57 protein-coding genes and 1 tRNA gene (1 of these 58 running past the window's edge) are annotated in these 57,671 nt (G+C 49.4%); 23 read left to right on the forward strand and 35 right to left on the reverse strand.

The features are described from left to right. From Q4A84_RS06935 to Q4A84_RS06955, 5 genes are all read right to left on the reverse strand, one after another. Window positions 1-205 (reverse strand): helix-turn-helix domain-containing protein (locus Q4A84_RS06935; protein ID WP_303088277.1); only part of this gene is annotated, 205 nt, incomplete at its 3' end. An 81-nt stretch (window positions 206-286) separates the two neighbouring features. Further along, window positions 287-724, reverse strand: a complete 438-nt coding sequence (locus tag Q4A84_RS06940) for an EVE domain-containing protein (protein ID WP_303088203.1) — start codon at window positions 722-724, stop codon at window positions 287-289. Further along, window positions 721-1,338 carry a glutathione S-transferase family protein gene (locus tag Q4A84_RS06945; RefSeq protein ID WP_303088204.1) on the reverse strand — a complete coding sequence of 206 codons (618 nt, stop codon included), beginning with the start codon at window positions 1,336-1,338 and terminating at the stop codon, window positions 721-723. Before Q4A84_RS06945 ends, Q4A84_RS06940 begins: the two co-directional genes overlap by 4 nt. 3 nt (window positions 1,339-1,341) lie before the next feature. Further along, entirely contained in the window at window positions 1,342-1,764 is a 423-nt protein-coding gene (locus tag Q4A84_RS06950) for a nuclear transport factor 2 family protein (protein ID WP_303088205.1), read from the reverse strand. 213 nt (window positions 1,765-1,977) lie between these two features. Continuing rightward, complete coding sequence (locus Q4A84_RS06955; RefSeq protein WP_303088206.1) at window positions 1,978-2,217, reverse strand: hypothetical protein; 240 nt, start codon at window positions 2,215-2,217, stop codon at window positions 1,978-1,980. Between the two features lie 339 nt (window positions 2,218-2,556). Between Q4A84_RS06955 and Q4A84_RS06960 the strand changes: the two genes are divergently transcribed. Beyond that, window positions 2,557-3,927 (forward strand): DEAD/DEAH box helicase, encoded by a 1,371-nt coding sequence (locus Q4A84_RS06960; protein ID WP_303088207.1) that lies wholly within the window; start codon window positions 2,557-2,559, stop codon window positions 3,925-3,927. A gap of 301 nt (window positions 3,928-4,228) precedes the next feature. Next, the gene (locus Q4A84_RS06965; RefSeq protein WP_303088208.1) at window positions 4,229-5,518 is read left to right on the forward strand and encodes a surface lipoprotein assembly modifier; all 1,290 of its coding nucleotides are present in this window, start codon (window positions 4,229-4,231) and stop codon (window positions 5,516-5,518) included. A 202-nt stretch (window positions 5,519-5,720) separates the two neighbouring features. On the opposite strand, the gene Q4A84_RS06970 is transcribed toward Q4A84_RS06965, so the two are convergent. The 9 genes from Q4A84_RS06970 to Q4A84_RS07010 all read right to left on the reverse strand — a co-directional run bounded on the left by Q4A84_RS06970 (window position 5,721) and on the right by Q4A84_RS07010 (window position 14,402). Continuing rightward, window positions 5,721-7,319: an isocitrate lyase gene (locus Q4A84_RS06970; protein WP_303088209.1), complete on the reverse strand. Its 1,599-nt coding sequence runs from the start codon at window positions 7,317-7,319 to the stop codon at window positions 5,721-5,723. Window positions 7,320-7,875: 556 nt separating this feature from the next. Then, window positions 7,876-8,745, reverse strand: a complete 870-nt coding sequence (locus Q4A84_RS06975) for a lipid A biosynthesis lauroyl acyltransferase (RefSeq protein ID WP_303088210.1) — start codon at window positions 8,743-8,745, stop codon at window positions 7,876-7,878. 185 nt (window positions 8,746-8,930) lie between these two features. After that, on the reverse strand, window positions 8,931-9,254 hold the full coding sequence (gene raiA / locus Q4A84_RS06980; protein ID WP_303088211.1) for a ribosome-associated translation inhibitor RaiA: 324 nt from the start codon (window positions 9,252-9,254) through the stop codon (window positions 8,931-8,933). A gap of 76 nt (window positions 9,255-9,330) precedes the next feature. Further along, the gene (gene rpoN / locus Q4A84_RS06985) at window positions 9,331-10,686 is read right to left on the reverse strand and encodes an RNA polymerase factor sigma-54 (protein WP_303088212.1); all 1,356 of its coding nucleotides are present in this window, start codon (window positions 10,684-10,686) and stop codon (window positions 9,331-9,333) included. A gap of 105 nt (window positions 10,687-10,791) precedes the next feature. Further along, a complete protein-coding gene (gene lptB / locus Q4A84_RS06990; RefSeq protein ID WP_303088213.1) occupies window positions 10,792-11,526 on the reverse strand; it encodes an LPS export ABC transporter ATP-binding protein in 735 nt (244 codons plus the stop codon). A gap of 242 nt (window positions 11,527-11,768) precedes the next feature. After that, complete coding sequence (gene lptA, locus Q4A84_RS06995) at window positions 11,769-12,284, reverse strand: lipopolysaccharide transport periplasmic protein LptA (RefSeq protein ID WP_303088214.1); 516 nt, start codon at window positions 12,282-12,284, stop codon at window positions 11,769-11,771. Continuing rightward, entirely contained in the window at window positions 12,265-12,846 is a 582-nt protein-coding gene (gene lptC / locus Q4A84_RS07000; RefSeq protein WP_303088215.1) for an LPS export ABC transporter periplasmic protein LptC, read from the reverse strand. Before lptC ends, lptA begins: the two co-directional genes overlap by 20 nt. Beyond that, on the reverse strand, window positions 12,843-13,379 hold the full coding sequence (locus Q4A84_RS07005; protein WP_303088216.1) for an HAD family hydrolase: 537 nt from the start codon (window positions 13,377-13,379) through the stop codon (window positions 12,843-12,845). Before Q4A84_RS07005 ends, lptC begins: the two co-directional genes overlap by 4 nt. Before the next feature lie 45 nt (window positions 13,380-13,424). Next, on the reverse strand, window positions 13,425-14,402 hold the full coding sequence (locus tag Q4A84_RS07010; protein WP_303088217.1) for an SIS domain-containing protein: 978 nt from the start codon (window positions 14,400-14,402) through the stop codon (window positions 13,425-13,427). Between the two features lie 98 nt (window positions 14,403-14,500). On the opposite strand from Q4A84_RS07010, the gene tal reads away from it, so the two are divergent. Continuing rightward, window positions 14,501-15,556: a transaldolase gene (gene tal / locus Q4A84_RS07015; RefSeq protein WP_303088218.1), complete on the forward strand. Its 1,056-nt coding sequence runs from the start codon at window positions 14,501-14,503 to the stop codon at window positions 15,554-15,556. Window positions 15,557-15,790: 234 nt separating this feature from the next. On the opposite strand, the gene Q4A84_RS07020 is transcribed toward tal, so the two are convergent. From Q4A84_RS07020 to Q4A84_RS07075, 12 genes are all read right to left on the reverse strand, one after another. After that, complete coding sequence (locus tag Q4A84_RS07020) at window positions 15,791-17,179, reverse strand: cell wall metabolism sensor histidine kinase WalK (protein ID WP_303088219.1); 1,389 nt, start codon at window positions 17,177-17,179, stop codon at window positions 15,791-15,793. Between the two features lie 18 nt (window positions 17,180-17,197). Beyond that, window positions 17,198-17,875, reverse strand: a complete 678-nt coding sequence (locus Q4A84_RS07025) for a response regulator transcription factor (protein ID WP_303088220.1) — start codon at window positions 17,873-17,875, stop codon at window positions 17,198-17,200. 190 nt (window positions 17,876-18,065) lie between these two features. After that, on the reverse strand, window positions 18,066-19,874 hold the full coding sequence (locus tag Q4A84_RS07030; RefSeq protein ID WP_303088221.1) for a PglL family O-oligosaccharyltransferase: 1,809 nt from the start codon (window positions 19,872-19,874) through the stop codon (window positions 18,066-18,068). Further along, the gene (locus Q4A84_RS07035; protein ID WP_303088222.1) at window positions 19,871-20,227 is read right to left on the reverse strand and encodes a DUF2069 domain-containing protein; all 357 of its coding nucleotides are present in this window, start codon (window positions 20,225-20,227) and stop codon (window positions 19,871-19,873) included. The genes Q4A84_RS07030 and Q4A84_RS07035 overlap by 4 nt, the downstream gene beginning before the upstream one ends. Window positions 20,228-20,354: 127 nt before the next feature. Next, complete coding sequence (tatC, locus tag Q4A84_RS07040) at window positions 20,355-21,089, reverse strand: twin-arginine translocase subunit TatC (RefSeq protein WP_303088223.1); 735 nt, start codon at window positions 21,087-21,089, stop codon at window positions 20,355-20,357. 119 nt (window positions 21,090-21,208) lie between these two features. Next, window positions 21,209-21,730: a Sec-independent protein translocase protein TatB gene (gene tatB, locus Q4A84_RS07045; protein WP_303088224.1), complete on the reverse strand. Its 522-nt coding sequence runs from the start codon at window positions 21,728-21,730 to the stop codon at window positions 21,209-21,211. 6 nt (window positions 21,731-21,736) lie between these two features. Then, on the reverse strand, window positions 21,737-21,952 hold the full coding sequence (tatA, locus tag Q4A84_RS07050) for a Sec-independent protein translocase subunit TatA (protein WP_303088225.1): 216 nt from the start codon (window positions 21,950-21,952) through the stop codon (window positions 21,737-21,739). 68 nt (window positions 21,953-22,020) lie between these two features. Next, window positions 22,021-22,344 carry a histidine triad nucleotide-binding protein gene (locus Q4A84_RS07055; RefSeq protein WP_303088226.1) on the reverse strand — a complete coding sequence of 108 codons (324 nt, stop codon included), beginning with the start codon at window positions 22,342-22,344 and terminating at the stop codon, window positions 22,021-22,023. A gap of 101 nt (window positions 22,345-22,445) precedes the next feature. After that, window positions 22,446-22,769 (reverse strand): phosphoribosyl-ATP diphosphatase, encoded by a 324-nt coding sequence (locus Q4A84_RS07060; RefSeq protein ID WP_303088227.1) that lies wholly within the window; start codon window positions 22,767-22,769, stop codon window positions 22,446-22,448. A gap of 59 nt (window positions 22,770-22,828) precedes the next feature. Next, window positions 22,829-23,227: a phosphoribosyl-AMP cyclohydrolase gene (gene hisI, locus Q4A84_RS07065; RefSeq protein ID WP_303088228.1), complete on the reverse strand. Its 399-nt coding sequence runs from the start codon at window positions 23,225-23,227 to the stop codon at window positions 22,829-22,831. 54 nt (window positions 23,228-23,281) lie between these two features. Next, the gene (locus Q4A84_RS07070) at window positions 23,282-23,839 is read right to left on the reverse strand and encodes a CreA family protein (RefSeq protein WP_303088229.1); all 558 of its coding nucleotides are present in this window, start codon (window positions 23,837-23,839) and stop codon (window positions 23,282-23,284) included. Between the two features lie 280 nt (window positions 23,840-24,119). Next, window positions 24,120-24,590 (reverse strand): LysR substrate-binding domain-containing protein, encoded by a 471-nt coding sequence (locus Q4A84_RS07075; protein WP_303088230.1) that lies wholly within the window; start codon window positions 24,588-24,590, stop codon window positions 24,120-24,122. Between the two features lie 375 nt (window positions 24,591-24,965). Here Q4A84_RS07075 and Q4A84_RS07080 point away from each other — a divergent pair, with 375 nt between their 5' ends. Beyond that, window positions 24,966-25,802, forward strand: coding sequence for a DUF4198 domain-containing protein (locus Q4A84_RS07080; protein ID WP_303088231.1), 837 nt, complete (start codon window positions 24,966-24,968; stop codon window positions 25,800-25,802). A gap of 184 nt (window positions 25,803-25,986) precedes the next feature. Here the strand turns inward: Q4A84_RS07080 and Q4A84_RS07085 are convergent, their stop codons facing one another. The 4 genes from Q4A84_RS07085 to hrpA form a co-directional block, all read right to left on the reverse strand. Next, entirely contained in the window at window positions 25,987-26,334 is a 348-nt protein-coding gene (locus Q4A84_RS07085) for a DUF4298 domain-containing protein (RefSeq protein WP_303088232.1), read from the reverse strand. A gap of 143 nt (window positions 26,335-26,477) precedes the next feature. Next, a complete protein-coding gene (locus tag Q4A84_RS07090; protein WP_303088233.1) occupies window positions 26,478-26,960 on the reverse strand; it encodes a hypothetical protein in 483 nt (160 codons plus the stop codon). Beyond that, complete coding sequence (locus Q4A84_RS07095) at window positions 26,957-27,973, reverse strand: hypothetical protein (protein ID WP_303088234.1); 1,017 nt, start codon at window positions 27,971-27,973, stop codon at window positions 26,957-26,959. Before Q4A84_RS07095 ends, Q4A84_RS07090 begins: the two co-directional genes overlap by 4 nt. Window positions 27,974-28,041: 68 nt before the next feature. Further along, window positions 28,042-32,208 carry an ATP-dependent RNA helicase HrpA gene (hrpA, locus tag Q4A84_RS07100; RefSeq protein WP_303088235.1) on the reverse strand — a complete coding sequence of 1,389 codons (4,167 nt, stop codon included), beginning with the start codon at window positions 32,206-32,208 and terminating at the stop codon, window positions 28,042-28,044. 192 nt (window positions 32,209-32,400) lie between these two features. Here hrpA and Q4A84_RS07105 point away from each other — a divergent pair. From Q4A84_RS07105 to Q4A84_RS07160, 12 genes are all read left to right on the forward strand, one after another. Continuing rightward, window positions 32,401-32,477: transfer RNA gene (locus Q4A84_RS07105), tRNA-Met, on the forward strand. Between the two features lie 243 nt (window positions 32,478-32,720). After that, on the forward strand, window positions 32,721-33,452 hold the full coding sequence (locus tag Q4A84_RS07110) for a LytTR family DNA-binding domain-containing protein (RefSeq protein WP_303088236.1): 732 nt from the start codon (window positions 32,721-32,723) through the stop codon (window positions 33,450-33,452). Window positions 33,453-33,588: 136 nt separating this feature from the next. Beyond that, on the forward strand, window positions 33,589-34,857 hold the full coding sequence (gene waaA / locus Q4A84_RS07115; protein ID WP_303088237.1) for a lipid IV(A) 3-deoxy-D-manno-octulosonic acid transferase: 1,269 nt from the start codon (window positions 33,589-33,591) through the stop codon (window positions 34,855-34,857). Window positions 34,858-34,923: 66 nt separating this feature from the next. Then, a complete protein-coding gene (gene yccS / locus Q4A84_RS07120; protein WP_303088238.1) occupies window positions 34,924-37,092 on the forward strand; it encodes a YccS family putative transporter in 2,169 nt (722 codons plus the stop codon). Window positions 37,093-37,301: 209 nt separating this feature from the next. Beyond that, window positions 37,302-38,276 carry a GTP 3',8-cyclase MoaA gene (moaA, locus tag Q4A84_RS07125; protein WP_303088239.1) on the forward strand — a complete coding sequence of 325 codons (975 nt, stop codon included), beginning with the start codon at window positions 37,302-37,304 and terminating at the stop codon, window positions 38,274-38,276. Window positions 38,277-38,494: 218 nt separating this feature from the next. Beyond that, window positions 38,495-39,613 carry an S-(hydroxymethyl)glutathione dehydrogenase/class III alcohol dehydrogenase gene (locus Q4A84_RS07130; RefSeq protein WP_303088240.1) on the forward strand — a complete coding sequence of 373 codons (1,119 nt, stop codon included), beginning with the start codon at window positions 38,495-38,497 and terminating at the stop codon, window positions 39,611-39,613. Window positions 39,614-39,627: 14 nt separating this feature from the next. Further along, window positions 39,628-40,482 carry an S-formylglutathione hydrolase gene (gene fghA, locus Q4A84_RS07135; RefSeq protein WP_303088241.1) on the forward strand — a complete coding sequence of 285 codons (855 nt, stop codon included), beginning with the start codon at window positions 39,628-39,630 and terminating at the stop codon, window positions 40,480-40,482. 39 nt (window positions 40,483-40,521) lie between these two features. Continuing rightward, complete coding sequence (locus Q4A84_RS07140; RefSeq protein WP_303088242.1) at window positions 40,522-42,798, forward strand: Tex family protein; 2,277 nt, start codon at window positions 40,522-40,524, stop codon at window positions 42,796-42,798. Window positions 42,799-42,881: 83 nt separating this feature from the next. Continuing rightward, the gene (locus tag Q4A84_RS07145) at window positions 42,882-44,435 is read left to right on the forward strand and encodes a type I restriction-modification system subunit M (protein WP_303088243.1); all 1,554 of its coding nucleotides are present in this window, start codon (window positions 42,882-42,884) and stop codon (window positions 44,433-44,435) included. A 76-nt stretch (window positions 44,436-44,511) separates the two neighbouring features. After that, window positions 44,512-45,663: a restriction endonuclease subunit S gene (locus Q4A84_RS07150; RefSeq protein WP_303088244.1), complete on the forward strand. Its 1,152-nt coding sequence runs from the start codon at window positions 44,512-44,514 to the stop codon at window positions 45,661-45,663. Between the two features lie 14 nt (window positions 45,664-45,677). Further along, on the forward strand, window positions 45,678-46,685 hold the full coding sequence (locus Q4A84_RS07155; protein ID WP_303088245.1) for a virulence RhuM family protein: 1,008 nt from the start codon (window positions 45,678-45,680) through the stop codon (window positions 46,683-46,685). A gap of 1 nt (window position 46,686) precedes the next feature. Next, on the forward strand, window positions 46,687-49,770 hold the full coding sequence (locus tag Q4A84_RS07160; RefSeq protein WP_303088246.1) for a type I restriction endonuclease subunit R: 3,084 nt from the start codon (window positions 46,687-46,689) through the stop codon (window positions 49,768-49,770). 113 nt (window positions 49,771-49,883) lie between these two features. Here the strand turns inward: Q4A84_RS07160 and nirK are convergent, their stop codons facing one another. Then, window positions 49,884-51,095, reverse strand: a complete 1,212-nt coding sequence (gene nirK / locus Q4A84_RS07165; protein ID WP_303088247.1) for a copper-containing nitrite reductase — start codon at window positions 51,093-51,095, stop codon at window positions 49,884-49,886. 387 nt (window positions 51,096-51,482) lie between these two features. Next, window positions 51,483-51,959, reverse strand: coding sequence for a TlpA disulfide reductase family protein (locus Q4A84_RS07170; RefSeq protein WP_303088248.1), 477 nt, complete (start codon window positions 51,957-51,959; stop codon window positions 51,483-51,485). Between the two features lie 137 nt (window positions 51,960-52,096). On the opposite strand from Q4A84_RS07170, the gene arsC reads away from it, so the two are divergent. Continuing rightward, window positions 52,097-52,453, forward strand: a complete 357-nt coding sequence (gene arsC / locus Q4A84_RS07175) for an arsenate reductase (glutaredoxin) (protein ID WP_303088249.1) — start codon at window positions 52,097-52,099, stop codon at window positions 52,451-52,453. Between the two features lie 4 nt (window positions 52,454-52,457). Next, on the forward strand, window positions 52,458-53,108 hold the full coding sequence (locus Q4A84_RS07180) for a YdcF family protein (RefSeq protein WP_303088250.1): 651 nt from the start codon (window positions 52,458-52,460) through the stop codon (window positions 53,106-53,108). A 138-nt stretch (window positions 53,109-53,246) separates the two neighbouring features. Here the strand turns inward: Q4A84_RS07180 and Q4A84_RS07185 are convergent, their stop codons facing one another. After that, window positions 53,247-53,540, reverse strand: a complete 294-nt coding sequence (locus Q4A84_RS07185) for a hypothetical protein (protein WP_303088278.1) — start codon at window positions 53,538-53,540, stop codon at window positions 53,247-53,249. A gap of 154 nt (window positions 53,541-53,694) precedes the next feature. Here Q4A84_RS07185 and Q4A84_RS07190 point away from each other — a divergent pair, with 154 nt between their 5' ends. From Q4A84_RS07190 to Q4A84_RS07200, 3 genes are read left to right on the forward strand one after another with little or no spacing between them, the layout of a single operon-like run. After that, on the forward strand, window positions 53,695-54,114 hold the full coding sequence (locus Q4A84_RS07190; protein WP_303088251.1) for a CopD family protein: 420 nt from the start codon (window positions 53,695-53,697) through the stop codon (window positions 54,112-54,114). A gap of 11 nt (window positions 54,115-54,125) precedes the next feature. After that, window positions 54,126-54,599: a CYTH domain-containing protein gene (locus Q4A84_RS07195; RefSeq protein WP_303088252.1), complete on the forward strand. Its 474-nt coding sequence runs from the start codon at window positions 54,126-54,128 to the stop codon at window positions 54,597-54,599. After that, window positions 54,599-54,940 carry a hypothetical protein gene (locus Q4A84_RS07200; RefSeq protein WP_303088253.1) on the forward strand — a complete coding sequence of 114 codons (342 nt, stop codon included), beginning with the start codon at window positions 54,599-54,601 and terminating at the stop codon, window positions 54,938-54,940. Before Q4A84_RS07195 ends, Q4A84_RS07200 begins: the two co-directional genes overlap by 1 nt. A 55-nt stretch (window positions 54,941-54,995) precedes the next feature. Here the strand turns inward: Q4A84_RS07200 and Q4A84_RS07205 are convergent, their stop codons facing one another. Together Q4A84_RS07205 and Q4A84_RS07210 are read right to left on the reverse strand one after the other, a co-directional pair. Beyond that, window positions 54,996-55,298: an AzlD family protein gene (locus Q4A84_RS07205; RefSeq protein ID WP_303088254.1), complete on the reverse strand. Its 303-nt coding sequence runs from the start codon at window positions 55,296-55,298 to the stop codon at window positions 54,996-54,998. Then, entirely contained in the window at window positions 55,295-56,020 is a 726-nt protein-coding gene (locus Q4A84_RS07210) for an AzlC family ABC transporter permease (protein ID WP_303088255.1), read from the reverse strand. The genes Q4A84_RS07205 and Q4A84_RS07210 overlap by 4 nt, the downstream gene beginning before the upstream one ends. Before the next feature lie 147 nt (window positions 56,021-56,167). Here Q4A84_RS07210 and hemL point away from each other — a divergent pair, with 147 nt between their 5' ends. Both hemL and Q4A84_RS07220 read left to right on the forward strand, forming a co-directional pair. Then, window positions 56,168-57,451 (forward strand): glutamate-1-semialdehyde 2,1-aminomutase, encoded by a 1,284-nt coding sequence (hemL, locus tag Q4A84_RS07215; protein WP_303088256.1) that lies wholly within the window; start codon window positions 56,168-56,170, stop codon window positions 57,449-57,451. Window positions 57,452-57,522: 71 nt separating this feature from the next. Further along, window positions 57,523-57,671: the beginning of a 5-formyltetrahydrofolate cyclo-ligase gene (locus Q4A84_RS07220; RefSeq protein WP_303088257.1), read on the forward strand. 436 nt of this gene lie beyond the right edge of the window; 149 of the gene's 585 nt are visible here — the first part of the coding sequence; it begins with the start codon at window positions 57,523-57,525; its stop codon lies beyond the right edge, outside the window.

Consider the following 57,671-nt stretch of genomic DNA (forward strand, 5'->3'; position numbering starts at 1 on the left):
GCACAAAGCCGCTGCTTTTCAACATCAGCCCCACGCCGGCTTCGCCTTCTATTTCCGCGCCCTGCCGGCGTAGCGTTTCAATATCGCGGTAAACCGTACGCACACTCACGCCCAGCTGCTCCGCCAAGGCATCAGCGGAAACAGGATAGCGGTTTTGCCGCAAATGGTGCAGCAATGTCAGTAAGCGTTCGGAACGGGTCATCATGCAATCGTTTATATCATAATCCATCCAGCAAATTAGCATGGTTTTCGCGCCGCTTCAGAAAAATACGCAGCAATAGGTAAGCTATGTCGGTGCTTCATCAGACAAGTGCATCGCGCTGGCAATCAAGCCAAAATCCTCCGCTGATATTTCCAATAAGCCGAAGCGGAACGGATAACCCCAGCGTTTCGGATCGCGGATAAAGGAAAGATGCGGAATCAATGGACGTATGGAAGCGGCAGTTGCGGTGGTATCAAAACAGACATCTCGGCGAAACGGCTGAAAATCAGCCGCCATGCTCACTTGATAAGGCTCGCCTGCGGATATTTCGCCTAATGCGGTAAATGCTTGCAATGGCGTTTTGCTGCCAAATATTTCTGTCGGCGAATAATAAACGATTTTATCGCCCGCACTTAGGCGACGCAAAGGCGCCCGTTTGCCGTGGCAGACCTGCATAAAGCCGCCTGCCACGCCGCATGCAACATGATCAGCAGACGCTACCGCAATCCAATAACGTGTCATGCTTGGTAACGTGCCTGCACTTCCCCGCTTTTAGCATAAGCAGGTCGGGCCATATGACGCGTCATATATTCGACAAACACCGGGTCTACCGCTATCACTTTGGCACCATGAATCAACCAAGCCAGCAACCCAGAATAATAAAGGTCAAGCATGCTAAAACGATCACCTACGATATAACTATGATCTTTCAGATGATCACGCAGCACATCCAAAGCAACATTAAAATCGCCATAACCGATGGCCAAACGTTGCTGATCGTTATTTTCTATCTGACGCCATTTATCTACCGCCCCGTATTCCAAGTTCAAGGCAAAACACAGCCAGCGATAATATTGCCCCCGCTCAGGCGTACCGACGGCCGGAATCAGATTTTTTGCCGGAAACTGCTCTGCCAGATAAGTCAGAACGGCGGCGGTTTCGGTCAGCACCGCACCTTTGTGCCTAAGCGCCGGCACCTTGCCCAATGGGTTAATCGCCAGATATTCCGGCTCTTTCATACTACCGCCGAACGACAGCGCAACCACATCATAATCCGCACCGCACTCTTCCAAGCCCCACAATACGTTGGTAGCGCGGGAAGGCGCATCGGCCATATAAAGGGTAAATTCTTTCATCTTCTAGTCTCCTTGTTTATATTTCGATAAAGCAGAGCGAATAAGCATCTGTGTGCCGAACCAACCCCAGTAAATACGATGACGGAAAATCTTGCCGTCTTTCAATTCCATCCATTCAAGAATATCCACCTGCCCGCCTTCCGGCGTTTGATGAGGGTATTCCCAAATCAACACATCATCGCTTGCAAAATAGCGCCCGTCGCGATACCAACGCACCAACTCATTCGGGCGGCGACGCGTACCTTCTTCCAAAAAGGTGCGAATTTGCGCCTTACCTCGCAAGATGCCATTTTCTTGGTTCAAAATCACCGGCACTAACGGCGATTCCAACTCGGCTTCTTCATGATACAGCGACAATAAAGCCTCGGTATCTCGATTTTTAGCCGCTTCATGCCACTGCCGGTAAATGGTTTCTGCATCAGCCATGCCTTGCTCCTTTGCTTTTCCAGACAGGCATTCATGCGATAAGCCCGCTATCGCCTGTCTCACAGCCATCATAAAGAATAATAGTGTCAGTTTCTGTCAGTAGTATTTTCTCAACCGAAGCCCAAGGATAAATATTTTAATAAAGCCTGTCTGAAAGCAAACAGCCCTGCGGAGGTGGCAGGGCTGTTTTTACACACGATTTTTAGCTATGGCTTATTGTGCCGGAGCGGGTGCAGGTGCTTGTTGCTGCGGAGCCGGACGCTCGAAACCTTTAGATTTCATGCAAGCATCAAAAGCGGCACGGTCAGATGTTTCACCGACAGCTTGTTTGCACTCTTGCAAAGCTTGTTCAACGCTTGCTTGAGGAGCTTGTTCCTGCTCAGGTTTTTTAGTAGCAGAACAAGCGCTCAGAAACAGGCCGGCTGCGATAGAAGCAATCAGCAATTTTTTCATATCTCAATTCCTTTATTGGTTTGAAAGAATATTTTCGGTCTACTTTTGCGTAAACACTTTTAATCTGAGTGAGGTTTAGGATTTTAGTTTCTCAAGGCAAACAGACAGGCAACGGGAAAGCGGCTTCCTCTTCTGTTTAAGTATCTGCTAACGCAGGAAAATATTTTTTCACAAGGCTGTTTGTAATAAAACGAAAAAAAAAGTTTTCAATTGTTGAAAGTCTGTCTGAAACAAGCCGCTACGGGGCAAAGGCCCGTTCCAAACGTAATCTGGCAAAGTGTGGCATAATGCGGTTTTCCTGCGGCAATCCAATTTATAAAGTATGCCGAAAACCACAAAATGGAGAAAACCGTGAACCCATTTTCTGCCCTCGGCTTAGGCGGCGAAATTGTCGCCGCCCTGACCGAACAAGGCTACGAAGCCCCTACCCCCATTCAGGCCGCCGCCATCCCCAAAGCACTGGCCGGTCACGACTTGCTGGCCGCCGCACAAACCGGCACCGGCAAAACTGCCGCCTTCATGCTGCCCAGCCTCGAGCGGCTCAAACGTTACGCCACACCGAGCACCTCGCCCGCCATGCACCCCGTGCGCATGCTGGTGCTGACACCCACCCGCGAGCTGGCCGACCAAATCGACCAGAACGTACGGGGCTACATCAAAAACCTGCCGTTGCGCCATACAGTATTATTCGGCGGCGTATCGATGGACAAGCAAACCGCCGATCTGCGCGCCGGCTGCGAAATCGTAGTGGCCACCGTCGGCCGCCTGCTCGACCACGTCAAACAGAAAAACATTCATCTGAACAAAGTTGAAATCGTGGTGCTCGACGAAGCCGACCGCATGCTTGACATGGGCTTTATCGACGACATCCGCAGCATCATGCAGATGCTACCGAAACAGCGCCAAACCTTGCTTTTCTCCGCCACCTTCTCCCCGCCCATCCGCAAGCTCGCCAGCGATTTCATGAATCGCCCCGAGATGGTGGAAGTGGCTGCACAAAACACCACCAACGCCAACGTCGAGCAGCACGTAATTGCAGTCGACACAGTGAAAAAGCGCAGTCTGCTCGAACGGCTGATTGTGGACTTGAACATGAACCAAGTCATCGTGTTCTGTAAAACCAAGCAAAGTGTCGACCAAGTTACCCGCAACCTCGTGCGCAGCGAAATTGCCGCCCAATCAATTCACGGCGATAAATCTCAGCAAACCCGCTTGGAAACGCTCAATGCTTTTAAAGAAGGCAGCCTACGTGTTTTAGTAGCTACTGACGTGGCCGCGCGCGGTTTGGACATTGCCGAATTGCCGTTTGTCATCAATTACGAAATGCCGACCCAGCCTGAGGATTATGTACACCGCATCGGCCGCACCGGCCGCGCCGGTTCCGACGGCGTAGCGATTTCGCTGATGGATGAAACCGAACAAAAGATGTTTGAAGCGATTAAAGCGCTGACCGGCAACGACATTGCCATCGAACGCATCGAAGGTTTCGAGCCCACCTTCTTCGGCGCCCAGCCGGCAAAAGCACCGGCGCGTACCGCCCGCAACAAAACTGAGCGGAGCGAACGTACGTCTTCCGGCAACGAAAGCCGCAGCAGGCGTACCGAAGAAAAAGACGCCGGCTCCGCTTGCGGCAAAATTGCCGGCCGCAGCAGAAGAAGCCGGCGCGAGCGCCCCAAATGCGCCTTGGTTCAAGCCAACTACGGCTTATAATCCACCCCAATATCAATGCCTGTCTGAAACCGAATTTTCAGACAGGCATTTTTTCATCGCAAAATCCCCGATTACCACCACCGCAACACAATCCCGCCTATCAATTAGGCTTTCATTGCAATTGATTAAAACTGCTTGAAAACTTTTTCAGACAGGCATGGTCTATTTAATTCAAGCGTTGTAAAATTATTCCAAATAAGTAATCAAAACAATCCTATTTCACAACCGCCAGTCTTAATGAGGTTGTTTCATCCAACACCTTTCGGCACAATCCAACCCACTTTAGATACCGATTTTGGCTATGAAGCGTTCCGCCCTATTCTTAATATTTGTTTCCGCCATCCGATGCGCAACCGCAGCGGAAGGAGAAGCTGCGCTGGAACATCCTGTTGCAGAAAACAATGGGCCGTACAAACCGGTAGAAAAGGCCCCGCCTTCCGATGCCGAGCTCAAAAATGCGCTGGAAACCGCCATTACCACCAAAAACTGGGACAATATGGCCGACTTGCTGCAACAATACCGCGCTCGCTTTCTAGCCGATCAAGTATTTGCCGATTACGCCGAAGCACAATGGCGCAGCAGCAAAGGCGAATACATGCAGGCGCAGGCGCTATACCGTCGAGTTTTAGCGCAACGCCCAGATTGGCAAGCCGCGCGAGCCGCCATGATAAACAACCTTTCCGCCGCCCGCTCCCAGCCGAAGGCCGGTGATTACAGCCGAAAGCTCCAAGCATCCGATGTCTGGCAGCTACCGGTACAGATCAGCCGCGAAAGCGCAGACGACTCCGCCGGCCGACGCACCAACAGCCGCTTGCGCAACGGTATTTTTACCTCCAAAACCAACGATGCCTTTCGTTTCAACCTAGGTGCCGAGCGTGATTTCGAGCTGACCGGCAACCATAAATTGCGCGTCGGCCTTACCAGCCGAGGCATGCACTACTGGGATTACTACGATCGCAGCACCCGCTCCGTCCGATTGGCTGCAGGCTATCGCAGCGCAGCAGGCAAACAAAGCTGGTCGCTTACGCCCTATACCGAGCAAAGCTGGCTGGGCAGTGAAAAATACATTCTCAACAAAGGCGCTTCCGCCTCATACAGCAATAAACTGACCGACACTTGGCGCGTATCGCTCTCCGCATCCAGCATCAATCGCAGTTATAACAACCCCGATTATGCCAAATACTACAACGGCACCTTAAGCAGCCTGTCCGGCTCCGCCGAATGGCACCCCGACGATGCTTGGACCTTCAACCTCGGCACCGATTATCGAGCCGATCAAACTGAAAACAGAACACGCGCATCCGACAGAGCCATTATACGCACCGGCATCTCCAGAAAATTTGAAAACGGCTTGCGTGCCGGCGCATCGGTGCAATACGGCCGGCGCGATTTCGGTCATTCCGAAACGCTCTACGGCTTCGGCAGAAAAGATAACGAATACAACGCCAGCGCTTCTTTATCATTCCAACCACGCCGCTGGAAAGGCGTTTCACCCAAATTGGATTATCGTTATTCCAAAGTCGACAGCAACGTCAAATCCTCCTCCAGCAAAACTTCCCAATGGTATATGAGCTTGGAAAAGCGCTTTTAACAGGGCTCTCTTTACCTTGCCAAACACCAAAAAAGGGGGCAACTAAAAAGTTGCCCCGAATACCTCAAATCAGAGATTTACGCTTCACAAACATACAGGTTCTCACCTGCATCTTCATCAGGCAGCTCAACTCTGCCTGACAAAGCCTTTCCGTTTCAAACAGGCTTCTACTCAAAAATGCCTGCCTGAAACGTTGTTCTCGTTAAGAGAACTGATTCATCGTATTGTCTTTACCGCCTGCCTTAAGGGCAGCTTCGCCGGCAAAGTATTCTTTATGGTTATCGCCAATATCCGAACCGGCCATATTTTGGTGCTTCACGGTAGCGATGCCTTGGCGGATTTCCTCACGCTGCACGCCTTTCACATAAGCCAGCATACCCTGATCAGCAAAGTAACCTTTAGCCAGATTATCCGTTGACAACGCTGCGGTGTGGTAAGTCGGCAGGGTAATCAAGTGATGGAAAATACCTGCTTGGGCAGACGCATCTTTCTGGAAGGTGCGAATACGCTCGTCAGCCTCTTTTGCCAGCTCGGTTGCGTCATAATCCGCGCTCATCAATTTGGCACGATCATAAGCGGATACGTCTTTGCCTGATTCCTTCCAAGCATCGAACACTTGCTGACGGAAGTTCAGCGTCCAGTTGAACGACGGGCTGTTGTTATACACCAGCTTGGCGTTCGGAATGGTTTCTCGGATGCGATCCACCATTTCTTTAATCTGGCCGATATGCGGTTTTTCTGTTTCAATCCATAGCAAGTCGGCGCCGTTTTGCAGCGATGTAACACAGTCCAGCACAACGCGGTCAACGCCAGTACCTTTGCGGAATTGGAACAAATTGCTCGGCAAGCGTACGGGCCGGATGGTTTTGCCATTGGTATTCACAATCACATCGCCGTGCTTGATTTGGCTTGCATCGGTAATTTCCTCACCGTCGAGGAAGCTATTGTATTGATCGCCCAAATCGCCCGGTTTTGAAGAATAGGCAATTTGTTTGGTCAGGCCGGCACCCAACGAATCCGTACGAGCCACAATCACACCGTCGTCTACACCCAATTCCAAAAAGGCATAACGCACGGCATTGATTTTTGCCAAGAAATCCACATGCGGCACGGTTACTTTACCGTCTTGGTGTCCACATTGTTTTTCATCAGACACTTGATTTTCAATCTGAATACAGCAAGCGCCCGCTTCAATCATTTTTTTCGCCAACAAATAAGTGGCTTCTGCATTACCGAAACCTGCATCGATGTCGGCAATAATCGGCACGACATGGGTTTCGAATTGGTCAATCTGACCCAAAATCTCCTGCTCTTTGGCTTTATCGCCCGAGGCGCGAGCCGCATCCAATGCGGTAAACAGTAAGTCCAACTCACGCGCATCGGCTTGTTTCAAAAAGGTATAAAGTTCTTCAATAAGAGCCGGAACGCTGGTTTTTTCATGCATCGACTGATCCGGCAACGGGCCGAACTCAGAACGCATACCCGCAACCATCCACCCTGAAAGATATAAATAGCGTTTATTAGTGGTTTTCTGGTGCTTCTTAATCGAAATCAGCTTTTGCTGACCGACAAAACCGTGCCAGCAGCCCAACGATTGGGTGTAATTGGCAGGGTTCGCATCATATTCGGCCATATCCTTGCGCATAATGGCAGCGGTATATTTGGCAATGTCCAATCCAGTTTTGAACCGGTTTTGCAAACGCATGCGGGCAACGTATTCCGGGGTAATATCATGCCAGCTAGCACCCATTTGTTGCTTCAGTTCGTTTGCTTGTTTGATTTCTTCCTGATAATTCGCCATTGTTAAGTCTCCTTTGTTCTCGCTTGATTTTTGGATTGAATGTAGCCTTACTTGTCGAAACGAATACGGTCTCCCTGATAAAAGGCATAGCACCGTATGCAGCTTCGGGTGGTTTGCGGCTAACCCGTACTCAGCATATGTAACTACGTGTAGCACGGATGCGCGAAATGTACCTTGATTTTTCCGCCTTGCCAAGCCCCTTTTAAATAATCCTTATAACTTTCCTAAGCTTAAAAAACCCTTCTCAGAAAGCTATTTTTTGCATCTTTATACTGAAAAAATGATTTATTTTTTTATTTTACTGCGCCAAACCCCAATAAATTTAGTATTTATTATTATATTACATTAATTATGAAAAGAAATTTTCCTTTCTTTTTATTTTTCAATTTATTGATTTAAATAAAATTTATTTTTAAATGATTTATACAACAATCCTCAGAATCAGAAATCCGATTATGTATTATTTAACATATATATTGTAATTATACGTAATAAAAATGCCTGTCTGAAAATGCTGCTCGCGTTTTCAGACAGGCATGATGGTTTTAACCTGAACTTAATAAAATCCAGCATCGCCCTCAGGGCGGGTTTTAAAGCGTTTATGCAACCAATAATACTGAGCCGGATTCTCGCGTATACGCGCTTCAATAAAATCATTCATGCGCTGGGCGTCGGTTTCGGCGTTATCAGTAGGGAAATCCGCCCAAGCGGGATAGAAACGCAAAACCACCGTACCGTCGCTTTGCCGCGTAGGAATCGCCGGAATCACTTTGGCACCGGTCATAGAGGCGATCCGCCCCAGCCCGGCAATGGTTGCCGTCGGAATGCCGAAAAAATCGGCGAAAACAGAATCTTTACGGCCGAAATCTTGATCAGGCAAATAAAGAAACGGCGCAGCACTTTTGCGCATTTGCTTGATAATCGCACGCAAACCTTCGGTTCGGCCGATTAAGAACACATTATCGTAACGATGACGGCCCTGCAAAATCTGATCGTCTAACGCTTTGTTTTTCTGGTGGGAGTACATGCTGATCAGCGGCACATCCTGATTGAGGGCATACACCGCCATTTCAAACGCTGTAAAGTGAGGATAGAGTAAAATCACTTTTTCTCCGGCGGCCAGCGCCTCGTCTAAATAATGTTTGTCTTGATAACGCACCAATGATTTGAGCCGCCCGGCATCGCCATACCAATACAAGCCGTATTCGACCAACAGCTTGCCCATATGCTCGAAATGCTGTTTAAGCACAATATCGCGCTGCGCCTGTGTCCATTCAGGAAAACATTTGGCCAAATTAATCTGCCCGATTCTGCGGCGGGGAGCAACCGCGTAATAACTGATTCTACCCGCAATCGCACCGATTTTCTGAATCACGGGAAACGGCAGCCGGCTAATCAATTTCAATAGAAAAAAAACAAATTTCATAACATCTTTTCAGACAAGCATTGGCGGAGGCGACATTATATAGCGAATAAACCGAAGCGTTCTACGAACATTCCGGCCGGCCGTCTCGCCTGCCCATCCCCCCTACGCAAAATAGCTGATTTCCTCTAAAAACATAAAAGCCTGTCTGAAAATATTCAGACAGGCTTTCAATCAAACGAATTTATTTATTCTTCAGTATGCTCCGGCACAGCCACCGAGCGCACATTATTACTTTTTTCCTTATATTTCAAAATCGCACGGTCCAATTTATCCATCAGCACGTCAATCGCGGCATACATATCGGTGTTATCGGTTTGCTCCACATGCAAATCTTTGCCGGCCAGATGCACATGCGCTTCCGCTTTATTTTGCAACTTATCCACCGAGAGGGTTACAGTAACCTTAATCAGATTATCGGCATGGCGGTTGATGCGCGTCAATTTGCCTTCCACATGATTTTTAATCGCTTCAGTAATATCAAAATTTAAACCGTTGATTTTCAGGTTCATAGTTTTACTCCTTCGGTTGATAACAGACCTGCCTGTAAAAGCAGCCCTTCAAAAATCGCCATCGGGATTACGGCGCCTATTCCCTGCGCTGGCCGGCGGGCGGAATGCCCAGCGACTCGCGGTATTTGGCGACCGTGCGGCGGGCAATATCAACGCCTTGCTGTTTAAGAAGGCTACTAATTGCCTCGTCTGAATACGGTTTTTTCTTGTTTTCTGCGGCTACCAGCTGCGTTACCATCGCTTTCACGGCGCTTTGGCTGGTTCCTTCATTGTCATCATCTGCGGATACGGCTTGTGTGAAGAAATAGCGTAACGCAAACAACCCGCGCGGGCAAGACAAATATTTCTGGTTAACCGCGCGCGAAATCGTGCTCTCCGCCACCTCCAAATCATGCGCCGCGTCTTTCAGCAACATAGGGGTAAGGCCGATTTCTCCAAACACAAAAAAATCTTCCTGTTTATCCACGATATACTCGGCCAGCCGCAAAACCGTGCTTTTGCGTAACGCCAAACTGTCCACTTTCTGCCGTGCTTCCTGAATTTTTTCACGCCATACCGGATCCATCGCACTCTCTTCTTTCAGCGCTTCGCTCAATTCGGTATTGACTTGAATGCGCGGCCAGGCGGCTTCATTACTTTGCACCAGCCATTTGCCGTCTTTGCCTTCTTTGATAATGACATCGGGTTGGATATAGGAAGTCGGTTCGGCCGAAGCAAAACCATATGCAGGAAAAGGATTGAGTTTGCCCACCATTTCCAAAGCGGTTTGGATAACGGCAGCATCGTATTCGGGAAAATGTTTTTTTAGTTTGGTCGTATTCTGCTGCACACTTTTGCCCAAATCATCCAAATGGCGGTGCACGATTCTGGCCGCACACTGCCGTGCAGGAGAAGCCGGCAGGCGCTGCAGTTGCAGCAAAAGCGATTCGGTCAGGCTCGCGGCGCCCACCCCCGGCGGGTCGAAAGTTTGCAAATAATCCAAGGCATCCCGCATTTCGTCTTCATCCAGCATCCATTCGAGCGGGCAATGGTCGATAACATCGGGAATGCTGTCGGTCAGATAGCCTTGTTCGTCGAGAAAATCAATCAGAATATGCACGCGCGCGGCATCGGCGCGACTCAAAGGATGCTCACAAACTTGTTTGTGTAGATAATGGGTAAAGTCTTCTTCTTCGGCGATAGTCGCCCAGATGTCTTCCGCTTCATCGCCACTGATTTTATGGCGGCTGCCGACAGCGGCGGAAACCATATTTTGCTCAAGAGGCGCCTCGGGCGTTTCTCCGCGTTCCAACAAAGGATTGTCTTGCAGCCAATCGTCTACTTCGCGCGCCAAATCCAGGCCGGACATTTGCAGAATGCGCAACGATTGCCGCATCGTCTGATTCAGCTGTTGCGTTTGCTTGAGTTTGAGGTGGAAGGATTGGCCGCTCATAATGTGGTTTTCCGTAATACGGGAAATGGTTTGTTATTTTACCTCAGGCGGTATATCCGCCTGGTATATGGTTATTTTAAGCGTTTATCATCAAAAAGGAAATAATCAATAATTAAAATTTTCACCTAAGTAAACAGCGCGCACCTGCTCGTTATTCACCAGCTCCTCCGGCGTGCCGGTTGCCAAAACCTTACCATCGCTGATAATGAAACCGCGGTCGCAAATACGCAAGGTTTCCCGCACGTTATGATCGGTTATCAACACGCCGATACCTCGCTCCTTAAGAAAACCGATAATTTTCTGAATATCAATAACGGCAATCGGGTCGACACCCGCAAACGGCTCATCCAATAGGATAAACCGCGGCTGCATAGCCAAAACGCGGGCGATTTCCACCCTTCTGCGCTCGCCGCCCGACAAAGAAGGCGCAGGGTTGTTACGCAAGCGCTCAATATTCAAGTCGGCCAGAATCTGCTCCAAACGCCGGTTGATTTCTGCTTTGTCGCGGTTGTTGATTTCTAAAATGGCGCGGATGTTTTGCTCCACCGTCATTTTACGGAAAATCGAGGCCTCCTGCGGCAAATAGCCCAAGCCCAACCGAGCCCGCTCATAAATCGGCATATGCCGCAGCTCTTTACCGTCGAGCAGGATACTGCCGGTATCGGCGGCAATCAGGCCGACAATCATGTAAAAACTGGTGGTTTTGCCTGCACCGTTCGGACCGAGCAGGCCGACCACTTCTCCGCTTTTGATGTCAAGTGAAAAGTCTTTTACAACTTGTCGTTTTTTAAAAGTTTTTTGCAGGTTGCTGACCACTAGGCTGCTTGTTGTTTGTTCCATAAAATCTCGTATTGCAGGCCGAAGCGCTGCGTATTATTAAATTTCGATTGTTTTCAGACAGGCATCATCACTACCAAAAAATTGATTCAAATAAATATATTACTGTTGTTAACGCCTATATATTTAATGATTTTGACAGGCATAAGCCATCTATTTAGTAATCCACAATATTTTTTTGTAACGAAAAGGAAGTGATATCTTCCGTCTCCTCCCACAGCGCCGATTTTCAGACAAGCATTTGCTTATTTTTTGCTGGTGGGTTGTATCACAACCGTAACCCGTTTACCTGATTTGCCTGCTGAAGCGCCGCTGCCGTTTACCGTATAGACTTCGGTGCGGGTATTGTAGACAATGCTGTTGCCTTCCGCCCTATCTCCGCCTCGGGTTACCTTGGCATTGCCGGAAAGCCTAACCACACCAGTGTCGGAAGCATATTCCACATTGTTGGCCTGACCGTCAACTTTTCCGCCTTTATCCAGCTCCTGGCCGAATTTGACGGGGCTGCCGCTGGCTTTCATAAATTGATTGCCCTTGGCATCTTTCGACACGGTTACGCTGCCCGCGCGGATATACATAGTTCCCTGAGTGATGATTACATTACCGCTGAACGTAGTAGTTTGGTTTTTCTGATCAAGCGTGCCTTGATCGGCCTCGATTTCAATCGGCTTATTGCGATCGCTTTCTACGGCATAAACCGGTGCGACGGTACATACCAACACACATGCGGCAACCGCGGTTTTAAGGTTTTTTAGGGTCATAAATGGTGGCTTTCACTCGTGAAGGCAAATTCAATATGCCTTTTTCATTATCGTAAGTCAAACCGTTTGCCGTACCATGCGAACGACCATATTGGTATTCCACTTTGGCATCGGTGTGGGCATTTTCGGTTTTCGTATCAATCATCATACGGCTGGTTTTCAACATTCCGGCGGGTTTATCAGCTTCTGCGGCTTTGGTCATCACCACGTCGTTTTCAAAATAAACCTGCCTGTTTTCCGTATCATAACGGGCATTTTTACTCTTAACCTGATAAATCTGCCGCCCTTGGCTAAACATTTTCAAATCGGGCGTGGCAAATACCACTTCGTCTTTATTAGGCAATTGCCACGCTTTTTCGGCACTCAGATTTTCTCTAATCCGCCCTGCTTCATCAAAACGTATGCCGGAAATGCCGCGCATCTCATATTTCGGCTCGTTCGGATTAGGTGCCGTTTCTTCTACATGAATTTCACTGATACGGCCGAGCCATGCGCTCAAGCCGCCCAAAGCAACGGCCAACACCAAAGGAAACAGCCAGCCCGAGCGCAATTTAATCATCATTTAATATATTCTTCCAATGCCGTTTGCAGCGTGCCTCGTGCCTGCATAATCAAGTCGCACAATTCGCGAACCGCGCCTTTTCCTGCGCTTTTTCGGGTAATGTAAGCCGCATGTTGCAACACAAACTCGTGCGCTTCCGGCACCGCTACGGGCAGGCCGCAACGCACCATTACCGGCAAATCCACCACATCGTCGCCAATAAACGCACATTCCTGCTCTTCGACTGAAGCGACTTGCCGCAGTTCATTATAAACGGCTTTTTTATCGTGCACGCCTTTGTAATAATACCCTATGCCGAGCTGTTTCGCGCGTATCCCGACCGACGGTGCATCCCGCCCGGTAATAATCGCCGTTTGCACACCGCTTTGCTGCAACATTTTCAAACCATGCCCGTCAAGCGTATGGAAAGATTTGATTTCCTCTCCGTTATCTCGGATATAGATGCGACCATCTGTCAGCACGCCGTCCACATCCATAATCAAGAGTTTGATACGGGCGGCACGTTGTTGGATTTCGTTATCAGATAAAGTCATCGCTATTCTTTCTTTTCCAGACAGGCTTTTCGAAGAATGGGTACTTCAGGCAATGCGGGCAAGCAACAAATCGTGCATCGAAACCGCGCCTTGTAATTTGCCTGCTTCGTCAATCACCAGCAAACTGCTGATTTTCTGCTCCTGCATATTTTTCAGCGCTTCAGTCGCCAGCTTTTCCGCCGAGATGGTTTTGGGGTTCTGATTCATTACCTCGCCTAATGTAATGGCACTGACTTGCTCGCATTTTTCGAATACGCGACGCAAGTCGCCGTCGGTAAACACGCCTAAAAGTTTGTGCTCGTCATCCGTAACCACAACCATGCCCAGACCTTTGGCGCTCATAGTCAGAATGCCTTCGCGCAATGTCGTTTCCAGCCCTGCAATCGGCAAACGCTCGCCCGTACGCATAATATCCGCAACCCTCATCAGCAAACGCTTCCCCAATCTGCCCGCAGGATGGCTCAAGGCAAAATCATCGGGTGTAAACGAGCGCGCCCGCAATAATGCCACCGCCAGCGCATCACCCAATGCTAAAGCGGCCGTGCTGCTTGAAGTGGGCGCAAGGCCGAGCGGGCAGGCTTCTTTTGAAACGCTTGCGGTAATGTGCACATCGGCATTTTTCGCCAAGGTTGAATCAGGATTAGCCGTGATGCAAACCAAGGTGATTTTTTTGCGTTTCAAAGCGGGCAGCAGCGTAACGATTTCATCGCTCTCGCCTGAATTGGATACCGCAATCACCACATCGCCGTCTACAATCATGCCTAAATCGCCGTGCGCTGCTTCGGCCGGATGAACGAAAAAGGCCGGAGTTCCGGTGGAAGCCAGCGTTGCCGCTATTTTACGGCAGATATGGCCTGATTTCCCTACGCCGGAAACCACCACCCGGCCGGTGCAGGCTAATATCGCGTCTATCGCTTCGATAAAATGATTGTCAAGCGAAGCAGCCACTTCCAATAAGCTTTCCGCTTCCGTTTGCAGCACTTCGCGCGCCCAACCGATATAACTTTGTTGATTGTTTTGCATAGCAGTTACGTTACCATCATTCAGGGCTATCCAAATCCACGTTTTCGCGTTAGGATTGACTTTTACCCGTTCACACAAGTAGACAAGAGGATTCTAAGATGACCATTTTATCGGACGTTAAAGCATTAGGACAACAAATTTGGCTCGATAACCTTTCCCGCTCGCTCATCCAGAGCGGCGAGTTGGCGCAAATGCTGAAACAAGGGGTGTGCGGCGTAACCTCCAATCCGGCTATTTTTCAGAAAGCTTTCGCCGGTGACCCATTGTATGCCGAAGACATTGCAAAATTAAAAGCACAAAAGCTCAGCCCCAAAGCATGTTACGAAACCATGGCTGTAGCCGATGTACAGGCCGCCTGCGACGTATGCCTGCCTGAATTCCAATCCACCGGCGGCAAAACCGGCTTTGTCAGCTTGGAAGTGGCGCCTGACCTGTCTCACGATGCCGCAGGCACCGTTGCCGAAGCCAAACGCCTGCACGCTGCGATTGCCCGTGAAAATGTCATGATTAAAGTGCCTGCGACCGATGCCGGGTTGGCTGCCTTAACCGAATTGGTTGCCGCAGGCATCAGCGTCAACCTAACGCTGCTTTTTTCACGCGCTCAAACACTAAAGGCATATCAGGCCTATAGTGACGGCATCACAAAACGTCTGGCAGCCGGGAACTCGGTTGACCGCATCCATGTTGTAGCCAGCTTTTTCGTCTCACGCGTCGATAATGCGCTGGATGCCACTTTGCCCGAGCATCTGCAAGGTAAAATTGCCATTGCACTGGCTAAGGCCGCTTATTCGGACTGGGCGCAATTTTTCAGCAGCGCCAAATTCTCCGAGTTGCAACGGCAAGGCGCCAACCGTGTCGAACTTTTGTGGGCCTCTACCGGCGTAAAAAACCCCGCTTACCCGGATACTTTATATGTAGACAGCCTGATTGGTCCGAATACCGTCAACACCGTACCCGATGCCACGCTTAAAGCCTTTATCGACCACGGCACCGCTCAAACCACTCTGACCGCTGATGTCGACTCAGCCCAACGGCAGCTTGAGGAAACAGTCAAACTCGGTATTGATCTGGAAGCCCTTGCTACCCGTTTACAAGAAGACGGTTTGAAACAATTCGAAGAAGCCTTTGAAAAATTGTTAGCGCCGTTGTCTTAAACACAAGTGCACAGAATAAATGCCTGTCTGAATGTTTTCAGACAGGCATTTATTCTGCCGTCCTCATCTTCACTCTATTTATCCCTACACTGTAGAAACGCTGCACATTATCAGCACGCTCAAGCAGCAGCGTATGGGAAAACAGACTTCCGTTTTAATTAAAGAGCATCTTTTATCAACATCAAACAAAACGGCGAAATAAGTTGTTAACACGCTCGGGCTTATCCAACACGTTTATGATTTCAACTCTTTTGCCCGTTTGGCAAATATAAAGCGAACCTGCAAACCATTAGGCCGAACATTGTTAGCCATGATTTTACCGTTGTGCTGCTCAACGATATGCTTGGTCAGCGCCAAGCCCAAGCCGGTGCCTTGTTTGTTTGCACTGCTGTCTGCCCGATAGAAAGCGGTGAAAATATGCGGCAGCTGGCTTTCCGCCACGCCGGGGCCGTTATCGGTTACTTCCACAATCCAATTTTTTGAATCTTGGTAAAGTTTCACTTGGATGGTGCTGCCCTCCGGGCTGTAATTCATGGCATTGCGTATAACATTGTCGAAAGCACGGTAAAGATAGCTTTCGTTGGCTTGCATCTTGGTATCTTCGGGTACTTTATCGATTTGCAACTGTACCGTTTGATGGTTTTTCTCTGCCACAGCCTGGCTGTCTTCCACCAGATTGCGCAACAGAGGCACCAATGCAAGATTTTCTTTTTCCATCGGCACATTATCGGTTTCCAAACGGGAAAGCGTCAGCAATTCGCCCACCAAAGCATCCATCCGCACCAATTCGCTCTCCAAACGCTGCAAATATTGATCCTGCTTCTTCGGCTGCGCCTGAATCAGACCGATGATTGCTTGCATGCGCGCCAACGGCGAGCGCATTTCATGGGAAACGTGGTGCAGCAAATGACGCTCTTTGCTAACCAATTTCTGCAACTGCTGGGCCATCTTGTCGAACTGGTCGGCCAATTGTGACAATTCGTCGTCCCGGTCGGTCATCTGCTGCGAAATCCGCGTTTCCAAATCGCCTGCCGCCAAACGGTTCATACCCCGACCCAAAATGCGGATGGGTTTGGTAATATTGTTGGCCAGAATATAGGCCAGCAATAAGCCCACCACAAAAATAAAGCTCAGAATAATGATTTCATGCCATACCGGCTCCAGCGGCAGGCCGGGAATAAACAACGGGCTGATAGGACGTTGCAGGCGGCGGTTTTTCCAATCTTTCACAAAAAACAAATATTCTTCGCCCCAGCGGTCGTATTCTATTCTTGCGTATTCCAAATTAACCTGTTTGATTGCCGCGCTACGGGCAGATTCTACGATTTTTGCTTCAATCGGCCGACCCAATACGTCTTGCTTATTATCCCCGGTAATCATATACACGTTTTGGGAAATCGGATGCTCGCTCCATTCCTGCAAAATATCTTTCGCACCTTGGGCTCCGCGCGCTCTGAATGCCGAAATCATACTGTTGAGCAAGGTAGTTTCCAAAACGCGTTGCTGCTTGAAATGGTTTTCCGCAACGGTATTCTGCACCACCCAGAAAGAAAAACTCGCCACGAATATGGCGCAGATAATCACGGCGCAAAACGTGGCGAATATGCGTTGAAACAGTTTCATGAAAAGGTCTGTTTCCGATTAGTTTTTAACAAACAAATAACCCAAACCGCGCACGGTCTGAATCAGGGACGCATCGCCCAATTTATGGCGAATGCTGGAAATGTGAACATCAATGCTGCGATCAAACTTAGCCAGTTTGCGATCAAGCGCTTCGATAGACAGAGTTTCTTTGCTAACCACCTGCCCCGCATGACGCATCAACACTTCCAAAAGGTTAAATTCGGTACTGGTCAATTCCAAAGGCTCCTCGCCGATGGTTGCCTGACGCTTGGCCGGATACAGGGTTACATTGCTTACCGAAATGCTGTTGGGCGCACTGCTTTGCTCGGCCGCACTTTGGGCACGTCGCAAAATGGCGTTGATGCGAGCCAACAGCTCGCGCGGTGTGCATGGTTTAGGCACATAGTCGTCGGCGCCCATTTCCAATCCGATGATGCGATCGATATCATCGCCCTTGGCTGTCAGCATGATAATCGGCACGGTGCTTTGCGCACGAACGGTTTTCAATACTTCCAAGCCATTCATTTTCGGCATCATGGAATCAAGCACAACCACATCGTAATTACCGGATAAAATCTCTTGAACACCTGCCTCACCATCCGGCACACTGCGTACGTTCAAGCCTTCGGCTGTGAGATATTCGGTCAGCAGTTCGGTTAATAAAGCATCGTCATCTACCAATAACACATGGCTCATTGTGTATTTCCTTATCTAGTTGTCTTTAAAATTCAAGGATGCCTTCCATTGGAGAATGGCTGAAGCTATCTTAACATGCAAAGCTGTATTTTTGGTAGCTGGCGCCATGACCCTTTTGCGCTTTTTTGCATGGCATGTTAAGGGCTTTACATTAGGCAACCGCCTTGCTTACACTGTTTTCAGACAGGCATTATTCTTTTTTCTTACAAGGTGTTGCCTTCGGATTAACTTTAGCATACTCAGCACAGGCCCGCTCCCAATCAGGGCGCAAACCGGCCAATGCGGGCGACTCGTCGATTTTAGACACATAAAAAGGCATCTGTGTCGGGTAATATTCATACATTTTGCGCATCCACTGCCGGCCGCCTTCCTTATCACCGATGCGGTAGAGATACATGCCCACCACATTGGCATTGGCATACGGGCGAAAACGCATGGCTTGCAAGGCCGCCTCTACCGCCCACGGCTGTACCGTTTCATCGGTAGGTGAAGCGCGGCGAGTCAGGGCAAGCTGGGCATAATAGCGCAGCAACGGCTCGGTAGCCGCGATTTTCAACATCCCGTTAATTTTCGCCTGCGTTTGCTCCGCTGTTTCCTTCTTATCAACTTCGTTGAATTTAACCAAATCGTTATAAACAAAACCCAAACGCACCAAGCCGACGATGATAAATACGGTAGCCACGGCAACACCGCACCGCATCCATTTTCCGCCGAAATGCCTGTCTGAAAAAGTGCTGCCCTCCGCCGGCTGCACACCCAGCATCAAGCCGACCGGCACCAAAAAATAAACATACCACAGCGGATATTCCAGCAAAGAATGGCAAAGAGATACGGTCAACAAAGCCAAAGGGAAAAAATTTTCATTGCTGACAGGCTTTTTAAAATAAGGGTAAATAACCCAAGCCAAACCGCCAAACACCAGTAGTGTCCCAACCAACCCCATGTCTGCCAGAAGCTGTAAAACAATATTGTGCGAATGCGTGTAAAGAACGCTGGTTAAATCGTTGCGCCAACCAGTGGGAAACACATTGGTTAAAAAGCTTTGCTGCGAATAAGATTCCCAGCCGTGCCCCCATATCGGCGCCGCCAAAAAAATATGCCAGGCTCTTACCCATTCGACTTCACGCGGAGAAGAAGCAAATTCATTGCTCTCCATCCGGTCGAGCGCACTAAAATAATCAATGCCGAGAACATCCATCAGCCGATCAAAAGAAAGCTGAACCGCCACCACCATCAACAGAGCAAACAAAAATATCTTCAGCGAACGATTGCCTTCGCTTCCTCTGCGCCAGCGCCAAAATAAAGCCAATATCGCCAATGCCGCCACATAAACAAACAGGCTGCGCGAGTTGACCATGCCCATCACCAATGCCAGATAAACCGTCATAAAGCAGCCGAACCAATTCGATACCCGCCGCTGCGACCATAAAAAAGCAGACGCCACCACACCCCACATCAAGTAATGGCCCAAATGATTACGCTGAGCCAGCTGGCCCATAATATTGTTGGTCGTGCTGGATAACACATAACCCTTCAGATAAACCGCCCAGCCGGTAAACTGCAAAATACACACCACCGACTGCAATAACGCCCCCGTTACCAATACCGAGGCAAAAACCGTTACCACCCGCTCCTGCCCCACTTCCAGCACCCAGCCGCGGCACGCCCAAATCGCCAGCGCAATCACCACAAACGACCAAACCGCCATATCGCTCATACCCGGATAAGGTAGTGCCATGATGCGAGCCTGCAACCACCAATAGACTGCAAGCGCAAAAAAATACCAACAGCCTTCAGGCACCCGCGCACTGATTCTGCCCGTTACAGCGCTTCCCAATGCAAACAGCAACGCAAATAGTAACGACGCACTTTCCAAATAAAAACTGGAAAGCGGCCCGACCCGCCAAATCGACATAAACGGCACGATACACACAAACGCCATACCGAAAACCAATAAGGTCATATCCGTTTTACGAGATTCCACATAATCCAAAATCACAGCACAGCCTTCCTTTTACTCCGCACAAAAGCCAGACAGGCAACAAAAAACACCATACTCAGCACCAACATCAACGCGGCGCAGATACGGCTGAGCGGTTGCACGTCAAACAAGCGCATCACGGCTTCGGCAAAATAAACCAACACCAGCATACACGACCACTGGAAAGTATATACCTTGCCTTTTAAAACGCCGGAGAGCGGCAAGCACAACGGTAAAGCCTTCAAAGCCAGCCACGAACCGCCCGCCCGCAAGGGTGCCAACCACAATTCCCACGACACGCTCAGCGCAATCATGGCAATCAGGCTGACAATGGCTGCCTGCTGCGGCCAGCGCTCTTTCCAATCACTCATACCGAAATATTTAATCCAGTTATCAATTCAAGCTAAAACAAAGCTCGTCTGAAAGCCGGCCGGCTCCAGACGATTGATGAATACCCTGTTGGCAATCCGCTCAAAAGCAAAATGCCTGTCTGAAAAGTTAGTCTTCATTCGCCACAGGCTTGAAAAAACGGGCAAACAATATACCCAATTCATACAAAACAATTAAAGGCATCGCCAGTAAAAATTGCGACACCACATCCGGCGGGGTAATGACCGCAGCCACGATAAACGCACCAACAATCACATAAGGCCTGGCCGCTTTCAACGTTTGCAAGTCGACCACGCCCATCCGATGCAGCAAGACCACCACCACCGGCGTTTCAAAGGCCGCGCCAAACGCCACAAACATGCCCAGTACAAACGACAAATACTTATCAATATCCGTCGCCATATTCACGCCGGCAGGCGTAACCCCCGCCAAAAACTTAAACACCACAGGGAACACTAAGAAATAAGCAAACGCCATGCCGCAAGCAAACAAAAGCAGGCTGGAAAGCACCAGAGGAAAAATCAACCGTTTCTCATGTTTGTAAAGCGCAGGCGCAACAAATGCCCATACCTGGTACAAAGTATGCGGCAAGGTAACCAGAAAAGCCGCCATCAAAGCCACCTTAACCGGCACGAAAAACGGCGCCGTTACCTCGGTAGCAATCATATGCGTACCCTGAGGCAAATTGCCCATCAAAGGACGCGCCACGAAAGTGTACAGTTTCTGGGCAAACGGCATTGCTGCAAAAAATGCCACTAATGTTACGCCCGCCACCCACATCAAGCGGCGGCGCAATTCAATAAGATGCTCGACCAGAGTCTGCGTCTGCGTTTGCTCAGTCACATTCCACCCACAAAGGAAAACACCTCAACCGATATGCCTGTCTGAAAACAACCAACAGGCCGCTTACCCCTGCAGGGCAACAACCGGAATCAATATTAATAAAAATGATATAGAAGAATCTAACCGCGGCGCTTTCTAACGCGCAGCTTAGGTTTGGCACGGTATTTCGGGCGCATATCGCGTTGCTGCATCATTGCTCGCCGCTTCAGAGAAACCGGCGGCGGCGCATGGTGAAGGCTATAATCCGAACCATAATCATCGGCATCGAAGTCATACATATCAACCAGCGGCTTGCCCTGTTCATCCACACCGAAATCCGCCGGCACACGCTGGGGCGGCAAACGCTCCCAAGCAGGGCTGGCATCCGGCTGATCTGAAAAGGCCGGTTTTACCGCATCGCCGACGCCTTGCAAGCTCTCTTTAAACTGCTCGGCCGCCGCCTCAACGTCTTTTTTCACATCGGCAAGTTCAGACGCTTCTATTTGTTTGCCCAATTCGGCCTTCACATTACTGACGAAATGCTGGAGCTTACCCGCCCACAATCCTGCCGTACGGGCGACTTTAGGCAGACGCTCCGGCCCCAAAACAATCAAGGCCACCACGCCGATCAGCAATAATTCTCCGAAACCGAATTCAAACATGATTTATCAAGCTTGTTTGTCTTTACTTTCGCCTTCAGCTTCGGCTTTATGCTCGATGACTTCGTCTTTCTTGGCTTCTTCCGAACCTTCGTTCAAGCCTTTTTTGAAGTCATGCACCGCGCCGCCCAAATCTTTGCCGACATTGCGCAATTTTTTCGTGCCGAATATCAACACCACAATCACCAGCACGATAATCCAGTGGCCCATCGAAAAGCTACCCATGAATTTTCCTTTATTCTCAAATACTTTAAATCTAATCAGCCGCCAGTCAACCTGTTTTCAGATAGGCATCAAACCGGGCGCCCCATAATATGAACATGCAAGTGAAACACTTCCTGCCCGCCGCCTTTTCCTGTATTAATCAGGGTTTTAAAGCCGTTGGTCAAACCTGCTTCTGCGGCAATTTCCGGCACTTTCATCATCATTTTTCCCAGCAAAGCCTCGTGCTCGGGCCGGGCATGAGCCAGTGAATCAAAATGCACTTTGGGTATCAGCAGCAAGTGTACCGGCGCGGAAGGATGAATATCTTTGAAACACAGCATTTCATCATCTTCATACACCACACCGGCGGGAATTTGCTTATCTACAATTTTACAGAAAATACAATCGGTCATCTCAACACTCCGAAAAAGGGCGGCCGAATTTTCAGACAGGCTTGCCGTCTCGGCCAAACATATCCGACCCTGAATATTACAAGCCGGATTGTAATACAAAATCAGCTTTCCTGCCGCGCCGCTTTTTCCGCCAAGCCCGACAAACCCTGCCGCCGCGCCAACTCGTTAACCACATCTTCCGCACGCAAACCGTGATGCGCAAGCAAAACTTGGGTGTGGAACCACAAATCGGCCACCTCATAAACCAAATGCGCCCCGCCGCCATCTTTAGAAGCCATCAGCACTTCGCCCGCTTCCTCAATAACCTTCTTCAAAATTTTATCTTCGCCCTTATGCAGAAGCTGCGCCACATAAGAGGTTTGCGGGTCTTGCCCTTTGCGCGAGTCAATCACGTCTTGAATTTCAAAGAGAATCTGTTGCGTCATAATCCAACCTTTGTCAAACATCGCCCAACCATCAAACCTGTTTTCAGACAGGCATCGGTTTAAGCATGCGTTTTACCGTAAATTTTTTGCTCGTCTTTCAACACGGCATCCACAATCTGCCATTCGCCTTCCCGCCATACCCGATAAAAACAGCTTTCCCGCCCGGTATGACAAGCAATACCGCCCGCCTGCTCAATCAGCATCACCACCGCATCGCCGTCGCAATCCAACCTCAATTCGCGCACCTTCTGCGTGTGCCCCGATTCTTCGCCCTTCATCCACTGCTTTTGCCTTGAGCGGCTGTAATAATGAGCGAAACCGGTTTCAGCGGTTTTTTGCAAAGCCTCCGCATTCATCCACGCCACCATCAGCACACGCAAGCTGAGCGCATCTTGCGCTATGGCGCAAACCAAACCTTTCTCATCAAACTTAACCGCATCAATTAATGCGTTAGACATAATGCGTTCCTTATAGACTAATTATTTTCAGACAGGCATAGCGTCTGTTTCAATTTATTTTTTCTGCGGTAAAGTGCCACCGACCACGCACGAGCCATAAACCTGCTGCTCCGGCTGCAAGCTGATTTTTGCCGCATCCAAAGGCGCACCGGTATAACAAGAAAAAGCATTCATCGAATTTTTCGGCGAACCCTGAATGACTTTATCGCTATACACCAGATAAGTAAACACCTTGCGCGCAGGGTCATAATAGCGCATAACCTGCAGCGTTTTGAAAATCAGGCTGGAGCCCTTCTTAAAAATCTGCTGCGGCTTGGCCACTTCCGCTTCCCTATAAACCACTTGCGGCGCCGTCTGCACACAAGACACCGAAGCATCGGAAGCATCCTCTTCTAAATTAACCGCCTCTTTCAAACCGCCTTTTTTGGCATACGAAAGATAACAGGTAACACCCTTAACCTGCGGATCGTCAAAAGCATGCACCTCGATACGGTCGTTTTTACCGAGCATATTGAAAACCGTGCTGGCCTCACCGATTTTCTCGGTGCTGCCGCCCCCGCAAGAAGCAAGCAGCCAAAACAATGGCAATACAATCCAGATATTCCTTTTCATCGAAGCAAATTTCCTTTTTCAGACAGCCATAATCAAACAGCCGCCCACTATACCAGAAAACAAAACTAAAGCCGCAGCTTCCGTTGGCACCCGTGACCGCTTAGCCTGCCGATGCCTGTCTGAAACGAGTGGCCAGAGCCTCGCAACATTCTTCCACACCACAAAAACCCTTGATGCCCATTAAAATCAACTTACGCGTAAACCGCCTTGAGCATAAAAGCCTGTCTGAATCATTTTCAGACAGGCTTTATTAAAGACTTAAATTAAGAGCTTGCTCAATCTAACGACACTGCGCCAGTAACCATGACTTTACCTTTTGCACAGCCTCGCCATACCGCATGCGTTCCGATTCGCACAGCCAATAAAATTGCGCCGGCAACACAGGTTCTGCCGCCACTTTCAGCAAACCCGCCGCCAATTCTGCCGCCACCAGTTTCAAACCCAACAAAGCCACGCCCTGCCCCGCCACCGCTGCCTGTATGGTATGGCTGGCATCTGAATAACGAGTGCCTCCTGCCGTATCCAAACGCACACCCGCCGCCTTCGCCCATGCCGGCCAATTCGCCGCATCAAGCGCATAATGCCAATCGAAATGAATCAACGGCCATTGTTGGATGTTGTCGGTCAGATTCGCCAATAAATTCGGGCTGGTAACCGGTGCAAAGACCTCTTGAAATAACGCTTCGCAACGAATACCCGGATAATGCCCACTGCCGTAACGTACGGCCAAATCGACCGCGCCCGCATTCAAATCGGCCGGCAGGCAGAAGCAAAAGTAGATGAATTGGTGGAAAAATTATATAGCGAAACGCCTTAAACGCCTTATCATTCCCATGTTGTTTTTCCGCGCTGCGGCGGCCCTGATATATTATTAAACTGATACTCGGCAGCAAACGGCCGAAACAAAAGCCTGTCTGAAAAATTCAGACAGGCTTTTATGCAGTCCCTGCATCCTTATCAAAACCTAAATACCGCAACACACCTTCGCTATTCTTACCAAAGGCGTAGCAAAATCGCAAGATACTGAAAACCAACTTCAGGCAGCCTCTATTTACTAATCTTGAGCATAAATTGCCCATATGTTACGATATAACGTTTTTTAACATACTCTATGGAATAAAACAGAATGAAACGTTTATTAATAGCCGGGCTACTGTGTGCAGGCGTATCAGCACAAGCTCATGAAGTATGGGTTAATGCACCTGCCAACATCTCATCGCAAGATATACTGCACGCAGATTTAGCATACGGCCATGATTTCCCGCATGCTGAAAAAATTGCAGAAGATCGTATTCATATCTTTGCTCCGCTCCAAATCACAGGCTCAAATGGCAAAGCACGCAATTTGGTTCAACACGGCGAAAATTATCAATACGCAGCTCCAAAGAAACTCAAAAAAGGAAGCTATGTCATTCAGGCAACCTATAAACCAACCTTCTGGTCGCAAGACGCAGCCGGAAAATGGGCTCAGAAAAACTTAGCCGAACGCCCTGAAGCCGTTTCATGTGAGCAGAGTCAGATGTTTGGCAAAAGCGTGGTTGTCGTGGATGGCGGTGAAGACTTGGCTACCATCAGCCGACCGGTCGGGCAAACCTTAGAAATCGTCCCGCTGGCCAATCCCAATACGCTTCAGCCCGGCAGCTTATTCCCTGTTCAAATTTTATTCCAAGGCAAACCGTTGGCAGGAGCAACCGTAACCGCTACGGCCGATACAATCGTTGTAAAAGACTTGGCGGCCACGCATGATCACCGCGAGCCCCAAGCATTTTCCGGCAAAACGGATAAAGACGGCAAAGTGAACATACTGCCACTCATCGAAGGCTTATGGAAAATCAAAGCAACGCATCGCGCACCTTTTGATAATCCCAAAGTATGTGGCGAATCAGCTATTTACTCAACTCTAATTGCACCTATCGGCCATCAACGTGCAGAACACGAAGCACACCACCATCATCATCATTAAATCAAAATTGATTTAACAAAAAGCCTGTCTGAATTTTGTCAGACAGGCTTTTTATCTTTTTACAGCCGCTTAATCTTTGCAGCACACTTCGCCGAATAAATAGCCGCCGCGGCATAATTCTTGTGCAGCAAACAGCTAAAAATTAAGCGTGCTTATTTATTGCGCTTACATCATCTGTTTGCGATTACTGATCTTTAAACTTATCCAACACCTCAACAGCCGAGCGCAAACGTTGCCATGCCAAACGTTGTTGATCGTGGAAAGCATTCCACAGCGCATCCTCGCTCATCACACTGTATTCGCCTTTGGTTTCCAGATTCAGCTTCAAGCCTTCGTCTAAAGCATCGTTATAGCGACTGTATTCACCGTCAAAATAGAATTTCTCCATTTTTTTGGCCAGCGCCATACCACGTTTCCACTGCTCCTGCGCCGCTTCCAGCTGAGGCAGCAATTCCACCCATTGGCGATACGCTTCTTGTACTTCATCAATCCGCGCCTGAGCAGCAACGGGGTCTAAGGTTTTCTTTTTCATAGCGTTCTTTCTAAATGTTAAATGCCTGCCATATTTCAAAAAAAAAAAAAAAAAAAAAACAAACAGTCAGAGTCAGTATTTTTAATATCGTATAAACAAGACTTAAACTTTAATCAGCTACATAGAATTAAATTATGTACTATTCAAACTTTGGGACTTTTCTTTTCCAGAAGTTTCTTAAACTCTTCTTTTCTGAGTTGTATCAATTTATTTGGCAAAAATATTGAATATAACAGAGATAGAATAGCAAGCCAAAGATACATAACCTCAAGCACACAAATTAACAAACTATCTTTATAATTTGGATTATTCTTGAATAAAACCACTAAAAAAACAAGGATTAAAACACATATGTAGTTGTAGAACAAAAAAGTATGTTTAGTATACCTTTGTTCATGCAAATCTTGGCTTAATTTTAACCGCCTCCAATTGGCATTCTCATCAAATTTCATTTCAGAAAACAAAGTCATAATTGCTATTAAAAAACCCGTGAGGATTGAGAATGCATTAACGATTAAATCAATAGCTTTTTCATTTCCATGAATCAAAGGCTGACCTAAAAAAGCCAACCAAAATGATATGATAGCAAAAAAAACAAATCGAATCAGCGGCGTATATTTCTTCATAATTCTATCAAATTAAGTTGCTCAAGCTCGTGAAAGTAATCACGAATTTGATCAAATACTTCTGACTGACTTAAAGTATTTGTACCTTGATATTTTGTAATTTGAATTTTCTTAAACAAGCGCACATCCGTAGGACGAATTTTATCCCCTCTCCGTGTTTCAATATAAAATTCACTATCATTTTGATCTGATTCAACCACTTCCATTGCTTGTTGAGTAATAAATTCTTGGGCTTTAAGCGTAGCTCTCGTATTTCCTTCCAAACTTAATTCTAAGCATACATGAATATCTTCAGCTGTCTTATTTTCCTCATCCGTTGCCTCTTCTTTCATTAATCTTCTACAAATACTAGCACCAATTTGTTTAAATTTCGTATAAAAATTACCTTCCAATTTTTCATTAAAATCAATCATAGATAATTGATGTATTGATGCATTAAGATGTAATTTCTTAGCTCCATATCTTTTAATTAATTCCAGATTATTAAGATTAGCAACAGGTTCAAAACACAAGTTTATTTTTGACAACTTACTTTTTTCACCAGAGGGGGTTGAGTTGATTATTTTATCATTTAATCTATTTAAATAAGTGCAAATACTTTCATGACGAAGTCCATTACCTACAAATAATATATGATGCTCATTTATATAAAGATATGCTTCTTTTGCCACATATGACTGGCCATTCGGCGGTGGCAAGCTATCACCTTCGTCATAAATGATTGGAGCATCATTATTCATTGTTCGCATATGCTCGCCTTTAACACCATGCACTATATGAATAGCAATCCCCTGTTTCTCTTTTTTAAGAGATTCATTCTGAATTTCCATATTGCTTAAAACAAAGTTAAGATTTCTATATTGAATTCGATAGATAAAATCAAAATATTCAACTTGAGTGTCATTAACTGTGCTCGCGAAAGACAATAAACGACGCAAATGGTCCTCCAGATCAAACCTAGATTGTTCTTGGGTAGAGCGTAAATATTGTATATTTTTTGAAATTTTTTTCATTTATTACTTTCCGAATTCAATTTAAAGAATAACTTGTATCACATTAATGGTTTTATAGAAATAAGCTATTACATACTACCCCACTCCTTCCTCAGCCTCTTAACCGACACCGGACTAGGCGTTTTCAACTCCTGCGCAAACAATGATACACGTAATTCTTCCAGCTGCCATTTAAACATTATCAGGCCGTCTGAAAGCGGCTGGTTTTGTTTTTGCAGAGCGTCAGCTTTTTCTTGCCACATTTGTTCCAATTCTTGAATTTCCGCTTCTCTTGCCGCGTCGCGGGCGGGGTTGGCGGAGTATTTTTCCATGCGCAAGGTCATGGCTTTGAGGTACACGGGCAGGCGCGGCCATTGTGTCCACGGCGTGCGGGTAGCAAAACCGGCGGCGAGCAGGGTTTGCAGGCGGTTGCGCAGCAGTTGGGTAAGCAGGTGTTTGCCGAGTTTGCCGTTAAGCTCGGTATAGGCGGCGGCAGTATCTTGCAGGTAGCGCGATAAGGCTTCTTTTACGGCGGGCAGGCGGCTGCGGGCGCGTTTGATTTGTTCTTTAAAGGCTTTTTCGTTGCGCGGCAGTTCGTCTTCGCCGATAAAGGCGCGGTCGCAGATGGCGGTAGTCAGGTCGTCGCGCAAGGTGTCGGCGCTAATGTGTTTCAGCAGCATGGCAGCTTGGGTAAAGCCGTTGATGCCTTTGCCGAGGTCTTTCATATGCTCTTTTAATTGCAATTGCATCAGAGCAATCACGCCTTGGCGGTGGGCTTGGGCGGCGGCTTCAGCGGTATCGAACAGGCGCAGGGCGATGTTGCCGTTTTTTTCTTTTTGCAGGGCAAGGTAGCCGGTTAGCTGCTGCTTGCCGCGGGCAAATTTGATGGATTCGGGCAAGGTGCCGATATCCCATGATGTAACGTTGTCGCGCTCGAATTCTTGAGTGTTGTCGCGAAAGGTAACGGCAGCAGCTTGGCCAAACTCTTGTTGCAGCTGGTGCAGCTTGCGCCCGATGGTCAATTCTTGCCCGCCGTCGTCAATCACGCGCAGGTTGAAATAGCAATGGGCGGGCAGCTCGTGCGCCGTCCATTCATCGAGATTGATTTGTTCGAGCAGGCGCATATCGCCGGCGGTTTTGGCGATAAAACGGGCAAGCTGGGGGATAATCGCTTCGTTGCGGTTGGGATTGCTTTCGAGAAAACGGGTGGTAAATTCCGGCACCGGTACGCAGATGCGGCGGATTTGCTTGGGCAGGGCTTTGATAAGCAATTGTATTTTTTCGCGCAACATGCCGGGCACCAGCCATTCCAAGCTGGCAGGATTCAGGCGGTTTAGCACGGGCAGCGGCAGGCTGAGGGTAACGCCGTCGAGCGGATGGTGCGGCTCGAAGCGGTAGCTGAGTTTGAATTTGCCGTCGGCGGTTTTCCAATAATGGGGAAACTGCTCTTCGGTGATGTGAGCAGCGGCATGCTGCATCAGGTCGTCGCGGGTCAGAAACAACAGGCGCGGGTTGGCACGTTCGGCGGTTTTCAGCCATGCTTGGAAGGTGCGCAAATCAGCAAGGGGTTTGCCATTTTTTTCAGGCAGGCTTTGTTGATGTTTATTTGAAAGGCTGTCTGAAACATCGGCAGTTGCGGCGGCTGGTTCTGCTTGGTGTTGATGATTGCCCGGCAGATTGCCTTCGTGTTGTTGCTGCGGCAGGCGTTCTTCATTACCGCCTGAAAGCATGTTTTCAGACAGGCTCTCGCCTGCGATATAAAGCTGCGGCAACCTTTGATGATAAAAATCAAATAGGGCTTCTTCGTCCACCAATACATCTTGCCGCCGCGATTTGTGTTCCAACTCGGCAATCTCGCGAATCAGCTTTTTGTTGTGCACAAAAAAATCGGCTTTCAAATCGCATTCCTGCGCCACCAGCGCGCCACGGATAAACAATTCACGCGCTTCTTCGGGCGCAACCCGACCGTAAGCAATCGGGCGACGCGGCAATACGGTCAGGCCGTAGAGGGTAACGCGTTCGCTGGCCACCACTTCGCCACGTTTCTGCGACCAATGCGGTTCGAAATAATGATGGCGCACCAGATGCGGCGCTTCGGCTTCTACCCATTCGGGCTGGATTTGCGCGACATCACGGGCATAGAGTTTGGTGGTTTCGGTCAATTCTGCCGCCATTATCCATTTTGGTTTGCTTTTAAACAAAGCCGAGGCGGGGAACAGATGAAAATGGCTGCCGCGCGCGCCGAGATAATCATGACCTTCGGGCGATTTCATGCCGATATTGGCAATCAGACCGGTCAGCAGGGCGCGGTGGATTTGTTCGTATCCCGTTTCTTTGGCGGCGCGAATGTTCGCCCGATGCTGCTTTTTATCCAGCTCTTTTTGCTTCCGTTTCGCCGATAAATCTTGATCGCCGGTGTTTTCAGACAGGCTTAGCTGCGCTTGGGCGGGAGGCCGTCTGAAAACGTTTTCTTTATTAGCCAAGCCCATTTCCACGGCAATATCGGCCAGCTGTTTGTGCAATTCGCGCCACTCGCGTATGCGCAGATGCGAAAGAAAATATTGATGGCACCACTGCACCAACTGTTTATTGCTCAGCCCCTTATCACGCTCGCGCTGAAAGCTGTCCCAAATATTCAGATAAGCCAGAAAATCGGATTGCTTGTCGGTAAAACGTTCGTGTGCTTTGGCGGCTGCCTCGCGCGCTTCCAACGGGCGCTCGCGCGGGTCTTGAATCGACAGCGCCGCCACAATCACCAGCATTTCCTGCACGCAATCGTGTTTTTTCGCCGCCAACAGCATACGGCTGATTTTCGGGTCTATCGGCAGCCGCGACATTTGTTTGCCCAAGGCGGTGAGGCGGTTTTGCTCGTTGACCGCACCTAATTCCAGCAATACTTGAAAACCGTCGTTGATATAACGCTGGTCGGGCGCTTCTAAAAACGGAAACGCCGCCACGTCGCCCAAATTCAACGCTGCCATCCGCAAAATCACCGCCGCCAGATTGCTGCGGATGATTTCCGGATCGGTGAACTCGGGACGCTGATTGAAATCATCTTCCGCATATAGGCGGATGCACACGCCTGCCGACACACGACCGCAACGCCCGGCCCGCTGCCGCGCCGCCGCCTGCGAGATTTTTTCCACATGCAACTGCTCCACCTTGGCGCGCGCCGAATAGCGTTTAACCCGCGCCAAGCCGGTATCAATCACATATTTGATGCCCGGCACCGTCAGCGAAGTTTCTGCCACATTGGTAGCCAATACAATACGCCGCTTGCTGCCTGAAGGACGAAAAATCTTGTGCTGCTCGGCATTGGAAAGCCGAGCAAACAACGGCAGAATGTCATCGTTGCGGCGCAAAGTCGACTTGCGCAAAGCTTCCGCCGCTTCACGGATTTCGCGTTCTCCAGGCAAAAATACCAAAATATCGCCTGCGCCCAAACGCGCCAATTCGTCGGCGGCATCGACAATCGCATCGGCGGTTTCCATCTCCGCCTCATCTTCATCCTGCGCGTGCAGCGGACGGTAGAGAATCTCAACCGGAAAAGTACGTCCGCTCACTTCCAGCACCGGCGCATTGTTGAAATGCTTGGAGAAACGCTCGGCATCAATGGTGGCCGACGTAATGATGACTTTCAAATCAGGGCGGCGCGGCAGCAGTTGTTTCAAATAGCCCAACAGAAAATCAATGTTCAGGCTGCGCTCGTGCGCTTCGTCGATAATCAGCGTATCGTAAGCCGTCAAATAACGGTCGGTTTGTGTTTCCGCCAGCAAAATACCGTCGGTCATCAGCTTGATATAGGCATCGCGCGAAGTGTTATCGTTAAAGCGAACCTTATAGCCGACACTCTGCCCGATAGGCTGCCCCAATTCCTCCGCAATCCGCTCTGCCACCGAACGCGCCGCCAAACGCCGCGGCTGCGTGTGCCCAATCAAACCGGCCGCCCCGCGACCCAACTCTAAACAAATCTTCGGCAACTGCGTGGTTTTACCCGAACCCGTTTCGCCGCAGATAATGGTTACCTGATGATTGGCAATGGCATTTTTAATGTCGCTCAACCGCTCGTGTACCGGCAGGCTGCCTGAAAACACAGGCTTAGGCAAATTGGCTTGGCGCTTCAGATAAATGTCGTGCGATTTTTGATATTTTTCTTCAACTCTGGCCAACCCGCCGAATTTTTTCGGATTTTTAAAAGCGGATTGCAGAAAATGACGGTCTTTAGCAAGCGTTAAGGAAAGATCAGGATGCGGCATAATGGAAGAGGAAATTTAAATAAAACAAAGAGAATGATTATAGCAGAAGCCTGTCTGAAAACTTTCAGACAGGCTTCCGTTTATTCGCTATCGGCCTGCATGTGCCGCCTCATCAAAAATATTGAAATACCTTCTAAATACAAAAAACATTTGACAGCAGAATAAAAACCCCATATAGTTCGCTCCTTCAGACGCGGGGTGGAGCAGCATGGTAGCTCGTCGGGCTCATAACCCGAAGGTCGTAGGTTCGAATCCTGCCCCCGCAACCAAATACAAAAACGCCTTGCTTTTCGAGCAAGGCGTTTTGCTTTACCTTGCATCAAATCAATCTATGAATATGACATAATACAAATTTGTGTTATACTAGAACATTATTTAGGCGTTACTATCGCTTAAAACAACCCAACAAAAGTGAATTATCGCTAATTTATGTAGTTATACGATTAAATATTGATATCCGCAGCTTCCCGCGGTACGATATTATTATTTCAACTAATCAATAAAAAAATACTATGCCCAGCGCAATTATTGTAGAAGATGAAATTTTGGCTGCAGAACGTTTACGCGTCTTGCTCGAAGAATGCCAAGTGGTATTGTTAAAAACGTTCCACCATGCGCAACCTGCTTTGGAATGGTTAAGCGTGCACGAAGTGGATATCGTTTTTGCCGATATCGGCTTGCCCGAAATGGACGGCTTGGAATTTGTAGGCAGGATTAAGCGGATTGCAAAAAAGCAGCCGCACGTAATCTTTACCACCGCCTACGAAGAACATGCCCTGCGTGCATTCGAGCTGGCGGTGGCCGATTATCTGCTCAAGCCGATTAAACTGACACGTCTGCAAACGGCTCTGGCCCGAGTCAACGAAAAAGAGGAAGAAGAAGCCGGCGGCTTTACTCATTTCAAAGTGTTCAGCCGCGACCGCATGGTAGAAATCCCGTGGCAGCAGGCTCGCTATCTTCTGGCCGAACATAAAACGGTATTCCTGTTTACCGGAGACGGCAAAAGCTATGATTTGCCCAAAACGCTGGTGCACTGGGAAGAAGTGTTGGGCGACAAGGTTATCCGCGTGCACCGCAATGCGCTGGTGTTCCGCCACACGCTGGATTGCCTGATACGCTTGGACGACGACGACGACGAAGGCAACGCCAGCTGGGGTGCCCAAGTACTGGATATTCCCGAGCCGCTCCCCATCAGCCGCCGCCAGCTTTCGGCCATCCGCCGAATCCTGCGAGACAACGGTTAAGCGATATTTTTTTAAATGCCTGTCTGAATTGTCAGACAGGCATTTGCTTGTTCCACATCATGATACTGTACCAAACACACATGAATAATCAGAGTACAATAAGATTTTATTGCAAGCGATCGGATGGTAGCGGTTTATGAATATCAGAAGTTTTTACACCTTCTTATGGCATGTCGCGCCTTGCTTTATCCGCCGCTATCTGAAAAAACGCGGACTGAAAAATCCGGCCTATCTGAAACATTGGGGCGAGCGTTTCGGCGAGCGTTTCGACCAACCGGTGCAAAACGCCATATGGGTGCACGCCGTATCGGTAGGGGAAACACGGGCGGCGGAGCCTTTGCTGAATATTTTGCGTACGCACTTTCCCGAGCTGCCGATTCTGATGACGCAAATGACGCCCACCGGCCGCGAAACGGCGCAAAAGCTGTTTCCCGATGCACAATGCCGCTATCTGCCCTACGACAAACCCGCCTACATCCGCCAGTTTTTACAAGAACACAAGCCTCGCTTCGGTATCTTGATGGAAACCGAAATCTGGCCCAATTTAATGCACGGCTGCCAAGAAGCCGGTGTTCCCTTATTTCTAGCCAACGCACGCCTGTCTGAAAAATCGCAACGCGGCTATTTACGCATCCGCTCCTTGGTGGCTCCTGCAATGCAAACCTTAAGCGGCTGCTACGCACAAACGGCCACAGATGCGGAGCGGCTGCATTTAATCGGTGCATCCAACGTGCATGTATGTGGCAATTCTAAATACGACATCACGCCACCCTCTGAAGCGCAAAAAACAGCGGCGCAATTCAAAGCCATCATCGGCGAACGGGCCGTTGTGGTATGCGGCAGCACACGGGTTTACAAAGAGCAAAACGAAACCGAAATGCTGCTGAAAGCATGGCAGGCCTACCGCGGCAACGCGCTGCTGGTTATCGTTCCGCGCCACCCCGAACGGTTTGACGAAGCCTACCAAACCGCATGCGCACTCGGTTTTAAAACGCAAAAACGCAGCGACAATCAACCCGTTGCGCCGGATACTCAAGTCTGGATAGGCGACAGCATGGGCGAGATGTTTACCTATTATCTGTCGGCAGACATCGCGTTTGTCGGCGGCAGCTTGGTTGACGCCGGCTGTCAAAACATCATCGAGCCGATTGCCTGCAAAGTGCCCACGCTATTCGGCGCATCCATTTATAATTTCGCCGATGCGTGCCGCGGCGCAGAAGCAGCCGGCGCAGCCAAACAAATATTCAGCGCACAAGAATGGTATGCCGTTACCAACCGCTGGCTGAACGATGTGGCCGAACGCGCCGGTTATACCGCCGCAGCCGAACATTTTATCGGGCAACACCGCGGCGCCAGCCGTAAAATGGCAGATTTGATTGCCGAGTCGATTAAAGGCCGCCTGTGATTCCGGATTTTATGCCTGCCTGAATCACCTTTTTTCAGACAGGCATTTCGTTACCCAGCAAATACGATGAAATTTTTTATCAAAACCCCGCCGATTAATGCCAAAGTGATTGCCACGCTGCCGGTTTTCCTCAGCGTGTGCGTCGCCTCAATTGCCGTGCGCCATTTCAATCTGCAACAAGAAGCCATTCCGCTGGTGTTGGGCGTGATTGCAGGCGGGCTGGTTGATTTGGACAACCGGCTGACCGGCCGGATAAAAAATATCTTCTTCACCATGCTGGCATTCGCCGTATCCACCCTGGCAACCCAGCTGACCATCGGCATGCCGGTGATCTTCGTATTCGCCATGACGCTCTTAGCGTTTTTCTTCACATTTATCGGCGCGGCCGGCGTACGCTACCGCACCATCGCCTTCGGCACGCTGGCCGTTTCGGTTTACACCACGCTCACTTACGATCCCGCGCAACCGCTTTATGTCAATTCGCTGATGATTTTGTGCGGCACCCTGCTCTACAGCGGCATTACCCTGCTCTGCCACATGATTTTCCCGCACCGCCCGGTGCAAGAAAACATGGCGGCCGCCTACGCCGCATTGGCCGACTATCTCGATGCAAAAGCCGATTTTTTCGACCCCGACAAAGCGTGGCAGATTGAGCAGAAACAAATTCGGCTGGCAATGAGCAACAGCCAAGTCATCTTGGCTTTCAACCAATGCCGCAGCGCCTTGTTTTACCGCATGCGCGGCCAACACCGGCATCCGCGAACCAGCCGCATGCTGCGCTATTATTTTGCCGCGCAAGACATCCACGAACGCGCCAGCTCCAGCCATGTTCAATATCAGGAAATGGCCGAAAAGCTGAAAAACAGCGATTTGATTTTCCGCTTTCTGCGCCTGCTCGAATTGCAGGCGCAAGCCTGCCGCAACGTAGCGGCCGCCTTACGCAACAACCATGCTTATCATTACGACGAGCGCCTGGCCCGCTCCGCCAACGGCTTGGCTCAATCATTGGCTTTCTTCGCCCAAAACCACGAAGAAACCGACGTACACCCGCTGCAGCGGCTTGTCGCTAATCTTCACAGCGTCAATCTTCAGCTCGGCAATCTGGAAAACAACCCTGAAAATGAAGAAAACAGCGACGCCACCCGCATCGCGCACAACGAAACCAGCGGCCTGCGCAATATTCTGAAAACCCTGTCGGGCCAATTCAATTTCCAGTCCGCCACCTTCCGCCATGCCGTAAGAATGGCGATTATCGTATTCTTATGCTGCGCGCTTATCGGCATTACCCATCTGCATTTGGGCTACTGGGTTTTGCTGACTGCCGTTTTCGTGTGCCAGCCCAACTATTCAGCCACTCAAAAACGGCTCAAACAGCGCATCATCGGCACGCTGGCCGGCGTTGTGGTCGGATCGGTTATGCCCTATTTCACGCCCTCGCTGGAAACCAAGCTGATTGTCGTCGTCGCCTCAACCACCCTGTTTTACTTCTTCCGCACCAACAAATACAGCTACTCCACTTTTTTCATCACCATCCAAGCCCTAACCAGCTTTTCGATTGCAGGTCTCGACAACATCAGCGCCATTCCGTGGCGGCTGTTCGATACCGTTATTGGCTCGCTATTGGCTTGGGCTGCCGTATCCTACCTTTGGCCGGATTGGCATTATCTGGCGCTCAACAAAACCGGCATACAAGCCATACAAAGCGACGCCGGCTATCTGCGCCGCATTCTCGAGCAATTGCAAAACGGCGGCGGCGACCATGTCGACTACCGTATCGCCCGCCGCAACGCACACGAGCGCGCCGCCGCCCTTTCCAGCACCTTGTCTGATATGTCGGGCGAGCCGGAAAAATACGGCAGCGTATTACAGCAAGGCTTCAACCTGCTGAAAATCAACTATTCCCTTATCGGCTACATCTCCGCCCTCGGCGCCTACCGCAGCCAGATGCATAAAAACGAGACCGACCAAGCCTTTCTGAGCATTTTCTTCCAAGCCGTGCAGACACTGGTTTATCTATTAGACAACATCGGCAGCCTAACCAAAACCGAGCTGGCCGAATACATGGTGCAAGTGCATCAAATGTTGCAAGATTTGCGCCAAACCGAATACCACGACGAACAAAGCAACGTATTATGGCAACAGCTTGCCATGATTGCCAATCTCATCGAACCTTGCCATGCGGCCCTCAGCAGCGTCGAAGCACAATTCGCCGAGCACCAAAAAGCCGCAGCTTAAGCGCTTCCGCCTGCCCAATGCCTGCCTGAAACTTTTTTCAGACAGGCATTGGGTTTATAATTCCAGCCATTCAGACAGGCATTGCCATACGCAAAAATAACTAGGCACTAAATACAAGGCAGCATCAACAACCGCCGCAATAAAGCATAAAATCTCAACACAAAGTGCCTGAAAACACACCGTCAAACCACACACCAAGCGAGACCACCATGCTAACCGATGCATTCGGCCGCACAGTAGACTACCTGCGCATCTCCGTAACCGACCGTTGCGATTTACGCTGCACCTACTGCCTGCCCAAAGGCTTCAAAGGCTTCTCCATACCAAAAGACTGGCTGACCATCGACGAGATTGCCCGCGTTGCCGCCGCCTTCGCACGGCTGGGCACCAAGCGCTTCCGCCTGACCGGCGGCGAGCCCTTGTTGCGCAAAGGGCTTTCCGATTTGGCTGCCGAAATCAACCGCCAAGGCGGCGTTGAAGACATCTCCCTTACTACCAACGGCACCCAGCTTGCCAAGCATGCCGCTGATTTGCGCGCTGCTGGCGTTCGCCGCCTCAACATCAGCCTCGACAGCCTGCGCAGCGATTGCGTCAAAAGCATTACCGGCACCGATTGCCTGCCCCAAGTGCTCGAAGGCATCACAACCGCCAAAGCAGCCGGCTTCGAACACATCAAAATCAACATGGTGCCGCTCAAAGGCATCAACGATACCGACCTCGACGACATGGTCGCCTTTTGCATCGAACACGGCTTCATCCTCAACCTGATCGAAGCCATGCCGATGGGCACCACCGGGCAAGCACACGCCAAAGTCAGCCTGCAGCCCGTACTGGCCGAGCTGCAGCAAAAATTCCAGCTCATCCCGTTTGAAGGCAAAATCGGCGGCGGCCCCGCCCGTTACTGGCAAAGCCGCAACAGCCGCTTTACCCTCGGCCTGATTACCCCGATGAGCCAGCACTTCTGCGCCACTTGCAACCGCGTGCGCCTCTCTGCCACCGGCAACATCCATTTGTGCCTGGGGCAAGAAGACAAAGTCGCCCTGCGCCCGCTGCTGCGCGACGGCTGCAGCGATGCCGAGCTGGAGCAAGCCATCCGCCAAGCCATAATGAGAAAACCCGAAAAACACGAGTTTGTCGAAAACCCGAAAAAAATCATCCGCGTCATGGCCTTAACCGGCGGCTAATAGCGCCAATCAACAATGCCTGTCTGAACACTTTCAGACAGGCATTTCCTTTTTTACCATCACAATAACCCTTTGCCGCCCCAAGCATTTTAACGCCCTGCCATACCGAAATCCCGCATGCCATCAAAGGGGCAGAAAACTGATGGCCGCCAAGCAGTAGTGTATAATGCCCTTCCCCTTTTCAAAGGGGGTTTACCATCATTTTTGAGGACGTTTACATGAACTTTATCAAGACGCGCGCCGCCGTTGCTTGGGCACCCAACCAACCCTTAACCATTGAAGAGCTGGATTTGATGCCACCGCAAAAAGGCGAAGTCTTGGTACGCATCGTCGCCAGCGGCGTATGCCATACCGATGCCTACACATTGAGCGGCCAGGATTCCGAAGGCGTATTCCCCTGCGTGCTCGGGCACGAAGGCGCCGGCATTGTCGAAGCCGTCGGTGAAGGCGTAACCAGCGTCAAACCCGGCGACCACGTTATCCCGCTTTACACCGCAGAATGCGGCGAATGCAAAATGTGCCGCTCAGGCAAAACCAATCTGTGCTCGGCCGTACGCGCCACCCAAGGCAAAGGGCTGATGCCCGACGGCACCGTGCGCTTTTTCAAAAACGGGCAACCCATTTATCACTACATGGGCTGCTCCACTTTTTCCGAATACACCGTCGTCGCAGAAGTCAGCCTGGCTAAAATCCAGCCGGAAGCCGACCTGCACGAAGTATGCCTGCTCGGTTGCGGCGTTACCACCGGCATGGGCGCCGTCATCAAAACGGCCAACGTGCAAGCAGGCGACAGCGTGGCCATTTTCGGGCTCGGCGGCATCGGCTTGGCCGCCATTATCGGCGCCCGCATGCGGCAGGCCGGCCGAATTATCGGCATCGACATCAATACCGATAAATTCGACATGGCTCGCAAACTCGGCGCTACCGACTGTATCAACCCGCAAGACTACGACCGCCCGATTCAAGACGTTATCATCGAATTGACCGACGGAGGCGTCGACTTCTCCTTTGAATGCATCGGCAACGTAAACGTCATGCGCTCGGCGCTCGAATGCTGCCATAAAGGCTGGGGCGAATCCGTTATTATCGGCGTAGCGCCGGCCGGCGCGGAAATCCATACCCGCCCCTTCCAGCTTGTTACCGGCCGCGTCTGGCGCGGTTCCGCCTTCGGTGGCGTCAAAGGGCGCAGCGAATTGCCCGGCATCATCCAACAATACATGAACGGCGAATTCGCGCTCAAAGACTTCATTACCCACACCATGCCGCTCAACGACATCAATCACGCCTTCGAACTCATGCACGAAGGCAAATCCATTCGCAGCGTCATTCATTACTAGAATCGGATTCCACCATGCAAACACCGCAATGCCTCACACGCCACAAACTGTTTGAAGGCGAGCAAGCGCGTTACCGCCATCATGCCGAAAGCACGCAATGCGACATGACCTTCTCCATTTACCTGCCGCCGCAAGCGATGGCAGGCCAGCGCGTCCCTCTGCTTTACTGGCTGTCTGGCCTAACCTGTACCGATGAAAACTTCAGTACCAAATCCGGCGCACAATGCTACGCCGCACAACACGGCATCGCATTGGTTATGCCCGACACCTCGCCGCGCGGCGCCGACGTACCCGACGACAACGGCTGGGATTTAGGGCAAGGCGCCGGCTTTTACCTCAACGCCACACAAAGCCCGTGGGCAACCCACTACCACATGTACGACTACATCGTGCACGAACTGCCGGCCTTGCTCACCGCCCATTTCCCGCAGCTAAACGGCCGATGCAGCATCTTCGGCCACAGCATGGGCGGGCACGGTGCCTTGCAAATTGCCCTGAAAAATCCGGAAAACTACGCTGCCGTATCTGCCTTTGCCCCTATCGTCAACCCCAGCGAAACCCCGTGGGGGCAGAAAGCCTTTATCGCCTACCTCGGCGCCGATCGCGACGACTGGTTGCCATACGACAGTTGCGCCCTGCTCGCATCCGCCGCACCTACCCTACCGATACTCATCAGCCAAGGCGATGCCGACGAATTTCGCCCGCGCGAGCTGCAAGCCGAGCGCTTCGTAGAACAAGCACGCCAGCGCGGCTTCCAAGTGCAATACCAACTATGCGCCGGCTATGACCACAGCTACTACTTCATCGCCAGCCACATCGAAAGCCATATAGCCTTTCATGCCGATGCGTTAGGGATCACAACCCCATAACACCCCGCTTACCTTAACCCAACACACGCCATCATCCTTATGAACATCACCCAAATTCTCGCCACCGAACTTGCCGCCACACCCGCTCAAATTACCGCTGCTGTTGCCCTCTTGGACGACGGCGCCACCGTTCCCTTCATCGCCCGCTATCGCAAAGAAGCCACCGGCGGATTAGACGACAGCCAATTGCGCACCTTGGCCGAACGCCTGCAATACCTGCGCGAATTGCAAGAACGCAAAGCCACCGTATTAAGAAGCATCGAAGAACAAGGCAAACTCACGCCCGAGCTTCAGGCAGCCATCGAAGCCGCCGACAACAAAACCGCGCTGGAAGACCTTTACCTGCCTTACAAGCCGAAACGCCGTACCAAAGCACAAATTGCCCGCGAAAACGGCTTGCAGCCGCTGGCCGATTTACTGCTCAACACTCCGTCAGAAAACCCCGAACAAGCCGCTGTCGCCTATCTGAACGAACAAGTTCCCGACAGCAAAGCCGCGCTGGATGGAGCTCGCGCCATTCTGATGGAACAATTCGCCGAAGAGGCAGAACTGATCGGCCAACTGCGCGACAAACTCTGGCAAGAAGCCGAGTTGCAGGCGCAAGTAATCGAAGGCAAAGAAACCGAAGGCGAAAAATTCAAAGACTATTTCGACCACCGCGAAGCCATTCACAGCATGCCGAGCCATCGCGCCCTTGCCGTCTTGCGCGGCCGCAACGAAGGCATTCTCAGCGTCGCCCTCAAATACCAGCCCGACGAAACCCCAATTACCGAACAAAGTGACTACGAAAAAGCCATCTGCCGACACTTCGCCATTCAAGATCAAGGCCGCCCCGCCGACAAATGGCTGCGCGACACCGTGCGCCTCGCTTGGCGTGCCAAAATATTCCTCTCGCTCGAACTCGACGCACTCAACCGCTTGAAAGAGCAAGCCGACAGCGACGCCATCACCGTTTTCGCTCGCAACCTCAAAGACCTGCTGCTTGCCGCCCCTGCCGGCCGCCTTACCACCCTCGGCCTCGATCCCGGCTACCGCAACGGCGTCAAATGCGCCGTTGTTGACGATACCGGCAAACTGCTGAGCACCGTCATCGTTTACCTACACCAAGAAAACCAAATGCTGGCCACGCTCGCCCGCCTGATCAAACAACACCAAGTCAAACTCATCGCCATCGGCAACGGCACCGCCAGCCGCGAAACCGACAAACTGGCCGGCGAACTCATCAAAAGCCTGCCTGAAATGCCGCTGCATAAAATCGTTGTCAGCGAAGCCGGCGCCTCCATCTATTCCGCCTCCGAACTGGCTGCGCGCGAATTTCCCGACCTCGACGTTTCCCTACGCGGCGCCGTATCCATCGCCCGCCGCCTGCAAGACCCGCTGGCCGAACTCGTTAAAATCGACCCCAAATCCATCGGCGTCGGCCAATACCAACATGATGTTAACCAAAGCCAGCTCGCCAAATCGCTGGACGCCGTGGTTGAAGACTGCGTAAACGCCGTCGGCGTCGACGTCAACACCGCCTCTGCACCACTGCTCGCCCGCATCTCCGGCCTCAACAGCACGCTGGCGCAAAACATCGTTGCTTACCGCGACGAAAACGGCGCCTTCGACAGCCGCAAAAAACTGCTCAAAGTGCCGCGTCTCGGTGAAAAAACCTACGAACAAGCCGCCGGCTTCCTGCGCATCAACGGCGGCAAAGAACCGCTCGATGCCAGCGCCGTCCACCCCGAAGCCTACCCCATCGTCGCCAAAATGCTGGCCGACCAAGGCATCGCTGCTGCCGAACTTATCGGCAACCGCGAACAAATCGCCCGTATCAAACCCGCCAGCTACACCACCGAACAATTCGGCCTACCTACCATCCTTGATATCCTGGCCGAACTGGAAAAACCCGGGCGCGACCCGCGTGGCGTGTTCCAAACCGCCACCTTTGCCGAAGGCATTCACGAAATCAGCGATTTACAGACAGGCATGATACTCGAAGGCGTGGTTAGCAACGTTGCCAACTTCGGCGCCTTCGTCGACATCGGCGTACACCAAGACGGCCTTGTTCACATCTCCGCACTAGCAGACCGCTATGTTTCCGACCCGCGCGAAATCGTCAAAGCGGGCGACGTCGTCAAAGTTAAAGTGCTGGAAGTTGATGCCGCCCGCAAACGCATCGCCCTCACCATGCGCCTGAACGACGAAACCAGCAACGCCAAACGCAGCGAAAGACCGTCTGAAAACCGCCCGTCGCGCGGCAACAACAAAACGCCTCAACAAAAACAAGGCAACACCGCCATGGCCGATGCCTTTGCCAAATTGAAGCGTTAAAATAGTAACCTTCTGGTATTTTAACCTATATCCAAACACCTTCAGGCAGCCTGAAAACATCTTCTCACTATAAGGAAACCATCATGACCAGCACCCAACAACGCGCCGAACTACAACGCCGAATCTGGCAAATCGCCAACGATGTTCGCGGCTCTATCGACGGCTGGGATTTCAAACAATATGTGCTCGGCACCCTGTTTTATCGCTTTATCAGTGAAAATTTTGTGAACTACATCGAAGCCGGCGACGAAAGCGTCAATTATGCCGCCTTGCCCGATAGTGTTATCACGCCTGAAATTCAGAAAGACGCTATCAAAAGCAAAGGCTATTTCATCTACCCAAGCCAGCTCTTTAGCAACGTGGCAGCCCAAGCCAATAGCAATGAAAATTTAAATACCAATTTAAAAGCGATTTTTGATGCCATCGAAAGCTCTGCCAACGGTCATCCATCCGAGCCGGATATCAAAGGCTTGTTTGCCGATTTTGATACCACCAGTAGCCGCCTTGGCAATAGCGTAGCCGATAAAAACAAACGCTTGGCCGCCGTATTAAAAGGCGTAGCCGAATTGGATTTCGGCGAATTCTCAGATAATCATATCGATTTGTTCGGCGATGCCTATGAGTTTCTGATTTCCAACTATGCCGCCAATGCCGGCAAATCCGGCGGCGAATTTTTCACCCCGCAACATGTGTCCAAACTCATCGCCAAACTAGCCATACACAAGCAAAGCAGCATCAACAAAATTTATGACCCCGCGGTAGGTTCAGGCTCTTTATTGCTGCAAGCTAAAAAACAGTTTGACGCGCATATCATTGAAGACGGCTTTTTCGGGCAGGAAATCAACCACACCACCTACAACCTTGCCCGCATGAATATGTTTCTACACAACATCAACTACGACAAGTTCAATATCGCACTCGGTGATACCTTAATCAAGCCGGAATTTGGCGATGACAAACCTTTTGATGCCATCGTTTCCAATCCGCCTTATTCGGTTAAATGGATAGGCAGCGACGACCCGACTTTAATCAATGACGACCGTTTTGCTCCTGCCGGCGTATTGCCTCCCAAATCCAAAGCCGATTTTGCTTTTATTTTGCACGCGCTAAGCTATCTTTCCGCCAAAGGGCGTGCCGCTATTGTTTCTTTTCCGGGAATTTTCTACCGTGGTGGGGCGGAGCAAAAAATTCGCCAATATCTGATAGAGAGAGATTGTGTTGAAGCCGTCATTGCCTTGGCACCCAATCTTTTTTATGGCACTACCATTGCGGTCAACATCTTGGTTTTACGTGGGCAACAAGACAACAAAATCCGAAATCAAATTCAATTTATTGATGCCAGCAAATTATTTAAAAAAGAAACCAATAATAACGTGCTAACGGATGAGCATATAGAAACCATTCTTAATGCCTTCGACCATAAGGAAAATATCGCACATTTTTCTCAAATGGTGGAAAAAGAGGCTATTGCTGCTAATGACTACAATCTGGCAGTCAGCTCTTATGTAGAAGCCAAAGACACCCGCGAAGTGATAAATATCACCGATCTCAATGCTGAAATCCAAAACACGGTAGAGAAAATCAGCCGCTTGCGTAGTGAGATTGATCAAATTATCCAAGAGATTGAGCGAGTTTAAATCATTGACCGAAGTGATAGAAAATAAACCTTTTTATCACAGCACAAAGATAAAACAGAAAATAGAGCAAAAAAACATGAGCAAATTATTGGAAATGATAAAAACCGCGAAGGTTGAATGGAAGCCTTTAGGAGAAGTTGCAAAAATTCAGCGAGGGGCTTCTCCTAGACCAATAGCAAAATATATTACCGAAGATAAAGATGGAGTGCCTTGGATAAAAATTGGAGATACTTCACCTCAAGAAAAATATATTAATAATACGGCTCAGAAAATCACTAAAGAAGGGGCCTTAAAATCAAGAATGCTACAAAAAGGAGATTTTATTATCTCAAATTCTATGAGTTTTGGCCGACCATATATTTTAGGTATCAATGGAGCAATACATGACGGCTGGGCTTCTCTTAGTAAATTCCAAAAAGTACTAAATCCTGATTTTCTGTATTACTATCTTGCTTCGAATAAAGTCAAAAATTATTGGTTGGGGAAAATCAATAGCGGATCAGTTAGCAATCTAAATTCAGATATTATTAGCCAATTAACAATCCCAATCCCACCACTTCCCATTCAAGCCGAAATTGTCCGTATACTGGACAATTTCACGGAGCTTACAGCAGAGCTTACAGCCAGAGAAAAGCAATACAACTACTACCGCGATTTATTACTCAGCGAAACCGAACTCGCCAAAACCGGCTTTGAATGGAAAACGTTGGGGGAAGTGGCGGAAATAGGTACAGGTAGCCATGATACACAGGATGCCATTGATGATGGCAGTTACATCTTTTACGCAAGAGGTCGAGAACCTTTAAGATTAAATATCTTTGATTTTGATGAGATTGCGATTATTACAGCAGGTGATGGGGTTGGGGTAGGGAAAGTATTTCATTATGTTCAAGGCAAATATGCCTTACATCAGCGAGCATATCGCATATTTCCAAACGAGTTAGTGAAACCAAAATTTGCATATTACTATATAACAGCATACTTTTATCAATATATACAAAAAGTATCTGTAAATTCTTCAGTTACTTCGCTTCGTAAACCAATGTTATTAAATTTCCCTATAACAATCCCACCTATTCCCGAGCAAGAACGTATCGTTGCTATTTTAGATAAATTCGATGCCTTAAACCATTCCATCAGCGAAGGCTTGCCTCGTGAAATCGAATTGCGCCAAAAGCGATATGAATATTATCGGGAGTTGCTTCTAAACTTCCCAAAACCTTTATAAATAATCATCAAGATATGGACGATTTAATCATCTACAACACCGACGATGGCAAAGCACATGTTGCCCTGCTTGTCGTAGAAAATGAAGCATGGTTAACACAGAAGCAGCTTGCCGAACTTTTTGACACCTCTGTTTCAAATATAACCACTCACATCAAAAATATATTTGAAAACAAAGAATTAGATGGACTTTCAGTTATTAAGGATTATTTAATAACTGCCCAAGATGGTAAACAGTATCAGGTAAAGCATTATTCTCTTGATATGATTTTAGCCATTGGTTTTCGGGTTCGTAGCCCTCGAGGTGTGCAATTTCGCCGTTGGGCAAATACTCAACTACGTTACTATTTAGATAAAGGCTTTTTATTAGATAAGGAGCGGTTGAAAAATCCTCAAGGTCGTCTTGATTATTTTGATGAATTACTCGAACAAATTCGTGAAATTCGTGCGAGCGAAATGCGTTTTTATCAAAAAGTACGTGATTTATTTAAGTTATCTAGCGACTATGATAAGACCGATAAAACCACACAGATGTTTTTTGCCGAAACACAAAATAAGCTGATTTATGCGATTACACAGCAAACTGCTGCAGAATTGATTTGTAACCGTGCTAATGCGGAATTGCCTAATATGGGATTAACGTCTTGGAAAGGCTCTGTTGTTCGCAAAGGCGATATTATTACTGCCAAAAATTATCTTACCAATGATGAATTAGATTCTTTAAATCGTTTAGTGATGATCTTTTTAGAAAGTGCTGAATTACGGGTTAAAAATCGTCAGGATCTAACGCTAAATTTCTGGCGTAATAATGTGGATAATTTGATTGAATTTAATGGGTTTCCGTTAATTACCGGCAAAGGAAAACGAACCGCAAAACAAATGGAAGCGCTAGTGAAAGAACAATATACCTTGTTTGATCAATCCAGAAAGCAACAGAAACTCACTCAGGCAGAGGCTGAGGACTTGCAGATTTTAGAAAAATGGCAGAAAGATATTAACAAGCTAAAAAATAAGAGAAAGTAACATGAACGAAACCAAAACCATTGCGGAATCCAACAATTTTATTATTCTGGATAAATACACCAAAATCGAGCAAAACGGCAGCTACCAATCCGAGGCGGATTTGGAGCGGGAGCTGATTGCCGATTTGCAAAATCAGGGTTATGAATACCGCAAAGATTTAAATACCCAGCAAAAGCTGCTTGCCAATATACGCGTGCAGTTGCAACAGCTTAATCAAATGCAGTTTTCAGACAGCGAGTGGCAACGCTTTCTAACCGAGTATTTAGATAAGCCGTCTGACAATCTGATTGAGAAAACCCGCAAAATTCATGATAACCATATCTATGATTTTGTGTTTGACGACGGGCATATTCAAAATATTTATCTGCTGGATAAGAAAAACATCGCCCGCAATAGCATGCAGGTCATCAATCAGGTGGAACAAACCGGTACGCATGCCAACCGTTATGACGTTACGATTTTGGTGAACGGCCTGCCATTGGTGCAAATCGAACTGAAAAAGCGCGGTGTTGCCATTCGTGAAGCTTTTAATCAGGTGCATCGCTATAGCAAAGAAAGCTTTAATGCCGAGCATTCGCTGTTTAAATATTTGCAGATTTTTGTGATTTCCAATGGTACGGACACCCGATATTTTGCCAATACCACCAAGCGCAATAAAAACAGCTTTGATTTTACGATGAACTGGGCAAAATCAGATAATACACTGATTAAGGATTTAAAAGACTTTGCCGCAACTTTTTTCCAAAAACAGACTTTGCTGAAAGTATTGATGGATTATTCTGTTTTTGATAGTAGCGATACTTTATTGATTATGCGCCCATATCAGATTGCGGCAGCCGAGCGTATTTTATGGAAGATTAACAGCAACCATCTCAGCAAAAAATGGAGCGCTGTCGAAAATCATGGCTTTATCTGGCATACCACCGGTTCGGGCAAAACGCTGACCAGTTTTAAGGCGGCAAGGCTGGCAACCGAGCTGGATTATATAGATAAAGTGTTTTTTGTGGTTGACCGGAAAGACCTCGATTACCAAACCATGAAAGAATACCAACGCTTCTCACCCGATAGCGTGAATGGCTCTGACAATACCGCAGGTTTAAAAGCCAATATCGAAAAAGATGATAATAAAATCATCGTGACCACCATTCAAAAGCTGAATAATCTGATGAAAGGCGAAGACAATCTGCCAATTTATCAGAAGCAGGTAGTGTTTATTTTTGATGAATGCCATCGTTCGCAGTTTGGTGAAGCGCAGAAGAATTTAAAAAAGAAATTTAAAAAATTCTGCCAGTTCGGTTTTACCGGTACGCCGATTTTCACAGAAAACGCGCTAGGCTCAGAAACGACCGCCAGTGTATTTGGGCGGGAGATGCATGCTTATACCATTACCGATGCCATTCGTGATGAAAAGGTTTTGAAATTCAAGGTAGATTATAACGATGTGCGCCCGCAATTTAAGAGCATGGAGAGCGAACAAGACGAACAGAAATTAACGGCTTTTGAAACCAAGCAGGCATTATTACACCCCGAACGTATCCGTGAAATCACGCAATATATTCTGACGCATTTCAAACAAAAAACGCACCGCTTAAATGTTGGTAGCAAAGGCTTTAATGCGATGTTTGCTGTAAGTAGCGTAGATGCCGCCAAGCTTTATTATGAGGAATTTAAAAAACAGCAAGCAGGCAAAAATAATCCTTTGAAAGTGGCAACGATATTCTCCTTTGCTTCCAATGAAGAGCAAAATGCAAAAGGGGATATTATCGATGAAGGCTTTGATCCGGATGCGATGAACTCTACTGCCAAAGAGTTTTTGTATATGGCGGTTCAAGACTATAACGCTTGCTTCAAGACCAATTACAGCTTGGATAGCAAATCATTTCAAAACTATTATCGCGACCTTGCCAAGCGAGTCAAAGAGCAAGAGGTTGATTTGTTAATTGTGGTGGGCATGTTTCTCACCGGTTTTGATGCACCTACGCTTAATACGCTATTCGTTGATAAAAATCTACGTTATCACGGCCTGATACAAGCTTACTCACGCACCAACCGTATTCAGGGGGCAGTTAAAACATTTGGCAATATCGTGACGTTTCGCGACTTGGAGCAAGCAACCGTTGACGCCATTACTTTATTCGGCAACAACAATACCAGAAATGTGGTGTTGGAAAAAAGCTATCAGGAATATATGGAAGGCTACACCGACAATACCAGCGGTGAGGCCTGCCGCGGTTATTTGGAGGTTGTGGCCGAGCTGAAAAATAAATTTCCCGAGCCCGACAATATCGTTGGCGAACAGGATAAAAAAGACTTTGCCAAACTATTCGGCGAATATCTGCGAGTAGAAAATATTTTACAGAATTATGACGAATTCGCCGGCTTGGAAGCCTTGCAGCAATTGGATACGACCAATCAAACAGCACTTGAGCAATTTAAAGCAGATTATTATCTCAGTGATGATGATGTAGAAAACATGAAATCCATTGAGATTTTGCCCAAACGCATCGTGCAAGATTATCGCTCTACATACAACGATATTCGCGATTGGCTGCGCCGCGAGAAAAATGAGGAAAAAAACCAATCCAATATTGATTGGCATGATGTGGTTTTTGAAGTGGATTTGCTTAAATCTCAGGAAATCAATTTAGACTATATTCTTGAATTGATTTTCGAGCACAATAAGAAAACCAAAAGCCAAGCGGATTTAGTGGAAGAAATACGCCGCATTATTCGTTCCAACTTAGAAAACCGCGATAAAGAAAGTTTGGTTGTGGATTTCATCAATCGAACCGATTTAAATAGCATCCCCGATAAGGCTACGATTATTGAAGCTTTTTTCACATTTGCCCGAGCTGAGCAACAACAAGAGGCGGAAAGCTTGATCGCATCGGAAAATTTGAACATCGAAGCAGCCAAACGTTATCTTTCTTCTTCATTAAAACGCGGCTACGCCAGCGAAAACGGCACTGACTTAAATGACATCTTGCCGAAAATGAGCCCGCTCAATCCGCAGTATTTAACGAAAAAACAAGGTGTTCTGCAAAGAATCAATGATTTTGTGAATAAATTCAAAGGCGTCAGCTGAAACTTTTAAGTCAGATGGTTGGCAAGCTCAAAAGCATCCATCAAAAAACGCAAAGCCTGCCTGAATACTTTCAGACAGGCTTTGCGTTTTCATTGCTCAGGCCTTATCAGGCCTTATTTGGAAGCGGCGCTGGCTGCCGTTGAAGCTGCGCCCGTATCAGTTATGGGTGACGGTTTCAAGGTTTGCTTCATCAGGCTGTCGTTCCACGTTCCTGCCACTTTGATTTGCGCCAAAGCGCCAAGATTGACAGCTTCAATCAGGTTGTGGTTTAAGTAGGCGTAGGTGCCCGGCTGTTTGAAAGTATACATGGAGGCACCGGCAGAGCCTGCGCCGATAACCCAGCTTTCTAAGTTTTGAGCCGGCTTGTCGGCCAAATTACCACGCTCCCAAACATAATCGCCATGCCCGCCAATCAGATGAGGGTAAGACGGCCGGTTGGCTTGTGAGTGATAAAGCATAATGGTTTCACCCACCTTGGCTTTCAGCGCATTATCGCCGGTATAAGCGCCTTTTTTACCGCCAAACACGATATGGGTTGGAATCAGGCCGTTCATGACTTTGATGTCGTCGGCCATGGAAGCGGTTGAATCAGGATAGCGTTTATACTTGCCATTGGCATCTTTAGGCAGATAAAAATCCTGTTCTCCAATATAGAAGGCTTTGTCGTAAGTTAATTTCCGACCTTCCTTATCTTTCAAGCCCTCTTTCGGCAATACTAAAATTGCGCCGTTCATACCATGAACGACATGCCAAGGGATCATAGCCCCGCCCGGGGCGCAATGATAAACAAATACGCCCGGCTTAATGGCTCGCCAACGCAGTTTAACTTCCTCTCCCGGCTGAACAAGCGTCAACTCTCCGCCTCCCAAAGCACCGGTAGCAGCATGAAAGTCAATGTTATGCGCCATTTTATTGGTTTTCGGATTTTTCAGGGTCAAGTCGACATAATCGCCTTCATGCACCACAATCATAGGGCCGGGCACGCTGCCATTAAAAGTAAAAGCCCATATAAACACGCCGGGTTCCACTTCGATTTCTTTTTCTTCAACCACCAGCGTCACTTCCACTACGCGCGGTTTGGCCGGAGCTTCGAGTGTGTGCTCCGGCACATTCGGCGGGGCAACCAATGTTTGTTTCACATGCTCCAATTTGCCGATTTCTTCCTCGCTTAAATTCGGCAGATCGGGTGTGTTCCCGGCAGATTGGGCTGCGGCCGGCTTCGCTTCTCCTGTTGCAGCGCTTTGCTGCGTATGATTGCTTTGCTGGCTGCAAGCTGTGGTTAAAAAGGCGGTAGTGATTAATGCATAAAGAATATGCTTTTTCATAGTGGTCTCCAGTGGGTTATTTGTTTTATTCCACTTGATTTGGTGTGTTCTTTTAACAGCGCTTTCAGTATATTCTTAAAGTAAAGATTCACCAATAATACATGTTTGATATAAATCACCTTTTGTTCAATTTCAAATAAAATTGACAACAACTAGCTATTTATCAAAAATAATCATATAAATATCAATGATATATATAATTATAACTAGTAAATAATTATGATTCTCATCATAATAAAACAAAAACCTTTTCAGACAAGCATCAACAATAATGCCTGTCTGAAAAGGTTTTATGGATAAACTCAAGACCGTATCCGAACGGCCAAAAACATTTCAAACTGCCTGTAAACCTAATGCTCGAAACGGAGCATTAGGTTTAGCTCACTCTTAACCCATCTTGCATTGCGTTCGCACGGCCTTAACCGCCGCATCCAATTTCATCCCTTTCACTTCGCCGGCAATGCTTTGGCGGGCATCGCATTTTTCAGCATACACCACGGTATAAGGCACGCCGCCGAATGCGTTGCCCAGCGTTTTCATAAACGCGCGGCTGTCGTTACCCGCATAATGCCAGATAGGATAGGCGACCGGAGTTTGCTTCAAAAAGGCGCCGATACTCTCCGGCTTATCCACCGCAACGCCGACCAGCGAAACCTTCTTCTTATCCTGCTTCTGATACCATGCCGACATGGCGGGCATTTCTTTGCGGCACGGCACGCACCACGTCGCCCAGATATTCACCACCTTCACCTGCCCGGGCAGCGCCTGCAAATCCTGCGGTTTGCCGCTTTTCCAATCTTGCAGCTCGGCTGCAAACGCGGGCAATACCGCTAAAGAAGCCAACAACATCAAATATTTTTTCATTATTTTTCCTTTCGATTCGGCGCCCTGCGGCAGCCTGCATCAGATTTTACGCGACAAAACATTCACGTCGGCATACAATAACCAAACCTCAGTAATGCCTGTCTGAAACCAATCAAAACAATCTTTTAATAAATATCATGGCCGACATCATTCTTTACCATAACCCCCGCTGCTCCAAATCGCGCGCCGCACTCGGTTTGCTGGAAAGCCGCCGTTTGCAGGTTGACGTTATCCGCTATCTGGATACGCCGCCCGATTTGCAAACACTGCAAAACCTGTTCAAAAAACTCGGCTTCGAATCGGCTCGCAGCATGATGCGGGTAAAAGACGATTTATACCACAGCCTCAAGCTGGACGATCCGCATTTGGATAACGATGCGCTGCTGAAAGCCATTGCCCAACACCCCGCCCTGCTGGAGCGCCCGATTGCCGTTATCGGCGAACGCGCCGCCATCGGCCGCCCGCTGGAGCTCATCGAAGCGATTTTACCCTAAAGCCATGAGTGTATTCAAAACCGGCAAAAGCCCGCTGCGCTATTTTCTATTCGGCTTGCTCATCAGCTTGTCGCTGCCGGCTTTCATGCTGTTTTATTGCATCTTCGATGTTTACCAAACCGGCAATGCCAAGCCTTACGACGGCCAATCCGATGCCGCCGTGGTGCTGGGTGCCGCCGCTTGGGGCAATAACCCCTCGCCCGTTTTCCGCGAACGCATCAACCATGCCATTGCGCTTTACCAAAGCCAGAGGGTGGGCAAGCTCATTTTTACCGGCGGCACACCCAAAGCAGGCTACATGACCGAAGCCGAAGTCGGCCGCCGCTATGCGCTCAAACAAGGCATACCCAAAAACGACATTCTGTTTGAAAACACTTCGCGCGACACCTTTCAAAACCTGCAAAACATCCGCCCGCTCTTGCGCGACAATAATATCGATTCCGTAATTATCGTCAGCGACCCTTACCATCTGGCGCGCGCACGCACCATGGCCGCCGATTTAGGCATTAACGCAACTCTTTCTGCCACTCCGACCAGCCGTTATACCGACCAACAGAAACGGCGCCGTTTCCTGCTGCAAGAAAGCTATGCCCTGTTCAGCTACCGCTGGGATTACTGGAGCGAGCGCATTTTGAGCGCGCTCAGGCTTGCTTAAATTGGCAAAGGAACTTGATAGGGCGCATGCCGAATCTTTTTGCCACTCATCTTTTCGGTGCAAATAGAACGCAACATAATAAATGCCTGTCTGAATACTTTCAGACAGGCATTTTTCAGCATATCAAAAACGCGCCACTCAGCGCTTTTTCTGATTGGTATTCTTGCTGCCCTTCGGCTTTTTATCCGCCGCAGCCAGTCGTTGTGCCACAAATTCCACCATCAGCTCTTTTTTCTCCCAGAAAAAATGCTCCATTTTCGAGAGGGAATAGATTTTGCGCACCATGCCCGGCAGCCCGGCATGAATGATGGCGGCCACTTCCTTATTGGTTTCTTCCGCGTCCATCGCCTGCTGCAAAGTGAGGCCTTTATCGTCGAGATAGGCTTGCAGTGATTTCTTCACGCTGCCGTGAATTTCAAATTGTCCGATCATATCGTTTTCCTTACGTTTGATTTTATGTTGCCCGCCGTTGTTGCGAGTTCGTTTCATGCGGCAAGCATTCTAACAAATTTCGGGCGCGTCTCGGGCTGCTTCCTACAAACTTTAACGATATAATGCCGCTTTTGCCCCTTATGCCTGTCTGAAAATGTATCTTTGGTTTAAATTTCTGCATGTGTTTTTCATCATCTCGTGGTTTGCCGGCCTGTTTTACCTGCCGCGCATTTATGTCAACCTCGCGATGACCGAGCCCGGAAGCGCAAGCTACGACCACCTGTTGCAGATGGCGGAAAAGTTGTTTAAATTTATGACACCGCTGGGCATCGGCGCGCTCTTGGCCGGATTGGCCATTCCTTTCACCACAGGCTGGTGGGGCAGCGGCTGGGTGCATGCCAAAGCGTGTGTCGGCTTGGCACTGGCCGCCTATCATGTTTACTGTTTCGTTTTATTGCAAGCCTTCCGCCGCCAAAGCAACCGCCGCAGCCACAAATGGTTTCGCGTGTTTAACGAAATTCCCGTTTTATTGATGATCGCCGCCCTTTATCTGGTGATTTTCAAACCTTTCTGAAGGATAACATCGTGAGCAACACTGAAATCGAACGCCGCTTCCTGCTGAAAAACGACGATTGGAAAGCCGCTGCCGGCGAGCGGAAATTCCTGAGCCAAGGCTATCTGAGCGTGGAAAAAGAACGCACAATCCGCGTGCGCATCATCGGCGACCGCGCGTGGCTGACGCTGAAAGGCTATATTTCCGACCTGACCCGCAGCGAATTCGAATATGAAATCCCGCTTCCCGACGCTCAAACCATGATGAACACCATGTGCCCGTTCAAACTGGAAAAATACCGCTACGAAGTCATCCACCAAGGCTTTACTTTTGAAATCGACCAATACCTTAACGAAAACGCGCCACTAATTGTGGCCGAACTTGAGCTGCCCTCGGAAAGCACCGCTTTTCCCAAGCCAGATTGGCTGGGTGAAGAAATCACATCCAACGGCCGCTACACCAACGCTTATTTAAGCAAACATCCTTATTCCGCATGGGAAAACTGATGAAACGTTACCACCCCGCAATCATTTATGGCAGCATCACCCTGTTTTGCCTGCTGTTCGGCGTGACAGCTTATCTGCTCGGGCAGCCCGCCCAAAGCATTTTTGCTTTTGCATGGCTGGCCTGCGTGTTGGGCAACATGTCTTTTGCCATCATTTTCCATCTGAAAAAGCAACGCTATCTGCGCATGCTGGTAGGCGCCGTTGCCTTTGCCACCGTGCCGGCCGCCTTCGGCTGCTTTTCCCTAATGCCCTTACTTATCGCAGCCCTAGGTGGCGCGCTGTTTGCGTTGAATGCCGAACTTTTCCCTGCGATTCTTGAAATCATCGGACTCTTCAGCTGACAAAAATGCCTGTCTGAAACGTTCAGACAGGCATTGGTGCTCAAAGCACGCTTAATCAGACCTTCATTAAATAGCCCAGCAAACCGGAGGAAGCCACCGCAATCAAAACCGTCGGCAGCATCGGCAAACGGCTGGCGGCAATCAAAGTAATCACCATAGCCACCAACTCATTCGGCTTATCTGAAACAAAATGCGGCGCAATCACCGAAATCAGCACGCAACCTGGTGCCGCTTCCATCACCGCTGCGGCGCGCGGGCTCAGCAGACGGTTGCGCAGAGCGAAAAAGCCGATTAAACGGGTTGTATAAGTCACGACCAGCATGCCGAGAATGGTCAGAAAAGATGCCCATGAAATCATGCTTTGCCTTCCAACCAATATGCCGCCGCCAAACCCGCCAGCGCGCCTACCGGCACATACCACGCGCCATCTGTTAAGAGATGAACGGATGCCGCCACCACAAGGCTGACCAGCCAAGGCCGTGCCGCTTTCCAGCCTTTCCACATGCCGCGCAGCAAAACCAAAAACACGGCCGGAAAGGCCATGCCGAAGCCCAAGGCCGCCGCATCGCCCAGATAAGGCCCGATAACCGTACCCAACGCAGTAAAGCTCACCCACATTACATACAAAGTCAGCGCCGTGCCCATGTAATAAAACCAGCTGAACGCAGGCAGGCCTTGCGCTTTGCGCTTTTGTGCGTCTGCCATGCCCAAAGCCCAGCTTTCGTCGGTCATAAGAAACAAAGCCGCCAGCGTTTTTTTCAAAGGCAGGCTGCGCAAATAAGGCGCCAGCGCCGCGCCCATCAAAATATGGCGCGTATTAATCATAAAAGTTACGCTGATAATCAACAAAGCCGGCAGCGGCTTGCGCCACAAGCCGACCGCCGCAAATTCCGAACCGCCGGCAAAATTCAAACCGGCCATCAGCGGCATTTCCAGTATGCTCACGCCCTTCGCCGCACCTTGGGCACCCAAAATCAAAGCAAACGGCAGCATGCCGATTAATATAGGCGCAACGTCTTTAATCCCTCGCCTGAATTCGGATTGCGGAGAATCGGCAGCAATGGAGGCAGCATCAGCCATAAACGCGCTTCTCTTTCCCAATGTGTGAATAAAGTCCAGCCATTATAGAGAGCGCAGCGAAGCCAGACAACACGCCTGCGCCGCCCGCCTCGTTTATCCACTATAATGCCTGTCTGAAAACCTTTTCGACTTTCACAAGGAATCGCCATGAACCGCAACGAACAGCTCTTCAACCGCGCCAAAGCCATTATTCCGGGCGGCGTGAATTCCCCCGTACGCGCCTTCGGCAGCGTCGGCGGCATCCCGCGTTTTATCAAAAAAGCCGAGGGCGCTTACGTATGGGACGAAAACGGCACGCGCTACATTGATTACGTCGGTTCGTGGGGCCCTGCGATTGTCGGCCACGCCCATCCCGAAGTGGTCGAAGCCGTGCGCGAAGCGGCTTTGGACGGTTTATCGTTCGGCGCGCCCACTGAAGCCGAAATCACGATAACCGAAGAAATCGCCAAAATCGTGCCCAGCGTCGAGCGCATCCGCTTGGTCAGCTCCGGTACCGAAGCCACCATGAGCGCCATCCGCTTGGCACGCGGCTACACCAAGCGCGATAAAATCGTCAAATTCGAAGGTTGCTACCACGGCCACTCCGACAGCCTGCTGGTCAAGGCGGGCAGCGGCCTGCTGACGTTCGGCAACCCGAGTTCCGCCGGCGTGCCTGCCGACTTTACCCGCCATACCGTTGTTTTGCCCTACAACGACAACACAGCGCTGGAGCAAGCCTTCGCCGAATTCGGCAACGAAATCGCTTGTGTCATTCTTGAGCCGATTGCCGGCAACATGAATCTGGTGAAACCCAGCAACGAATTTGTTCAAACCCTGCGCCGCCTTACCGAGCAGCACGGCAGCGTGTTGATTTACGACGAAGTGATGACCGGCTTCCGCGTTGCATTGGGCGGCGCACAATCACTGCACGGCATCACGCCGGATTTAACCACCATGGGCAAAGTCATCGGCGGCGGCATGCCTTTGGCGGCTTTCGGCGGCAAGCGCGAAATCATGGAATGCGTTTCACCTTTAGGCGGCGTATATCAAGCGGGCACTTTATCGGGCAATCCGGTCGCCGTGGCCGCCGGACTCAAAACCTTGGAAATCATCCAACGCCCGGGCTTTTACCAAACCCTGTCTGAACGCACCCGCGCCTTAACCGACGGCCTGACCGCCGCCGCACGCAAGCACGGCATGACCTTCAGCGCCGACAGCATAGGTGGCATGTTCGGCCTCTACTTCGCCGAACGCATACCGCAAAGCTACGCCGACATGGCCGCTTCAAATACCGAAGCCTTCAAACACCTGTTTCACGGCCTGCTCGAGCGCGGCGTTGCCCTCGGCCCATCCGCCTACGAAGCCGGCTTTGTCTCCGCCGCCCATACACCCGAGCTGATTGACGAAACCATCAGCTTGGCCGACGAAGTGTTCGCACACATGGCGCGCTGAAGCGAAATGCCTGTCTGAAACCGCCCGCACGGCTTTTCAGACAGGCATCAACCCGAGCAGGAAACCCGACCATGCCTTCCGTGAAAAGCGAACTGCGCCGCCAACTGCGCCGCGCCCGCCGCAACATAAGCGCAAGCCAACGCCGCCACGCTACTTTGCAAGCCAACCGCCAACTGAAAAAATTCATCAAACGCGGCCAAAAAATCGCCGCCTACTGGCC

The sequence above is a fragment of the Neisseria sp. genome (assembly GCF_030527965.1).
Taxonomy (GTDB): domain Bacteria; phylum Pseudomonadota; class Gammaproteobacteria; order Burkholderiales; family Neisseriaceae; genus Neisseria.

Coding starts and splice junctions, on each gene's coding strand:
- Q4A84_RS06940 (WP_303088203.1), bottom strand. CDS start 724: ATGACACGTTATTGGATTGCGGTAGCGTCTGCTGATCATGTTGCATGC.
- Q4A84_RS06945 (WP_303088204.1), bottom strand. CDS start 1,338: ATGAAAGAATTTACCCTTTATATGGCCGATGCGCCTTCCCGCGCTACC.
- Q4A84_RS06950 (WP_303088205.1), bottom strand. CDS start 1,764: ATGGCTGATGCAGAAACCATTTACCGGCAGTGGCATGAAGCGGCTAAA.
- Q4A84_RS06955 (WP_303088206.1), bottom strand. CDS start 2,217: ATGAAAAAATTGCTGATTGCTTCTATCGCAGCCGGCCTGTTTCTGAGC.
- Q4A84_RS06960 (WP_303088207.1), top strand. CDS start 2,557: ATGGAGAAAACCGTGAACCCATTTTCTGCCCTCGGCTTAGGCGGCGAA.
- Q4A84_RS06965 (WP_303088208.1), top strand. CDS start 4,229: ATGAAGCGTTCCGCCCTATTCTTAATATTTGTTTCCGCCATCCGATGC.
- Q4A84_RS06970 (WP_303088209.1), bottom strand. CDS start 7,319: ATGGCGAATTATCAGGAAGAAATCAAACAAGCAAACGAACTGAAGCAA.
- Q4A84_RS06975 (WP_303088210.1), bottom strand. CDS start 8,745: ATGAAATTTGTTTTTTTTCTATTGAAATTGATTAGCCGGCTGCCGTTT.
- raiA (WP_303088211.1), bottom strand. CDS start 9,254: ATGAACCTGAAAATCAACGGTTTAAATTTTGATATTACTGAAGCGATT.
- rpoN (WP_303088212.1), bottom strand. CDS start 10,686: ATGAGCGGCCAATCCTTCCACCTCAAACTCAAGCAAACGCAACAGCTG.
- lptB (WP_303088213.1), bottom strand. CDS start 11,526: ATGGAACAAACAACAAGCAGCCTAGTGGTCAGCAACCTGCAAAAAACT.
- lptA (WP_303088214.1), bottom strand. CDS start 12,284: ATGACCCTAAAAAACCTTAAAACCGCGGTTGCCGCATGTGTGTTGGTA.
- lptC (WP_303088215.1), bottom strand. CDS start 12,846: ATGATGATTAAATTGCGCTCGGGCTGGCTGTTTCCTTTGGTGTTGGCC.
- Q4A84_RS07005 (WP_303088216.1), bottom strand. CDS start 13,379: ATGACTTTATCTGATAACGAAATCCAACAACGTGCCGCCCGTATCAAA.
- Q4A84_RS07010 (WP_303088217.1), bottom strand. CDS start 14,402: ATGCAAAACAATCAACAAAGTTATATCGGTTGGGCGCGCGAAGTGCTG.
- tal (WP_303088218.1), top strand. CDS start 14,501: ATGACCATTTTATCGGACGTTAAAGCATTAGGACAACAAATTTGGCTC.
- Q4A84_RS07020 (WP_303088219.1), bottom strand. CDS start 17,179: ATGAAACTGTTTCAACGCATATTCGCCACGTTTTGCGCCGTGATTATC.
- Q4A84_RS07025 (WP_303088220.1), bottom strand. CDS start 17,875: ATGAGCCATGTGTTATTGGTAGATGACGATGCTTTATTAACCGAACTG.
- Q4A84_RS07035 (WP_303088222.1), bottom strand. CDS start 20,227: ATGAGTGATTGGAAAGAGCGCTGGCCGCAGCAGGCAGCCATTGTCAGC.
- tatB (WP_303088224.1), bottom strand. CDS start 21,730: ATGTTTGAATTCGGTTTCGGAGAATTATTGCTGATCGGCGTGGTGGCC.
- tatA (WP_303088225.1), bottom strand. CDS start 21,952: ATGGGTAGCTTTTCGATGGGCCACTGGATTATCGTGCTGGTGATTGTG.
- Q4A84_RS07055 (WP_303088226.1), bottom strand. CDS start 22,344: ATGACCGATTGTATTTTCTGTAAAATTGTAGATAAGCAAATTCCCGCC.
- Q4A84_RS07060 (WP_303088227.1), bottom strand. CDS start 22,769: ATGACGCAACAGATTCTCTTTGAAATTCAAGACGTGATTGACTCGCGC.
- hisI (WP_303088228.1), bottom strand. CDS start 23,227: ATGTCTAACGCATTAATTGATGCGGTTAAGTTTGATGAGAAAGGTTTG.
- Q4A84_RS07070 (WP_303088229.1), bottom strand. CDS start 23,839: ATGAAAAGGAATATCTGGATTGTATTGCCATTGTTTTGGCTGCTTGCT.
- Q4A84_RS07080 (WP_303088231.1), top strand. CDS start 24,966: ATGAAACGTTTATTAATAGCCGGGCTACTGTGTGCAGGCGTATCAGCA.
- Q4A84_RS07085 (WP_303088232.1), bottom strand. CDS start 26,334: ATGAAAAAGAAAACCTTAGACCCCGTTGCTGCTCAGGCGCGGATTGAT.
- Q4A84_RS07090 (WP_303088233.1), bottom strand. CDS start 26,960: ATGAAGAAATATACGCCGCTGATTCGATTTGTTTTTTTTGCTATCATA.
- Q4A84_RS07095 (WP_303088234.1), bottom strand. CDS start 27,973: ATGAAAAAAATTTCAAAAAATATACAATATTTACGCTCTACCCAAGAA.
- hrpA (WP_303088235.1), bottom strand. CDS start 32,208: ATGCCGCATCCTGATCTTTCCTTAACGCTTGCTAAAGACCGTCATTTT.
- Q4A84_RS07110 (WP_303088236.1), top strand. CDS start 32,721: ATGCCCAGCGCAATTATTGTAGAAGATGAAATTTTGGCTGCAGAACGT.
- waaA (WP_303088237.1), top strand. CDS start 33,589: ATGAATATCAGAAGTTTTTACACCTTCTTATGGCATGTCGCGCCTTGC.
- yccS (WP_303088238.1), top strand. CDS start 34,924: ATGAAATTTTTTATCAAAACCCCGCCGATTAATGCCAAAGTGATTGCC.
- moaA (WP_303088239.1), top strand. CDS start 37,302: ATGCTAACCGATGCATTCGGCCGCACAGTAGACTACCTGCGCATCTCC.
- Q4A84_RS07130 (WP_303088240.1), top strand. CDS start 38,495: ATGAACTTTATCAAGACGCGCGCCGCCGTTGCTTGGGCACCCAACCAA.
- fghA (WP_303088241.1), top strand. CDS start 39,628: ATGCAAACACCGCAATGCCTCACACGCCACAAACTGTTTGAAGGCGAG.
- Q4A84_RS07140 (WP_303088242.1), top strand. CDS start 40,522: ATGAACATCACCCAAATTCTCGCCACCGAACTTGCCGCCACACCCGCT.
- Q4A84_RS07145 (WP_303088243.1), top strand. CDS start 42,882: ATGACCAGCACCCAACAACGCGCCGAACTACAACGCCGAATCTGGCAA.
- Q4A84_RS07150 (WP_303088244.1), top strand. CDS start 44,512: ATGAGCAAATTATTGGAAATGATAAAAACCGCGAAGGTTGAATGGAAG.
- Q4A84_RS07155 (WP_303088245.1), top strand. CDS start 45,678: ATGGACGATTTAATCATCTACAACACCGACGATGGCAAAGCACATGTT.
- Q4A84_RS07160 (WP_303088246.1), top strand. CDS start 46,687: ATGAACGAAACCAAAACCATTGCGGAATCCAACAATTTTATTATTCTG.
- nirK (WP_303088247.1), bottom strand. CDS start 51,095: ATGAAAAAGCATATTCTTTATGCATTAATCACTACCGCCTTTTTAACC.
- Q4A84_RS07170 (WP_303088248.1), bottom strand. CDS start 51,959: ATGAAAAAATATTTGATGTTGTTGGCTTCTTTAGCGGTATTGCCCGCG.
- arsC (WP_303088249.1), top strand. CDS start 52,097: ATGGCCGACATCATTCTTTACCATAACCCCCGCTGCTCCAAATCGCGC.
- Q4A84_RS07180 (WP_303088250.1), top strand. CDS start 52,458: ATGAGTGTATTCAAAACCGGCAAAAGCCCGCTGCGCTATTTTCTATTC.
- Q4A84_RS07185 (WP_303088278.1), bottom strand. CDS start 53,540: ATGATCGGACAATTTGAAATTCACGGCAGCGTGAAGAAATCACTGCAA.
- Q4A84_RS07190 (WP_303088251.1), top strand. CDS start 53,695: ATGTATCTTTGGTTTAAATTTCTGCATGTGTTTTTCATCATCTCGTGG.
- Q4A84_RS07200 (WP_303088253.1), top strand. CDS start 54,599: ATGAAACGTTACCACCCCGCAATCATTTATGGCAGCATCACCCTGTTT.
- Q4A84_RS07205 (WP_303088254.1), bottom strand. CDS start 55,298: ATGATTTCATGGGCATCTTTTCTGACCATTCTCGGCATGCTGGTCGTG.
- Q4A84_RS07210 (WP_303088255.1), bottom strand. CDS start 56,020: ATGGCTGATGCTGCCTCCATTGCTGCCGATTCTCCGCAATCCGAATTC.
- hemL (WP_303088256.1), top strand. CDS start 56,168: ATGAACCGCAACGAACAGCTCTTCAACCGCGCCAAAGCCATTATTCCG.